The 57,671-nt window shown below is 31.0% G+C and carries 57 protein-coding genes and 2 tRNA genes (2 of these 59 cut by a window edge); 32 read left to right on the top strand and 27 right to left on the bottom strand.

The features are described from left to right. Positions 1-1,317: the 5' portion of a catalase/peroxidase HPI gene (katG, locus tag WHD08_RS07900; protein WP_208888614.1), read on the bottom strand. Its footprint begins 858 nt before the window's first position; the window shows 1,317 of its 2,175 coding nt (coding positions 1-1,317); it begins with the start codon at positions 1,315-1,317; the stop codon falls past the left edge of the window. Between the two features lie 307 nt (positions 1,318-1,624). Here katG and WHD08_RS07895 point away from each other — a divergent pair, with 307 nt between their 5' ends. The 3 genes from WHD08_RS07895 to WHD08_RS07885 all read left to right on the top strand — a co-directional run bounded on the left by WHD08_RS07895 (position 1,625) and on the right by WHD08_RS07885 (position 2,909). Continuing rightward, positions 1,625-2,266: a peroxiredoxin gene (locus WHD08_RS07895; protein WP_165732922.1), complete on the top strand. Its 642-nt coding sequence runs from the start codon at positions 1,625-1,627 to the stop codon at positions 2,264-2,266. A 69-nt stretch (positions 2,267-2,335) separates the two neighbouring features. Then, the gene (locus WHD08_RS07890) at positions 2,336-2,644 is read left to right on the top strand and encodes a thioredoxin family protein (protein WP_208888615.1); all 309 of its coding nucleotides are present in this window, start codon (positions 2,336-2,338) and stop codon (positions 2,642-2,644) included. A 7-nt stretch (positions 2,645-2,651) separates the two neighbouring features. Then, positions 2,652-2,909 carry a DUF6952 family protein gene (locus WHD08_RS07885; RefSeq protein ID WP_208888616.1) on the top strand — a complete coding sequence of 86 codons (258 nt, stop codon included), beginning with the start codon at positions 2,652-2,654 and terminating at the stop codon, positions 2,907-2,909. A 34-nt stretch (positions 2,910-2,943) separates the two neighbouring features. Here the strand turns inward: WHD08_RS07885 and WHD08_RS07880 are convergent, their stop codons facing one another. The 8 genes from WHD08_RS07880 to WHD08_RS07845 all read right to left on the bottom strand — a co-directional run bounded on the left by WHD08_RS07880 (position 2,944) and on the right by WHD08_RS07845 (position 9,756). Further along, on the bottom strand, positions 2,944-3,720 hold the full coding sequence (locus WHD08_RS07880) for an SGNH/GDSL hydrolase family protein (protein ID WP_244183219.1): 777 nt from the start codon (positions 3,718-3,720) through the stop codon (positions 2,944-2,946). Then, complete coding sequence (locus tag WHD08_RS07875; protein WP_208888618.1) at positions 3,710-3,877, bottom strand: hypothetical protein; 168 nt, start codon at positions 3,875-3,877, stop codon at positions 3,710-3,712. The genes WHD08_RS07880 and WHD08_RS07875 overlap by 11 nt, the downstream gene beginning before the upstream one ends. 21 nt (positions 3,878-3,898) lie before the next feature. Next, entirely contained in the window at positions 3,899-4,585 is a 687-nt protein-coding gene (locus WHD08_RS07870; RefSeq protein ID WP_208888619.1) for a GNAT family N-acetyltransferase, read from the bottom strand. Positions 4,586-4,654: 69 nt separating this feature from the next. Continuing rightward, complete coding sequence (locus tag WHD08_RS07865; RefSeq protein WP_208888620.1) at positions 4,655-5,506, bottom strand: GIN domain-containing protein; 852 nt, start codon at positions 5,504-5,506, stop codon at positions 4,655-4,657. 78 nt (positions 5,507-5,584) lie between these two features. Next, positions 5,585-7,213, bottom strand: a complete 1,629-nt coding sequence (locus WHD08_RS07860; RefSeq protein ID WP_208888621.1) for a pyruvate dehydrogenase complex dihydrolipoamide acetyltransferase — start codon at positions 7,211-7,213, stop codon at positions 5,585-5,587. A gap of 3 nt (positions 7,214-7,216) precedes the next feature. Continuing rightward, entirely contained in the window at positions 7,217-8,206 is a 990-nt protein-coding gene (gene pdhA / locus WHD08_RS07855; protein WP_165732915.1) for a pyruvate dehydrogenase (acetyl-transferring) E1 component subunit alpha, read from the bottom strand. Between the two features lie 129 nt (positions 8,207-8,335). After that, a complete protein-coding gene (locus WHD08_RS07850) occupies positions 8,336-9,010 on the bottom strand; it encodes a hypothetical protein (RefSeq protein WP_244183220.1) in 675 nt (224 codons plus the stop codon). Positions 9,011-9,087: 77 nt separating this feature from the next. Next, on the bottom strand, positions 9,088-9,756 hold the full coding sequence (locus tag WHD08_RS07845; RefSeq protein ID WP_208888622.1) for a M15 family metallopeptidase: 669 nt from the start codon (positions 9,754-9,756) through the stop codon (positions 9,088-9,090). Between the two features lie 123 nt (positions 9,757-9,879). Between WHD08_RS07845 and ctlX the strand changes: the two genes are divergently transcribed. After that, positions 9,880-10,815, top strand: coding sequence for a citrulline utilization hydrolase CtlX (gene ctlX / locus WHD08_RS07840; protein ID WP_165732913.1), 936 nt, complete (start codon positions 9,880-9,882; stop codon positions 10,813-10,815). Positions 10,816-10,941: 126 nt separating this feature from the next. Then, complete coding sequence (locus WHD08_RS07835) at positions 10,942-11,640, top strand: PrsW family intramembrane metalloprotease (RefSeq protein WP_165732912.1); 699 nt, start codon at positions 10,942-10,944, stop codon at positions 11,638-11,640. Between the two features lie 59 nt (positions 11,641-11,699). Here WHD08_RS07835 and pafA read toward each other — a convergent pair whose 3' ends face one another. Beyond that, on the bottom strand, positions 11,700-13,340 hold the full coding sequence (gene pafA, locus WHD08_RS07830; protein WP_208888623.1) for an alkaline phosphatase PafA: 1,641 nt from the start codon (positions 13,338-13,340) through the stop codon (positions 11,700-11,702). Between the two features lie 108 nt (positions 13,341-13,448). On the opposite strand from pafA, the gene WHD08_RS07825 reads away from it, so the two are divergent. From WHD08_RS07825 to WHD08_RS07805, 5 genes are all read left to right on the top strand, one after another. Next, a complete protein-coding gene (locus WHD08_RS07825) occupies positions 13,449-14,189 on the top strand; it encodes an MlaE family ABC transporter permease (protein WP_165732910.1) in 741 nt (246 codons plus the stop codon). A gap of 3 nt (positions 14,190-14,192) precedes the next feature. Further along, complete coding sequence (locus WHD08_RS07820) at positions 14,193-14,966, top strand: ABC transporter ATP-binding protein (RefSeq protein ID WP_208888624.1); 774 nt, start codon at positions 14,193-14,195, stop codon at positions 14,964-14,966. Positions 14,967-15,022: 56 nt separating this feature from the next. Then, a tRNA-Lys gene (locus tag WHD08_RS07815) sits at positions 15,023-15,095 on the top strand. 116 nt (positions 15,096-15,211) lie between these two features. Next, positions 15,212-15,284, top strand: a tRNA-Lys gene (locus WHD08_RS07810). 121 nt (positions 15,285-15,405) lie between these two features. Continuing rightward, positions 15,406-16,887, top strand: a complete 1,482-nt coding sequence (locus WHD08_RS07805; RefSeq protein WP_208888625.1) for a DUF389 domain-containing protein — start codon at positions 15,406-15,408, stop codon at positions 16,885-16,887. A gap of 180 nt (positions 16,888-17,067) precedes the next feature. On the opposite strand, the gene WHD08_RS07800 is transcribed toward WHD08_RS07805, so the two are convergent. The 4 genes from WHD08_RS07800 to WHD08_RS07785 all read right to left on the bottom strand — a co-directional run bounded on the left by WHD08_RS07800 (position 17,068) and on the right by WHD08_RS07785 (position 21,289). Next, entirely contained in the window at positions 17,068-17,664 is a 597-nt protein-coding gene (locus tag WHD08_RS07800; RefSeq protein ID WP_208888626.1) for a SprT-like domain-containing protein, read from the bottom strand. A gap of 27 nt (positions 17,665-17,691) precedes the next feature. Beyond that, positions 17,692-18,372, bottom strand: coding sequence for an SDR family NAD(P)-dependent oxidoreductase (locus tag WHD08_RS07795; RefSeq protein ID WP_208888627.1), 681 nt, complete (start codon positions 18,370-18,372; stop codon positions 17,692-17,694). Positions 18,373-18,595: 223 nt separating this feature from the next. Continuing rightward, positions 18,596-20,113, bottom strand: coding sequence for a choice-of-anchor Q domain-containing protein (locus WHD08_RS07790; protein ID WP_208888628.1), 1,518 nt, complete (start codon positions 20,111-20,113; stop codon positions 18,596-18,598). Between the two features lie 132 nt (positions 20,114-20,245). Further along, positions 20,246-21,289 (bottom strand): glutaminyl-peptide cyclotransferase, encoded by a 1,044-nt coding sequence (locus WHD08_RS07785; protein WP_208888629.1) that lies wholly within the window; start codon positions 21,287-21,289, stop codon positions 20,246-20,248. Positions 21,290-21,551: 262 nt separating this feature from the next. On the opposite strand from WHD08_RS07785, the gene WHD08_RS07780 reads away from it, so the two are divergent. Then, positions 21,552-21,806 (top strand): type B 50S ribosomal protein L31, encoded by a 255-nt coding sequence (locus WHD08_RS07780; protein WP_087520665.1) that lies wholly within the window; start codon positions 21,552-21,554, stop codon positions 21,804-21,806. Positions 21,807-22,092: 286 nt separating this feature from the next. Continuing rightward, positions 22,093-23,061 carry a YpdA family putative bacillithiol disulfide reductase gene (locus tag WHD08_RS07775; RefSeq protein WP_208888630.1) on the top strand — a complete coding sequence of 323 codons (969 nt, stop codon included), beginning with the start codon at positions 22,093-22,095 and terminating at the stop codon, positions 23,059-23,061. Positions 23,062-23,072: 11 nt separating this feature from the next. Here the strand turns inward: WHD08_RS07775 and WHD08_RS07770 are convergent, their stop codons facing one another. The 3 genes from WHD08_RS07770 to gcvP form a co-directional block, all read right to left on the bottom strand. Next, complete coding sequence (locus WHD08_RS07770; RefSeq protein WP_244183221.1) at positions 23,073-23,759, bottom strand: hypothetical protein; 687 nt, start codon at positions 23,757-23,759, stop codon at positions 23,073-23,075. 466 nt (positions 23,760-24,225) lie between these two features. Beyond that, positions 24,226-25,866 carry an alpha-glucan family phosphorylase gene (gene glgP / locus WHD08_RS07765; protein ID WP_208888632.1) on the bottom strand — a complete coding sequence of 547 codons (1,641 nt, stop codon included), beginning with the start codon at positions 25,864-25,866 and terminating at the stop codon, positions 24,226-24,228. 372 nt (positions 25,867-26,238) lie between these two features. Then, complete coding sequence (gcvP, locus tag WHD08_RS07760) at positions 26,239-29,118, bottom strand: aminomethyl-transferring glycine dehydrogenase (protein WP_165732900.1); 2,880 nt, start codon at positions 29,116-29,118, stop codon at positions 26,239-26,241. Between the two features lie 185 nt (positions 29,119-29,303). Between gcvP and WHD08_RS07755 the strand changes: the two genes are divergently transcribed. From WHD08_RS07755 to WHD08_RS07745, 3 genes are all read left to right on the top strand, one after another. After that, the gene (locus tag WHD08_RS07755) at positions 29,304-30,125 is read left to right on the top strand and encodes a hypothetical protein (RefSeq protein ID WP_208888633.1); all 822 of its coding nucleotides are present in this window, start codon (positions 29,304-29,306) and stop codon (positions 30,123-30,125) included. Between the two features lie 141 nt (positions 30,126-30,266). Next, positions 30,267-32,159, top strand: a complete 1,893-nt coding sequence (serA, locus tag WHD08_RS07750) for a phosphoglycerate dehydrogenase (RefSeq protein WP_208888634.1) — start codon at positions 30,267-30,269, stop codon at positions 32,157-32,159. A gap of 10 nt (positions 32,160-32,169) precedes the next feature. Further along, positions 32,170-33,018 carry a M23 family metallopeptidase gene (locus tag WHD08_RS07745; protein ID WP_208888635.1) on the top strand — a complete coding sequence of 283 codons (849 nt, stop codon included), beginning with the start codon at positions 32,170-32,172 and terminating at the stop codon, positions 33,016-33,018. A gap of 38 nt (positions 33,019-33,056) precedes the next feature. Here the strand turns inward: WHD08_RS07745 and WHD08_RS07740 are convergent, their stop codons facing one another. From WHD08_RS07740 to WHD08_RS07725, 4 genes are all read right to left on the bottom strand, one after another. Next, a complete protein-coding gene (locus tag WHD08_RS07740) occupies positions 33,057-33,791 on the bottom strand; it encodes a flavodoxin family protein (protein WP_208888636.1) in 735 nt (244 codons plus the stop codon). Positions 33,792-33,874: 83 nt separating this feature from the next. After that, positions 33,875-34,441, bottom strand: coding sequence for a PAS domain-containing protein (locus WHD08_RS07735; RefSeq protein ID WP_208888637.1), 567 nt, complete (start codon positions 34,439-34,441; stop codon positions 33,875-33,877). Between the two features lie 111 nt (positions 34,442-34,552). After that, a complete protein-coding gene (locus WHD08_RS07730; RefSeq protein WP_208888638.1) occupies positions 34,553-34,804 on the bottom strand; it encodes a hypothetical protein in 252 nt (83 codons plus the stop codon). 261 nt (positions 34,805-35,065) lie between these two features. Beyond that, positions 35,066-36,253, bottom strand: coding sequence for a C40 family peptidase (locus tag WHD08_RS07725; RefSeq protein ID WP_208888639.1), 1,188 nt, complete (start codon positions 36,251-36,253; stop codon positions 35,066-35,068). Between the two features lie 119 nt (positions 36,254-36,372). On the opposite strand from WHD08_RS07725, the gene kynU reads away from it, so the two are divergent. From kynU to WHD08_RS07695, 6 genes are all read left to right on the top strand, one after another. Next, positions 36,373-37,632 (top strand): kynureninase, encoded by a 1,260-nt coding sequence (kynU, locus tag WHD08_RS07720; protein WP_165732891.1) that lies wholly within the window; start codon positions 36,373-36,375, stop codon positions 37,630-37,632. A gap of 54 nt (positions 37,633-37,686) precedes the next feature. Then, a complete protein-coding gene (locus WHD08_RS07715; RefSeq protein ID WP_165732890.1) occupies positions 37,687-39,096 on the top strand; it encodes an FAD-dependent oxidoreductase in 1,410 nt (469 codons plus the stop codon). Positions 39,097-39,198: 102 nt separating this feature from the next. Continuing rightward, a complete protein-coding gene (locus WHD08_RS07710; RefSeq protein WP_302849282.1) occupies positions 39,199-39,327 on the top strand; it encodes a hypothetical protein in 129 nt (42 codons plus the stop codon). An 83-nt stretch (positions 39,328-39,410) separates the two neighbouring features. Further along, positions 39,411-39,731, top strand: coding sequence for a GIY-YIG nuclease family protein (locus WHD08_RS07705; RefSeq protein WP_208888640.1), 321 nt, complete (start codon positions 39,411-39,413; stop codon positions 39,729-39,731). A gap of 225 nt (positions 39,732-39,956) precedes the next feature. After that, positions 39,957-40,481 (top strand): DUF1697 domain-containing protein, encoded by a 525-nt coding sequence (locus tag WHD08_RS07700; protein WP_208888641.1) that lies wholly within the window; start codon positions 39,957-39,959, stop codon positions 40,479-40,481. A gap of 7 nt (positions 40,482-40,488) precedes the next feature. After that, on the top strand, positions 40,489-40,716 hold the full coding sequence (locus WHD08_RS07695; RefSeq protein ID WP_244183222.1) for an FAD-dependent monooxygenase: 228 nt from the start codon (positions 40,489-40,491) through the stop codon (positions 40,714-40,716). Positions 40,717-40,802: 86 nt separating this feature from the next. Here the strand turns inward: WHD08_RS07695 and WHD08_RS07690 are convergent, their stop codons facing one another. After that, positions 40,803-40,955 carry a hypothetical protein gene (locus WHD08_RS07690; RefSeq protein WP_244183223.1) on the bottom strand — a complete coding sequence of 51 codons (153 nt, stop codon included), beginning with the start codon at positions 40,953-40,955 and terminating at the stop codon, positions 40,803-40,805. Here WHD08_RS07690 and WHD08_RS07685 point away from each other — a divergent pair. The 5 genes from WHD08_RS07685 (at position 40,891) to WHD08_RS07665 (ending at position 44,526) form a co-directional block, all read left to right on the top strand. Continuing rightward, positions 40,891-41,625: an FAD-dependent monooxygenase gene (locus tag WHD08_RS07685; RefSeq protein WP_340833841.1), complete on the top strand. Its 735-nt coding sequence runs from the start codon at positions 40,891-40,893 to the stop codon at positions 41,623-41,625. The two genes, WHD08_RS07690 and WHD08_RS07685, sit on opposite strands and share 65 nt — an antisense overlap. Before the next feature lie 3 nt (positions 41,626-41,628). After that, the gene (locus WHD08_RS07680; RefSeq protein ID WP_165732887.1) at positions 41,629-41,847 is read left to right on the top strand and encodes a DUF6500 family protein; all 219 of its coding nucleotides are present in this window, start codon (positions 41,629-41,631) and stop codon (positions 41,845-41,847) included. Positions 41,848-41,921: 74 nt separating this feature from the next. Further along, the gene (locus tag WHD08_RS07675) at positions 41,922-42,698 is read left to right on the top strand and encodes an SDR family oxidoreductase (protein WP_208888642.1); all 777 of its coding nucleotides are present in this window, start codon (positions 41,922-41,924) and stop codon (positions 42,696-42,698) included. Positions 42,699-42,847: 149 nt separating this feature from the next. Continuing rightward, the gene (locus tag WHD08_RS07670) at positions 42,848-43,381 is read left to right on the top strand and encodes a 3-hydroxyanthranilate 3,4-dioxygenase (protein ID WP_165732885.1); all 534 of its coding nucleotides are present in this window, start codon (positions 42,848-42,850) and stop codon (positions 43,379-43,381) included. A 62-nt stretch (positions 43,382-43,443) separates the two neighbouring features. Next, on the top strand, positions 43,444-44,526 hold the full coding sequence (locus WHD08_RS07665; protein ID WP_165732884.1) for an amidohydrolase family protein: 1,083 nt from the start codon (positions 43,444-43,446) through the stop codon (positions 44,524-44,526). Positions 44,527-44,595: 69 nt separating this feature from the next. Here the strand turns inward: WHD08_RS07665 and WHD08_RS07660 are convergent, their stop codons facing one another. From WHD08_RS07660 to WHD08_RS07650, 3 genes are all read right to left on the bottom strand, one after another. Further along, positions 44,596-45,219, bottom strand: a complete 624-nt coding sequence (locus WHD08_RS07660; RefSeq protein WP_208888643.1) for a tetratricopeptide repeat protein — start codon at positions 45,217-45,219, stop codon at positions 44,596-44,598. 24 nt (positions 45,220-45,243) lie between these two features. Continuing rightward, entirely contained in the window at positions 45,244-45,663 is a 420-nt protein-coding gene (locus WHD08_RS07655) for a DUF2141 domain-containing protein (RefSeq protein WP_208888644.1), read from the bottom strand. A gap of 396 nt (positions 45,664-46,059) precedes the next feature. Next, positions 46,060-46,950 (bottom strand): PKD domain-containing protein, encoded by an 891-nt coding sequence (locus WHD08_RS07650; RefSeq protein WP_208888645.1) that lies wholly within the window; start codon positions 46,948-46,950, stop codon positions 46,060-46,062. 142 nt (positions 46,951-47,092) lie between these two features. On the opposite strand from WHD08_RS07650, the gene WHD08_RS07645 reads away from it, so the two are divergent. The 3 genes from WHD08_RS07645 to WHD08_RS07635 are packed head-to-tail and all read left to right on the top strand — an operon-like array spanning position 47,093 to position 51,091. Further along, positions 47,093-47,602, top strand: a complete 510-nt coding sequence (locus WHD08_RS07645; protein ID WP_165732880.1) for an RNA polymerase sigma factor — start codon at positions 47,093-47,095, stop codon at positions 47,600-47,602. Between the two features lies 1 nt (position 47,603). Next, positions 47,604-48,536: a FecR family protein gene (locus WHD08_RS07640; protein WP_165732879.1), complete on the top strand. Its 933-nt coding sequence runs from the start codon at positions 47,604-47,606 to the stop codon at positions 48,534-48,536. A 5-nt stretch (positions 48,537-48,541) separates the two neighbouring features. Beyond that, positions 48,542-51,091 (top strand): TonB-dependent receptor, encoded by a 2,550-nt coding sequence (locus tag WHD08_RS07635; protein WP_208888646.1) that lies wholly within the window; start codon positions 48,542-48,544, stop codon positions 51,089-51,091. A 12-nt stretch (positions 51,092-51,103) separates the two neighbouring features. Here the strand turns inward: WHD08_RS07635 and WHD08_RS07630 are convergent, their stop codons facing one another. Next, positions 51,104-53,260, bottom strand: coding sequence for a TonB-dependent receptor (locus WHD08_RS07630; protein WP_208888647.1), 2,157 nt, complete (start codon positions 53,258-53,260; stop codon positions 51,104-51,106). Positions 53,261-53,712: 452 nt separating this feature from the next. Between WHD08_RS07630 and WHD08_RS07625 the strand changes: the two genes are divergently transcribed. The 3 genes from WHD08_RS07625 to WHD08_RS07615 all read left to right on the top strand — a co-directional run bounded on the left by WHD08_RS07625 (position 53,713) and on the right by WHD08_RS07615 (position 57,136). Continuing rightward, positions 53,713-54,420, top strand: a complete 708-nt coding sequence (locus WHD08_RS07625; RefSeq protein WP_244183224.1) for a hypothetical protein — start codon at positions 53,713-53,715, stop codon at positions 54,418-54,420. A 6-nt stretch (positions 54,421-54,426) separates the two neighbouring features. Further along, positions 54,427-55,239, top strand: a complete 813-nt coding sequence (locus WHD08_RS07620) for a hypothetical protein (protein WP_244183225.1) — start codon at positions 54,427-54,429, stop codon at positions 55,237-55,239. Positions 55,240-55,363: 124 nt separating this feature from the next. Further along, entirely contained in the window at positions 55,364-57,136 is a 1,773-nt protein-coding gene (locus tag WHD08_RS07615; RefSeq protein WP_244183226.1) for a cytochrome-c peroxidase, read from the top strand. 488 nt (positions 57,137-57,624) lie between these two features. Here the strand turns inward: WHD08_RS07615 and WHD08_RS07610 are convergent, their stop codons facing one another. Beyond that, positions 57,625-57,671, bottom strand: the final stretch of a protein-coding gene (locus WHD08_RS07610; RefSeq protein ID WP_165732874.1) for a hypothetical protein. 262 nt of this gene lie beyond the right edge of the window; the window shows 47 of its 309 coding nt (coding positions 263-309); the start codon falls outside the window, past its right edge; it ends in the stop codon at positions 57,625-57,627.

Here is a 57,671-nt window from a genome sequence, read left to right as displayed (position 1 = left end):
TGGATCTTGCCAAATTAAATCTTCAGAAGGTACATCCGGACCGTAATACCTAACTTTTGGTCCCATATCTCTGTGTGTTAATTTAAACCAAGCACGTGCAAAAGTTTCAGAAAAATATTGGTGGTCTTTGCTGAATTTCTCACAGATTTCACGATAGATAGGATCTACTTTCATGGCCATATCTGCATCCGTCATCATAGGATTCAAACGAATAGAAGGATCTTCTACATCTACAGGCTTGTCTTCTTCTTTAATATTGATTGGTGCCCATTGTGTAGCTCCTGCAGGACTTTTTGTTAATTCCCATTCATATCCAAATAAAAGGTCGAAAAATCCATTATCCCATTTTGTAGGTTCAGTTGTCCATGCACCCTCTATACCACTTGTTACGGTGTCTCTACCAACACCTGTTCCAGTAGGATTAGACCAACCAAAACCTTGGTTTTCAATAGGAGCAGCCTCTGGTTCTGGGCCTAAAATACTAGCGTCACCATTTCCGTGTGCTTTTCCAACTGTATGACCACCTGCAGTTAATGCAGCAGTTTCTTCATCGTCCATTGCCATACGAGCAAAAGTTTCTCTAATATGTAAAGCGGTTTTTGCAGGGTCAGATTTTCCGTTAACTCCTTCTGGATTTACGTAAATTAATCCCATTTGTACCGCTGCTAATGGGTTTTCCATTGTGCTAGCGTCCTCTACATCATTATAACGCTCATCACTTGGAGCTAACCATTCTTTTTCATTACCCCAATAGGTATCTTTTTCTGGTTGCCAAATATCTGTTCTACCAAAAGCAAAACCATAGGTTTTTAGTCCCATAGATTCATAAGCGATAGTACCCGCTAAAATGATTAAATCTGCCCAACTTAATTTGTCTCCATATTTTTTCTTAATTGGCCAAAGTAAACGTCTTGCCTTGTCTAAACTAGCATTGTCTGGCCAAGAATTTAAAGGAGCAAAACGTTGGTTTCCGGTTCCACCACCACCACGTCCATCACTAACTCTATAAGATCCTGCAGAGTGCCATGACAAACGAATCATCAATCCTCCATAGTGTCCCCAATCTGCTGGCCACCAATCTTGACTATCTGTCATTAGTTTGGTAACATCTTCTTTTAAAGCCTGAACATTTAAGCTTTTAAGAGCTTCATGATAATTAAATTCTTCACCAAGTGGATTTACTTTTGTGTCATGCTGGTGTAAAATATCTAAATTTAAAGAATTTGGCCACCAATCATTATTAGTTTCATTTGTTGTATTTCCTCCGTGAAATGGACATTGTGAAATGTCTCCAGAACTATGTTTTAAGTTTTCCATTATATATATGTTTTAAATTTTATGTTTTAATTTTTGACAAAACTACAATATGTTTTTAAATAATTTTTATCTATTGTTTTTATTTTAGGATAGTTAAAAACTATTTAAGGTGGTTAGTTCTTAAAAATACGAATTTTATAAACATAATTTTATTAATAGTGAAAATTTATTTAGCTGTTGTTTGTGTATAGTTAAAAGCTATAGTAATATTGAAACTAACCATTAAAATACTATCTTTTTTTTTGCTTTATTTTTATCTTTGTATCAGTAATAAATAGAACATTAATAATTATAAAACTTATATAGAATGGCAACAGCAGTTGGAAAAAAATTCCCAGATTTAAACGTAGACGCAATGAATGAAATGGGCGATACATTTAAAGTGAATGTATTAGAAGAAGCGGTTAATAATAACAAGAAAGTAGTGTTATTCTGGTACCCAAAAGACTTTACATTTGTATGTCCTACAGAATTACACGCTTTTCAAGCAGCTTTAGGTGAATTTGAAAAAAGAAACACTATTGTTATTGGTGCTTCTTGTGATACTCCAGAAGTTCATTTTGCATGGTTAAGTCAAGCAAAAGATAATGGAGGAATCGAAGGTGTTACATACCCACTTTTAGCAGATAGTAATAGAAATTTATCATCAATTTTAGGTATTTTAGATATCACTAACGAAACTTTTGATGAAGCTACACAAACTATTCAAGTAGAAGGAGATAATGTAACTTATAGAGCTACTTATATTATAGATGAAGAGGGTGTTGTACAACACGAAAGTATTAACAACATGCCTTTAGGTAGAAATGTTGGTGAATATTTACGTTTAATAGATGCTTTAACGCATGTACAAGAAAAAGGTGAAGTTTGTCCTGCAAACTGGGAAGAAGGAAAGGATGCTATGTCTCCAGATGCAAAAGGAACAGCAGCTTATTTAGCTTCTCACTAAATACTAATTATAAATTAAGAATTGCGGGTTTTATAATCCGTAGTTCTTAATTTTAAAGTCATAATTAAAATGGTACAAGAATTAACAGAAGATAATTTACAAGAAATTGTAAACGGAAACAATAAAGTAGTTGTACAATATTCTGCTACATGGTGTGGAAATTGTAGAATTATGAAACCTAAGTTTAAAAAGTTAGCTTCAGAAAATGAAAACGTAACTTTTGTGATTGCAGATGCAGAAAAATTTCCTGAAAGTAGAAAATTAGCAGATGTAAGTAACTTACCAACTTTTGCAACTTTTGAAGGAGGTAGTTTAAAAAATCAAACGCAAACAAACAAGTTTGATGTGTTGAAAGATTTAGTAAACGAAGTAATTTAATTAGATTATGAAATTACCTGTAATTAAACATCTTACTAATTTTATCGAAGAAAACGATCAAGATTATGTGCTAGAAACTATTGAAACTCTAGAAGCTTTAACAGAAGTTCCGTCTTTAAAAGATGAAGAATTAGATGTTATTGGTGAGTTAATTTCTAATATGTATGGTGCTCTCGAAGTTGATAAAATGGTAAAAGAAGGCACACCCAAAAAGGAAGCGTTAAATACTTTTATGAAACGCGTTTTAGGTTCTATAGACCAATAATAAATAGCATTGTTTAATGTATAATCCTAAGTATTTAACTTGGGATTTTTTTTGTGATAAAATTCCCCATTTCCTCTCCCCAAACTTTATACGTCAATTCTGACGGATGGACGCCATCGCTAAAATAAATTTTAGAATTATTATTTGATAAAGAGTGCTTTATACTCCATTTTTTTAGTGTGATGACTTCGTTATAGTAAAAAACGTTTTTTCTATCTTGTGTTACATCTTGAAGTCTTTCTCCTAAAATTTCTACCAAATTACCAATTACAAATTTTATTGGTTTTGTAAAAGCAGGAAATTCTTTAATAGGAGGCATGTTTGTAAAGAATAGAGGAGTACCTGGAAATCTATTTTGTAATAAATTGATGAGGTTTTCTATTGAATTAGCCCATTTTTTTGGAGAATTTAAAGTAAAAGCATCATTACCTCCCATTCCTATAACAATAATATCTGTAGATGTTTCTTCAATTTTAGGAATAATTTTTTTGCAAACTTGGTCAACTGTATAACCACTTCTAGCATATACGCGCCAATTTATATTCCTTTTTAAATTTATAGAAAGTGTATTTGATAACGAACCTGTAAAACCATTTTTATGATAGTCTACACCAACTCCTGCAATAGTGCTTTCTCCAATAGAAAGTATATTTAGAGTTTTATTAAAATGACCATTTATAAAACCTTTAGGTTCTTTTGCTTCTGGAAGTTTTGGGACCTTTTTTCTAATGTTTTTTCCTTGGAAATATAAAAAAGGTAGCAAGGGAACAGAAATTATGGCTCCTAAAAAGTATTTTACTTTATTCTTCATCCTTTTTGGCATCATTCACTTTTTTAATGATAGCTTTTAAACGTTCTTTATTTAACTGTTTTTCTAATTTCACCTTATTAATTTTCTGATTCATTAATTTAGTGTGTTTTGCTTTATTAACGGAATTTTTAGCTTTTCCTTTCCCTTTTTTTGGCATGTTGTTAAATTATTAGGTGTATTATTTTCTGCGGAATAACCACCAATTCATATCTCTACTTAATTTAAAACCTAACTTCTCATATAGTGGAATTGCAGTATTTCCTTTATTGGTATGCAATATAGGAAGTTTTTTTTCTTTTAAAATTTCTTTTGTTGTATGACAGATTAGTTGTTTCGCATATCCTCTTCTAGTGTAATCTGGATGCGTAACTACAGAACTGATTTCAATAAAATCATCAGTTTGCATTCGCTGTCCTGTAATAGCAACTAGTTTATTTTCTTTAAAAATACCAAAGAATTTCCCCATTTCAAAACCTTTCTTTTGATAAAAACCAGGCATTACTAACCAAATTAAATCATATACTTCATCTATGTGTTCTTGTGTTAGTAAAACAATATCTTCTGTAATTTCTACAGCTACCAAGTTCTTTAATACCATCTGGCATCCGTTTATTTTTTTCTCAAGAACTACATACTTGTCATCTATTGTAGGAGTGTCTTTTTCTGAAACTAAAAAGAATTTTTCTGTAATTTTAGAATGGGTTGTTAATGCATCTGCTGTTTTTCCGGAGTCAAAAAAAGAGCCAAAAGAACAGGTATTTGGCTGATAAAATTGTACGCCATCATACTTTATTAAAGAGGTATTGTGGGTTTCATTTAATGAATACCAGACAGGGTTTTTTAGTTTTTGTTCTAAGTCTTTCATCAGAAATAAATATATAAAAATAGCTCACAAATTGCGAGCTTTTTTCTTGATTTTTATTTTATTAAAGTATTATAATTCTTTTTTAAAGAGTTTAGAGCTCTCAGAAAATTGAGTTAAAATAATTTTAGCTTCTCCATATACTTCTGTTTTACTTTTATCTGATGCTTCTATAGTAATACTTTCTGATGCATTTACAGTAATTGCAGCCGAATCTTTTATAATACTTGTACAAGTAGTAACATTTAATTTTTCTCCATTTAACGCTGAATTTTCTAATGTAATAGCATTAAATAAATTAGCAGTTCCTTCAATATTTAAACCAGAATTACCAATCATTCTTGTGTGTAAGTTTTCTGCTTTAAGAACCATGTCTACTTTGCAAGATTCACTTAAATCTAGATCTACATCTTTACTTTCTATATCTAACTTACTTTTAGACCTAAATTGTATTCGAGATTTATTATTATTAAAGAGCTTAAAAATATCAGATTTTATCTTTAAATCAGCTATTCCATAATCGTTTATTTTAAGCAACATAGAAGATGTTTTTATGGTACCTAAAGATTCTATTTCTGCATCATCATTTAAAGTTATTTCCTTTAATTCATTTTTATAATTTACTGAAATATTTAACTTTTTTGCTTTTAATTTTTTGTCAGTAGCTATTGTTAAAACAGAATCTGTAACGTTAAAAATGATATGCTCGTGTAGGTTTTTATCGGTTTCTATCTCTATTGATGAAGAGATATTTGAGACTGCCAGTTCCACTTTAAAATCATTATTTATAACCACACTATGAAAAGGCGCTAGATCTGTTTTTATCTTTGATATTAATCTATTTCCCTTTATTTTTTCCTGACTAAAGGAGCTGTTAAATAAAGCAAATACGAATACTAATAATAATGTAGTTTTTTTTGTCATAATTGTTATTGTTATAAAAACTAAAAACCATTTCAAAAAATATTGAAATGGTTTTTATTATAAAATTTAAGGTAAACCTTAAGCTAACATTGTAACCGGGTTTTCAATAAATGTTTTTAATGTTTGTAAAAATTGAGCTCCAACAGCACCATCTACAGTTCTGTGATCTGATGTTAAAGTCAAATTCATTGTATTACCTACAACTATTTGTCCGTCTTTTACAACTGGTTTTTGTACAATTGCACCAACAGATAAAATTGCTGAGTTAGGTTGGTTGATAATAGAGTTAAAACTACCAATACCAAACATACCTAAGTTAGAAACTGTAAAAGTACTTCCTTGCATTTCTGCTGGAGTTAATTTTTTATTTCTAGCTTTTCCTGCTAAATCTCTAACACCAGCACCAATTTGAGTTAAACTCAATCCGTCTGTATGTTTAATTACAGGTACTAATAAACCATCATCTACAGCTACAGCAACACCTACATGAATATGACTGTGGTAAATTGTATTTGCCTCAGACCAAGAAGTGTTTACTTGTGGATGTTTTTTTAATGCCATTGCACATGCCTTAACTACCATATCGTTAAAAGATACTTTAGTGTCTGGAATTGCATTTATTATTTTTCTAGATGCCATTGCATTGTCCATATCAACTTCAATATTTAAACTGAAATCAGGAGCAGAGAATTTAGAGTTACCTAAAGACTTAGCAATTGCTTTACGCATTTGAGAATTTTTAACTTCTTCTGAGTTTTCTACACCAGCAGCAGCAACACTTGCAGTGGCAGGAGCAGCTTCAACTTTAGCAGCAGGAGTATAGTTTTCTACATCTTTTTTAATGATTCTTCCGTTTTCACCAGAACCACTAACATCTGCTAAATTAATTCCTTTATCAGAAGCAATTTTCTTAGCTAAAGGAGATGCAAAAATACGTCCGTTAGAAGTGTTTGAAGTAGAAACAGTTTTAGTTTCTTCTACTTTAGCAGCTGGTTTTGTAGCAGCAGCTTCAGTTTTTTCAGGAGCTTTAGCAGTAGCTGGTTTTTCTTCAGCAGGAGCAGAAGTAGCACCACCATTAGCAACAATTGCAGAAACATCTGTTCCGGCAGGGCCAATAATAGTTAATAAACTATCTACAGGAGCTGTTTCTCCTTCTTGTACACCAATGTATAAGATTGTTCCTTCATAGAAACACTCAAATTCCATTGTTGCTTTATCTGTTTCAATTTCGGCAAGCATATCACCTTCAGAAACTTCATCACCAACTGTTTTTAACCATGTTGCCACAGTACCATCAGTCATTGTATCACTTAAACGAGGCATTGTAATTACTTGCACTCCTTCTGGAATTGCAGCAGATTCAGTAGCACTTGTTTCTGTAGTAGTTTCTTCTTTTACTTCTTCAGTAGTGGCTTCTTCCTTTGCAGGTTCTGCTTCATCACCGTTTATAATTGCAGAAATATCTTCACCCTCTTCACCAATAACAGCTAATAAAACATCAACAGGAGAAGTTTCTCCTTCTTGAATACCAATATATAAAAGAGTTCCTTCGTAGAAAGACTCAAATTCCATTGTTGCTTTGTCGGTTTCGATTTCGGCTAAAATATCACCTTCCTCAATTTTATCTCCAACATTTTTTAACCATTTTGCCACAACACCTTCTTCCATGGTGTCACTTAGTCTGGGCATATTTATTATTGTAGCCATATCTTAACTTATAAAAGGATAATCTTCTTGTTCATAAACCATATCGTACATCTGTTGAGGTTCTGGATAAGGAGAATCTTCTGCGAATTGCTCACATTCTTTAACCTTCACTTTTACCTCTTTATCAACAACAGCTAATTCCTCTGCAGTAGCATACCCTTTTTCTAAAATAACATCTTTTACTTGTGTAATAGGATCTATTTTTTTGTATTCTTCTACTTCGTCTTTAGTTCTATAGTGTTGTGCATCAGACATAGAGTGACCTCTATATCTATATGTTTTCATTTCTAAGAAAGTTGGTCCATCACCACGTCTAGCTCTATCTAAAGCTTCGTCTATAGCTTCTGCAACTTTAATAGGGTTCATTGCATCTACTGGTCCACAAGGCATTTCGTATCCTAAACCAAGTTTCCAAATATCTGTATGGTTTGCAGTTCTTTCTACAGAAGTACCCATTGCATACCCATTGTTTTCACAAATAAAAATTACAGGTAATTTCCATAACATAGCTAAATTAAAAGCTTCATGTAATGAACCTTGTCTTGCAGCACCATCTCCAAAACAGGTTAATGTAACACCACCAGTATTATTATATTTATCACCAAAAGCAAGACCTGCACCTAAAGGAATCTGACCTCCAACGATACCATGACCACCATAAAAACGGAATTCTTTTGAAAAAATATGCATAGAACCACCCATTCCTTTAGACGTTCCGGTTACCTTTCCATATAATTCTGCCATTACACGTTTAGGATCTTCTCCCATACCAATCGGTTGTACGTGATTTCTATAAGCCGTAATCATTTTGTCTTTAGATAAGTCCATTGCATGTAATGCACCCGCTAAAATTGCCTCTTGCCCATTATATAAGTGCAAGAAACCTCTAACTTTTTGTTGAATGTAAACAGAAGCAAGTTTGTCTTCGAACTTACGCCAAAAAAGCATGTCTTTGTACCAATCTAAATAGGTTTGTTTGGTGATTTCTTTCATTTTTAGTGATATTGTTTGTTTTAAGACTATTAAAATTTACTCTTTTAATAACCAGTCACAAAAATAACTGTTTTTGATAGAATAAAAAAACTAGATTAGTTTAAAATAAAACAAAATATTTTAAGAGTATTATTTGTCTTTAGCTATTACTATCGTGGCTTTAGCGCCAGTTGCCAAGTTCCATTCATTAGAAGAGAGCAGTGTACCTTCATCATTATATACCTTAAAAGCGGCTGTATTTGGTCCAGATGTACCTTGATTTAGCGCTTTAAAAGCAATTTTATTAATACCTATTTCTAAAGGGATATTAAACTTTTGATAGCTTCGTTTTAATGTAATGTTATGCACAACGGGTATGTCATTTACAAATATGGTAACCATATCTCCGTCAGGATATTGGAAATCTCTACAAATAATATTAACACTTTTAGAATCTGTTCTAAAACTACCTAGATCTTGGTCTATTACGGGATAAATATATTGTCCGTTTACTTTTTTAAATGCTTTTAAAAAACGCTCTTCTCTTTGCTTTTCTTGTGTTATAATGCCTTTATTATTAAGGTCATTTTCTTCCTTTTGTTTTTTTAATTTATCATTTTCTTTATCAAAAGCATTTTTAAAGCCATCATTCCCATCTAATTCTAATGCTTTTGGTTTTGTTACCTCTTTAGAATTATTTAAAACTACGCCCTTAATTTTGCCTTTTTCTTTGCTTCCTGAATTAGAATCTAACTGTGCAGATAGTTGTAAAACAGAGAATAATGAAATAGTGAAAAAAAGAAGTAAGTTGATGTTTGTTTTCATTTATATATTACTTTCAATCATTTAAGCAAATATAATGCCGATTTTGAGTGAGAATGTTTCTTTTTTGTTAAAACTTCTTATTCTATTGGGAAATTAAAGTATGTTTTTGGAAAGGGTTCGTATCTTAAAGTAAAATGCCACCATTCGTTTTTATAAGGTCTAAAGTTGTTTTTAATCATTATATTACGGAGTAATAACCTATTTTTTTGTTGTTCTATACTGATATTCTTAGGCAGGTAATGAGATGTTATTCCGAAAAAATCATAAGAACTACCCATATCTAATTCTTTACCTGTTTTAATAGCTACAATTGTTAAGTCTACAGTACTTCCTCTTGAGTGTCCAGATCTAGAGGCAATGTATCCTCTTTTAAATAATTCTGATTTTGGTACATCTGGGTAATACGCTTTTTTCATTAACGTATCTTCTAAAACCTTTGCCCATCGTACAAAGTGGTTTACTGCTTGTTGTGGTCTGTATGCGTCAAATATTTTAAGACTGTACCCTTCTTTTTGGAGGCTCTTTTGTACTTTCGTTAAAGCATCAGCAGAAGCTTTAGTAACTATAATACAGTTTTTATGATAGCCATCAATTGTTTTCCCTATAAAATTATTATTTCCTAAGTAGCGCAATTCTTTTTGAATCGTTTTATCAACATCAGATAAATAAACAAAACCTTCTGGAAGAGTTTGTCCGAAAGAGAAAAGAGAAATAAAGAATATAAAAAAGGGAAGTATTTTTTTCATGAGGTAAAAATAAACAAAAAGACAATAGTAAACTTTTAGAATGGTTTTATATCAGAAAATAAAATCATTGAAACCTATAGTGATTAAAAAAAAGGCTAATTTTGTGCCTAATAAATGAATTAAATGAAGCAAACTACAAATACAATTTTAATGATTCGTCCTGTTAGTTTTAGGATGAATGAGCAAACTGCTGTAAATAATTACTATCAACATAATATTGATAATGCATTGCCAGCTACCATTAATACAAAAGCGCAGGACGAATTTGATGCTTTTGTAGAGAAATTACGTGGTTTTGGTATTGATGTAATTGTTGTTTCTGATACAAAGGAAGCGGATACACCAGATGCTGTTTTTCCAAATAATTGGATATCTTTTCATGAAGATGGTACCGTTGCTATTTACCCAATGTTTGCAGAAAATAGGCGCTTAGAAAGACGTGAGGATGTTTTAGAACAGATAGAAAAAGAAGGCTTTTTAATAGAGAATATTGTAGATTATACTTCTGCTGAAGATGAAGGAGTTTTTTTAGAAGGAACGGGTAGTATATGTTTAGATAGAGGGAATAACAAGGCATATTGTGCGCTTTCGCCGAGAGCAGATGAAGAGTTATTTATAGAGTTCTGTGAAGATTTTGAATATACACCAGTTGTTTTTACAGCAAATCAAACAGTAGATGGTAAAAGAGCTGCAATTTATCATACGAATGTGATGATGTGTGTTGGAGAAACTTTGGCGATTATCTGTTTGGCTTCTATTGATGATAAATCTGAGCGTAAAAATGTTTTGAAACATTTAAAAGAAGATGGTAAAAAAGTAATTGATATTACAGAAAAACAGGTTACTAACTTTGCCGGAAATATGTTAGAAGTTAGAGGTAAAGATGATGAGCGTTTTTTAGTAATGAGTCAAGCTGCTTTTAATAGTTTAACTCAATCTCAAAAATCACAAATCAACAATCATTGTAAAATTATTTCTAGTCCTTTAGATACTATTGAGTTTTGTGGAGGAGGTAGTGCGCGCTGTATGATGGCAGAAGTTTTCTTGCCTAAAAAATAAAGTTAGCAAATAATTAAGTACAAAAATACTAGGCAAACGCAAGGTTGGTAAAGGAATTATAAAATCTTCTTTTCAAAACTTTGCGTTTGTTTCATTTTATAAAAAACAAACTCTTTAAATTTCTCCATGCATTTACTTCTTCTTGCTATTGCTCCTGCAACCATTATTATACTATATATTTATTTTAAAGATAAGTTTGAAAAAGAGCCTATTCCTTTTTTATTTAAAAACTTTCTTTTAGGTGCAACGGCAAGTGTGTTAATTACTGTAATTCTTGGTGGTTTTGCAGATAGATTTCTGCCTGTTACTAATGTCGCTAATATATTTCAACAATTTGTAAAGGCATTTATAGTAGTTGCCTTGGTAGAAGAGTTTTCTAAATATGTAATTGTAAAATATTATGCACAGAGAAATAAAGAATACAACGAGCCTTTTGATGGTATTGTCTATGCGGTAATGGTTTCTATGGGCTTTGCTACTTTAGAAAATGTATTGTATGTTTTTCAACACGGAGTGTCTACTGGAATATTAAGAGCATTTACTGCGGTTCCGGCACATGCTACATTTGCCATTTTAATGGGCTATTTTATGGGAAAAGCAAAGTTTTCTAAAAATAGAATAGTTTTAAACTTAACAGGTTTGTTTTTCGCAACGCTGTTTCATGGAGCATATGATTTTTTTCTGTTCATCAACTTTATTCCAGGAATTTCTATAGGTGCATTTATTTCTTTAGGAATTGGAATTCTACTTTCTAGGAAAGCGATAAAAAGACATCAAGATGGTTCTGTATTCAAATTTTTAATCAAAAAGAAACCCCAAAACTAAGTCTTGGGGCTTTTTAATATCTTATTCCTGTTAGAAATAATTATAATATAGAACTTATTTTATTTTTCCAAAACTTCATCAACTACAACTCCGTTTGTTCCGTTTGGCGACTCTATATTTAAAAGATTCGCAATAGTTGGCGCAATATCTGTAATGTTGTATCTTTTTGATGATGAACCTTGTTTTATTCCGTTTCCATAAAAAATAATTGGTACATGTGTGTCATAAGAATATCCAGAACCATGGCTTGTTCCTGTTCTTCCACCAGTTAAAGTAGCCGGATTAGGAATCATTAAAACATCACCAGATAATTTTTGATTATACCCGTTTTGCAGTGAATTTAATATTCCAGAAGAGAAATGTGTGGTTTGCAAAGTTCTTGCGGTTACTGCTTTATAAATACCATCAAAGTTAATTACTTCATCAGCTAATTTTTGAGCAACGTTATTTACTTCTAAACCTAAAGATTCTACTTTATCTTTATCTAAGAATATTTGATAATTAGAAACGTTTTCAATTAAATCTACAGAATTGAAATATTTTTTAGTGGTTTCTAAAATAAACTCTTTAAATTTTGTCATCTTTAAATAGTGAGCAGGTATTTTTAAAGATTGTAAATAAGCTGGTACATGCACTGCTGCATGATCTGCAGTTAAAAATAAGGTGTAATTATCTTTTCCAACTTGTTGGTCTAAAAATTGAAATAAATTAGCCAAATCTTTGTCTAATCGTAAATAGGTGTCTTCTGTTTCTATGGCAGCAACTCCGTATTTATGACCAATATAATCTGTAGAAGAATAACTAACCGCTAAAAAATCTGTATGTTCACCTTTACCTAAGTTTTCACCTATAATAGCAGCTTTTGCAAAATCTGTTGTATAAGTATTTCCTGCCGGTACTGTTTTTATCAAATCGAAATTACCATTTTTAGAACGCAATGCTTTTAAGTCTTTCGGAAAAGTTGGTGCTTCCTGTCCTTTTAATTTACCTTCATAAATATTATCGTCAACTCTACTGTTTGTGTATGTTTCTATATCGTAAAGTGTTTCCCAAGGTGTGTTTAGGTATGTATCTGCGTTGTTATTTCCATTAAAATCTTTTACCCATTTAGGCAATTCATTCATATAATATGTACTTGTAATCCAAGTATTAAAATTACCACCATCATACCAATAAGCTGCATTTGCAGAATGGCCAGCAGGTAAAATTGCAGATCTATCTTTTATAGAAACACCAATAGTTTTACCAAACATATTTTGAGCCAAATGTAATTGATCTGTTATGGTTGATGTAAAAAGTCTTTTTGGAGATTTTTGTCCATATTTACCCTCGTTTCCAACAGTTTTGTAATTGTTGTCATCTACGCAGTAAATAGATTCTTTTTGATATTTGTCGTACCAATTGTTAGAGATAATTCCGTGTTCACTTGGGGTTGTTCCTGTATAAATAGAGGTGTGTCCAACAGCTGTATAGGTTGGTATGTAATTATAATGAGCGTTTTCTAAAGAAAAACCTTCTTGTAAAATTCTATTAAATCCATCTTTTCCATATCTATCGGAATACCTTGTTAAATAATCATATCTCATTTGGTCAATAACAATACCAACCACCAATTTTGGTTTTTTATTTTGTGATGTTAGTTTGTTGTTTCCTAAACAAATAAATAGGCAGATGAAGCTGAAAAGTAATTTGAATTTCATAAGTACATATATAAATTATGAGTCAAAAGTAATTATTTTTTGTTTTGATTTGGTCAATTTAACGCACTATTAATGATAATTTAATACTTTAGCATAAAATTAAAATGAATGGGTTACCTAGAACATGTTGGTAAATATTTTATGATGTTAGGGCGTGTTTTTAAAAAACCGCAAAAAGGAAAAGTTTTTTACGAAGCTTTGATAAAAGAGATTGATGAATTAGGTTTAAAATCTTTAGGGATTATTATGTTTATTTCCTTTTTTATTGGAGGTGTAATTGCGTTGCAAACGGCTTTAAATTTAGACAATCCTTTTATTCCAAAATCTTTAATAGGTTTTGCAGCTAAGCGTTCTATTATTTTAGAATTTGCTCCTACTTTTTGTTCCATTATTTTAGCAGGTAAGGTAGGTTCTTATATAACTTCTAGTATCGGTACTATGCGAGTTACAGAACAAATTGATGCTTTAGAGGTAATGGGTATAAATGCTTTAAGTCATTTAGTATTGCCTAAAGTGATTGCAACAGTTTTCTTTTATCCTTTTTTAATCTCATTAGGTATGTTCTTAGGGATTTTAGGAGGATGGGTTACAGGTGTTTTATCTGGTCTTTTTTCTGGAGCAAATTATATAGAAGGTATTCAAACAGATTTTGATCCTTTTTTATTATCGTACGCAATTATTAAAACCTTAATTTTTGCATTTCTAATCTCTACAGTACCTTCTTATCATGGTTATTATGTAAAAGGAGGGTCTATAGCGGTTGGTAAAGCAAGTACGCAAGCCGTAGTTTGGACAACTATTTTAATTGTAATAGCAAACTATTTTTTAACTCAAATGCTTTTAACCTAAAATATGATTGAAGTAGATAATTTACATAAAGGTTTTGGAGATGTAAAAGTATTAAAAGGTATAACAGCTACTTTTCTACCTGGTGAAACCAGCTTAATAATTGGTCAAAGTGGTTCTGGAAAAACAGTATTTATAAAATCTTTAATAGGTTTGCACACGCCAGAAAAAGGTTCTATTTCTTTTGATGGTAGGATAAATACAAAATTTACTGAAAATGAAAAACAGCAATGGAGGCAAGAAATTGGTATGGTTTTTCAAGGAAGTGCCTTGTTCGATTCTCAAACGGTAGAAGATAATGTAATGTTTCCGTTAAAAATGTTTACAGATAAATCTCACGCAGAAATGCTAGAGCGCGTAAACTTTGTTTTAAATAGAGTTAATTTAGAAAACTCTAATAAAAAATTACCAGCAGAGCTTTCTGGAGGAATGCAGAAACGAGTTGCCATTGCCAGAGCAATTGTTATGAACCCTAAATACCTTTTTTGTGATGAACCAAACTCTGGTTTAGATCCAAGAACTGCAATTGTAATAGATAATTTAATTCAAGAAATTACGGATGAATATAAAATTACAACCGTAATTAATACACATGACATGAATTCTGTGATGGAGATTGGCGAAAAAATAATTTTTTTAAAGGAAGGTCAAAAAGCTTGGGAAGGTACCAGTGAAGATATATTTAAAACTGACAATGAGGCAGTTGTAGACTTTGTGTATTCTTCTAATTTATTTAAAAAAGTAAGAGAAGCATATTTAAATGAAAAAAAATATAAATAGATTTGTTTTTTCTAATATAAAGTATATATTTGCAGCCGCTTAAAAGCAAATATATTGACCTGGTAGCTCAGTTGGTAGAGCATCTCCCTTTTAAGGAGAGGGTCCTGGGTTCGAGCCCCAGCCCGGTCACAAAAACTTAGAAAACTTCATAGAAATGTGAAGTTTTTTAATTAAGTAATTGAAAAGAGAAAGTCGTTTCTCTAATTAGTAAAAATATCTTTTTAGTCATTAAGATAAAAATAAATGACCTGGTAGCTCAGTTGGTAGAGCATCTCCCTTTTAAGGAGAGGGTCCTGGGTTCGAGCCCCAGCCCGGTCACATTAGATTAAAAGCTTCACAGAAATGTGAAGCTTTTTTTATGCAAAAAATTATTATAATCAGTTTTATTGTCAATTTTAAATTTTTGTATCTTTCCCAGAATAATTGAAACTTAAATTTGATGGAAGAAAATAAGGGAGCTGAGGAAAAGGTAGATCAATCTAAGCAAGGAATGAAAGATGAGGCTAGAGGTTTACTCTTTAGTATCAGAAAATATTTAACCGAACTTTTAGACTTTAGACACGATACGGATCATGAAGCTACCATGGAGGCTATTAAAGCAGATATACCTTTTAAAGGTGCAACTGCTTGGATTCTTATTTTTGCTGTCTTTGTGGCTTCTATAGGGTTAAATGCTAATTCTACTGCAGTTGTTATTGGTGCCATGTTAATATCGCCCTTAATGGGACCTATTTTGGGAATAGGAAGTGCTTTTGCAATTAATGATATTGAAGTGTTTAAAAAATCATTAGTCAGTTTGGCAACAATGATTACTTTAAGTTTACTTGCGTCATTTGTTTTTTTCTATTTCTTTCCGTTAAGTGAAGATACATCCGAATTGTTAGGGAGAACAAGACCAGATATTAGAGATGTATTAATTGCCTTTTTTGGTGGTTTGGCTTTAATGGTTGCAAGAACAAAAAAGGGAACGGTAGCTTCTGTTATTTTTGGAGTTGCTATTGCTACTGCATTAATGCCGCCCTTGTGTACTGCAGGGTTTGGTTTAGCAAAAGGTTTTTCTGGGGATACTGTTGGTTTTACCTATGCTTTAGGAGCCATGTATTTGTTTACAATTAATACTATTTTTATTGCTTTGGCAACATTTATTGTATTAAAACTGTTAAGTTTTCCAATGCATAAATATGCGAATGCTGCACGAAGAAAACGATATGCTACTATTGCAACGGTAGTAGGTATTGCTGTTATGATTCCTGCTGTTTATACTTTTTTACATGCTTTAGAAGAGAGTAGGGTAAATGCACAGTTAAAAACGTTTGTTAAAAATGAGGTTATGACTATTGATAACTATCAATTAATTGATGAAGATTACGATTTTGATACTAAGGTTTTAAAGCTGAATTTCTTTAACGAAGTAACTGCTGTAGAGAAAAACATGTTAGAAAGCAGTTTGATTAATGACCCTAGATATGATCGCTTAAAAGAAGTGAAAATTAATATTAAAGGAAGTGATACTAAGAGTTTCGAATTAATTACTACAGCGTATACCGAGAAAAGAGAAGAGTTGAATGAAAGTAAAAAGCGAATACAAGAACTTGAAGATAAGATTACTGAGTTAGAAGGTATTATTTCTGGTTTAAATATAAGAATTGAAGATGATGCTCTTCAAAATGATAAAAAAGCAATTGCTTTTAGTAGAATTTCTAAAGAGGCAAAAATTCTATATAGTGAAATAGAAGAAATAGGGTTTTCAAAAGTTTTATTTTCTAAAGATTTTATAAATATAGATACCATTCCTACAGCAACGGTTAAATGGAATTTAAAAGTGTCTGATACTATTATTCGTGTAAAAGAAAAGAAATTACGTACTTGGTTGCAAAAAGAAATGAACTTAGATACATTGTTTATTAAAAGAGATAAGTAAGTTTTAAGGAGTTTTCTAAAAGTTTTGAATATTGTCATACTGAACTTGTTTCAGTATCTTAACGTATCTATATTCATAAGAATCTGAAATAAATTCAGATTGACAAAAAAATCACTTGTTAGATAATCTCATTTGTTAAACGAATTACTCTATAATTGATGTTATTAAGGTAAATAAATTCTAACCATTTTTGTAGAATTCAATTTCTACATTTTGGTTGAATAGATATACTTTTTTATTGCTCATATTCATGCATTCATATCGGGTTCTACGTTTGTTTCCTCTTTTGTAGATGGTGTTTTTAAATACAAATAAACTGCCAAAAGGGATGTCAAAAATAAAATGTTTGCCCGTTTCTGCTACATTACCTCTTAAAGCTAATGATAAATCTGCATCAGTATCTGTACTTGCTTTAGGGTTTTTAAAATACCTTGCTAAAAAAGGCAACATTTCCATGGGATAAATTTCTGGCCGTAAAAAAGGCAACATTAAATGCTGAAAAACCATTTTCCACTCTTTGCCATGAGGCTGCACGCGTCCAAATTTTTGATGCGTAACATGATGTGCAATTTCATGAACTAGCGTAAGTAAAAACTGATATTTATTAAGGTTATTATTTACGGTAATTTGAAATCTTCCGTCGGGTAATTGTCTAAAATCACCATGTTTTGTTTCTCTCTGGTTAACAATTTTTAGCGTAAAAGAATGCTCGTTTATAAGAAACTCTATAAACGGAATTGCTTTTGAAGGAACGAAATCTTTGTAACTTGAATTCAATTTTTAATTTTTTTGAATGCTTATTGCTTACGGAGTTGAAGAGGATACTTGTAATACTTTTCCGTTATAAAATTTATTTCCTGTTAAAGAGAAATCAAAAATATAATTCGCCATTTCTGTGGCAGAGGTAGGTGCTTCGTATCCTGGGAAAGCTTCTTCTAACATTTCTGTTTGCACAGCTCCTAAAGCCAAAACATTAAAAGCAATTTGTTGTTCTTTATATTCTTCTGCTAATAATTCTGACAAGGTAATTACGGCGCCTTTGGCGGATGAATATGCTGCTAATCCAGGGAATTTCATGCTTCCTTGAATTCCGCCCATAGAACTAATTGTAACTACATGACTTCCTTTTTGCATAAACGGAATCATTAATTTTGTAATTTCGGCAACGGCAAAAACATTTACTTTGTAGACTTCTAAAAAATCATCCGAAGATAAATCGGTGAATGGTTTGTTTATTAATTTACCAGCATTATTGATTAAAATATCAACTTGTTGCCAATTATTTTTAACATAATCGGTTACTTTTTCTAAATCTGAATTTACAGATAAATCAACAGAAATTAAAGTAATGTTTTTATGATTAAACTCAGATAGTGGTTTTGTGTTTCTAGATAAGGCTAATACTTGATGTCCGCTTTCTGCAAACTGTTTAGCGAGTTCAAAACCAATTCCTCTACTAGTACCTGTAATTACAATGTTTTTCATTTCAATAAAAAATTTGAACGAGCAATTTACTCAATTTTTCATAAATTTAAACCTCAAAGGTTTTAAAACCTTTGAGGTTTATCTGTGTTTTTAAAAATTAGAAGGGTTAGTAACGCTTAGAATATAAGATTTGAGTGACTCTTGAAAAGGCGGAGCCTTACAATTCAATATCTTATAGAGGATACTATACTTCAATTAAGGTTGATTTCATTTGATAGAAAAACTACTCTTCCGTTTCAAAAGTGATATGTTGGTAAGCACCAATATCCGGATTTGTAGTTCTATCAACGCCTAAAATATCCGTAGAAAAAGCAGTTGTTTTTGCTTTATTTATGGCATCAGAATCCTCTCCAATTATAAAATCACTGTTTTGAGTATTTCTAAAATGAGCATTTCCATTTATTATGTTGTCTTGGTAAAAAGTACTTGTAAAATCTAGTTCGGTGTTGTCTTTAAAAGAGTCGTTACTATCTGTGAATTTAATCATGGAATTACTAACGTTGTAGTTAAATATTCCGCCTCCATCAACTTTATCTAAGATAAACTCTATGTTGTTATTTCCATCAAAAATGCAATTGGTAAAATTAGCAGCATGTAAATTTCTAGTCTCAATAATTTCTTGTCCTGTTGCATCAGAATACACAAAAAAGTTGTTCACCAAAACAGCAGGCAGTTGACGTAAACCATTGTTCCAAAAGTTAGCAAAAGTAGAATGTGTAAAATTATACGTACCTCCAATAGTTGCTGCCAAAGAAACCTGTCCAGCAGAACCAATTACTACATTATTACCTTCAATATTTGTTTCTCTTCCTAATATTCCATAGCTAGAATGGTTATAGATTTCTGTGTTTTGTAATTTTAAAGTTGGAGTAGTAGGAGAGCCAATGCTATCAACCAAGATTCCAATAACTCCGTTTTTAATAATGGTGTGGTTCATTTCATTGTCTTTGCTTCCTGCTCGCATCCAAATAGTTCCCCATTGTCCGGCAGTTTCGCTAAAAGAATATTCTAATCGATCGCCTTCAAAAATCACTTTTTCAGAAAGTGTTCCGTTTACTTTTAAAGTAGCTTTGTTATCTACAATTAAACCAGAATTATCATGGAAATAAACTTTTGCTCCGGCTTCTATGGTTAATGTTTTATTTGCTGGTACAGCTGCAAAGCCATAAATAACAGTGGGTTTTACATTGGTAATGGTTAATTCTGAATCCGTTAAAAAACGCCCTTTTAAGGTAGTTGGTTCTCCGTTTAAAGTTAAGCTGTCAATTTTCATGGAAATAGCATCTTTTCCAGGGAAGATAAAATTAGCATCTTGTACCAAAGTAACTAAATCTACATCTTGCTGAAAACTACCAGAATCGAATAAAATTCTGTCTGTGTATAACGGATTAACTTCGTTACTCGCATTTATAGTAGTTTCTACAAAGATAAAAATACTGTCTTTGGCAAGAATGTCTATGTTTTTAAAATCTTTTCCAGGAATTCCATCTACATTTAATCTGTAGTTAGAATTGGTACCATTTTCTAATTTTATTTCAGGAATGGTAATTGCATTTTTTCCTCTATTATATACTTTTAAATTATACGTAGCAGAACCAATATTTGTAAATATGGTATCTAGAAAAACGGTGTCTTTAGAAAATTCTAATGCACCAGAACTTGGTGTTGTGTTAAAATCTTTTCTACAAGAACTTACCGAAGCAACAATAATAATTAAGAAGAAGTATATAGTGTATCTCATGTTATTTTATAAAAAATTACCACATAGAAACATAGTATATAGCATTATGTTGTTTATGTTTTTATGTGGTAAAACTTGTTTTTATTTTTAAATCTTAAAGTATATTATGGTTAGAACTTTTTATGATGAAAATTATTGTTTTTTAATCAATTCAATTTCGAATAGTTTTCCCCAGTGTTTACCAGTTACAAAAAGACGGTTATTCTCTTTATCATAAGCAATACCATTTAAAACTTCGTCATGAGGAACCAATTTCTGTGTTTTTTCCATTTCTGCATGCAAGCCTTTTAAGTTTGCAATACCTTCTACAACTCCTGTTTTTGGGTCTATAACAACAATAGCATTTTGCTGATATTTATTTGCATAGATTTTTCCATTGATCAATTCTAATTCATTTAAGTCCGCTACCGCGTATTTATTGGTGTAAACTTGAATTGATTTTTCTTCTTTTAAAGTCTCTGGGTCTAAGAACCAAATTCTGTTTGTACCATCAGATTTTATCAACTGAGTTCCGTTATGTGTAAAACCCCAACCTTCTGCACTATTATTGTAGGCAAATTCTTTTTCTTGCTTAAAAGTCTCTAAATCGTACACAAAACCTTTTTTACCTTGCCAAGTTAACCAGTAAATCTTATTGTTAAGAATGGTCATTCCTTCACCAAAATACTTTTTATCTAAATCTATTTTTTGTAAAACTTTACCTGTTTCAATTTCAATTTTTCTAAGTGTAGATTTTCCTCTTTGACCTGTAGTTTCATATAAAAAACCATCATGATATTCTAAACCTTGTGTGTAGGCAGTTTTATCATGCGGATATTCATTTATAATTTTATAGTCATATACAACAGGTTTTTTGTTTGCTAAAACTTCAAAAAAACTATTTTCCTTTTTTGTCTTTTCAGCATAAAAAACTAGCGCAGAAACTTGGTGTTTTCCAACACCTAATTCAGTTGTATTAATAGAAATTGCATTTCCATCTGAAGAAACCTCATTTCCATTCACGAAAAACTGGACACTATTTATGGCTTTCTCTTCTTTCTCTTTTAAAGTGACTTCAATATTAGAATTTAGAGCGACTTGTTTTTTATGTTCTAAACTAAATTTATAGACATCAGAACAAGATGTAATTAGCAGAAAACATGTAAAAAATGCAACAAGTAAGGTATTCTTTTTCATTTTTGTAATTATTTATATTTATTTTTAGTCTTTTTAACTTTTGTAAAAGTGTTGAAAAACCACTATTCATCAACGAAATCTGATGTAAAAATAACTAATGTGATTGTTAGACCAAATAAAAACAAAATATTTATTTGTTAATTAAAAAATATAGTTAAATTTGCATCCTCAAAATAGTAAACAACAACTATTTAGAGAATCGAGTAAGCTTTACCAACTTCACTCATGCAAACATAACATTAAAGTATTAAAATATAATAAAATGAGAAAAGGAATTCATCCAGAAAATTACAGAATGGTAGCTTTTAAAGACATGTCTAACGAAGATGTATTTTTAACACGTTCTACAGTAGACACTAAAGAAACGTTAGAAGTTGATGGTGTTGAGTATCCTTTAGTAAAATTAGAGATCTCTAGAACATCTCACCCATTTTACACTGGTAAATCTAAACTTATTGATGCTGCAGGACGTATCGATAAATTTAAAACGAAATACGCAAAATTCAAAAAAGAGTAATTCTTTTAGAATTTTCAACATATTTAAAACTCCAACATTCATTTGTTGGAGTTTTTTATTTTACATTATACTGGTTTTTGTGTTGTTTAAAGTGGAAAACAGGTTGCTGTAATTTGTGATTTTCTATGTAGTCTATTTTTTAGTAATTTTGATGTTGCTTTGCAGGTCAGGCTTTAGGTTATGATCTATTTTTAAGTTGATATTATTAAGAATTTTAGATTTAAAAAAGATAGGAACTAATTAGATTAGAAACAATTTATTATAATAAATAAGAAGAGTATATTTTATGAAAAATTTTGATATTGTTATTATTGGTGGTGGTCCTATTGGAATTGCTTGCGGATTAGAAGCTAAAAAAAACGGGTTGAGCTATGTAATTTTAGAAAAAGGACCTATTGTAAATTCTTTATATAATTATCCGGTGAATATGCAATTTTTCTCTTCTTCAGAAAAGTTAGAGATAGATGAAATTCCGTTTATTAGTAAAGAAAATAAACCAAGAAGGAGTGAAGCTTTAGAGTATTATAGAAGAATTGCATCTTCAAATAAATTAAATATTAATTTGTTTGAAAAAGTAACTTCTATCTCTAAAGTAGAAAATGAATTTACTATTGTTTCAGAGAAAAACACGTACAAATCTACAAATATTGTAATTGCAACAGGTTTTTATGATCTTCCGAACACCTTAGAAATTCCTGGAGAAGATTTACCAAAAGTTTCTCATTATTATAATGATCCACATTTTTATTCCGGACAAAAAGTAGTTGTTATTGGTGCGAGTAATTCGTCTGTAGATGCTGCTTTAGAATGTTATAGAAAAGGAGCAGAAGTTACTATGGTTATTAGAGGTTCTGAAGTTGGGCATCGTGTAAAATATTGGGTAAAACCCGATATTATTAACAGAATAGAAGAAGGAAGTATACAGGTATATTATAATACCAATGTTAAAGAAATAACAAAGGAAACCGTTATTATTCAAACAGAAAAAAGAATAGAAACGTTACAAAACGATTTTGTTTTAGCATTAACAGGTTACAAACCAAACTTTGTTCTTCTAAATAAAATAGGAATTACTTTTTCTAATGATGAAAATAAAATTCCTAATTATAATGATGAAACTATGGAAACCAATGTGAGTGGTGTTTATTTAGCAGGAGTTGTTTGTGGTGGAATGGACACGCATAAGTGGTTTATAGAAAACTCTAGAATTCATGCCAAAAAGATTATTGCTAATATTAAAAAATTAAAAGAATAGTTTATTACAAACTATTCTTTTAATTCATAAACGTCAGTTTGAAGTTCATCAACTTGATCTTTGGGTATTTTTTTAATCACTTTTTTAGTAAAATTAGGTGTCTGAATATAGTAACTAATTTCACCTTCGCTTCCGGGTACATATTTAATCTCTAACGTATTTGTACCTTTAATTAAGTGTAAGTCTGTAAGTCCGCCTGTACCTCCAAAATACATTAAGCTTTTACCATTTAGAGTTGCTTGAAAAACATCCATTCTTTGAGAGTAAATAAAAGCAGCATCTTTATTACCTAAAGTAACTTTTTCTTTTTCTGATTTATCTTTTTTAAACTTTAAGTCGAACTTTGAAGTTATAGTTCCAGATTCTTTTTCGCTAGAAACATAATAAAAAGGAATATATTCTATTGAGCTTCTTAAACCAAAACTAAACTTTCTAGGGGGATTGAAGTTTTGTGTTCTTCTATTAAATTTTATTTCAATAGTATTCTCGCCTTCTTTTAATACAAAAGCTATTAGGTCTTGAACAAAAGGAGGCATGTCTTTTAGTTGATCTTTAAATGGGTGTTCTTCATTAAAAATTTTCAGACCAGAAAGATCTCCTTTACCTACAGGTTTTCCATTAATTTTTAGCTGTACATCGTAATTGCTATTATGCCCAGAAACAAAAGCTTTAATATGTTTAGTGTCTTGAGATGTCATACTTATAAAAAATAGTGAAATTATAATTAATAAACTCGCTCTTTTCTTCATGTCTTTTTTTATTGTTTTAAATTGTTATGTAAGAAATGTTACTTTCTTAAATAGCAATATAGAGGGGGAAGTTTTTATTAATATTCTTTAAAATCGATAGATTTATTGGCAAATGTAAATGTTATTCTATGATTTTTAAACGTTGTATCTATTTCATTTTGGAAATAAATGAACCCTCTTTTTAGTTTGATACTTAGAAGGTAGTTACTCAACTGTTTATTTACTTTTTTATTTTATAAAGTTTTTTTTATTTTAAAAAAAAGATAGCTGTAAAAGGACATTATGGAAACCAATCTAAAAGAAATGTGTTTAGTAGACGTTGTATTCTGAGGTGTGGAATACACATAGAATTTAAAAGAAACTAACCTTAACATTTAGTTGTTAAGGTTAGTTTTTAACTGTTTTAATACCTTTTTTAAAACAATTTCTTGTAATAATCAGCTGCCATTCTTTGAGTTGTAAACTCAGGGATAACATCGTCCATTGCATTAAATACTATTTTTTGCCATTTTTTAGGAGTATCATAATACGTTGGTAGTGCTTTGTTTTCTAGTATGTTATATAGGTTATCGGTATCTAATTTATCTTGCTCATAGGTTGGTAACTTATAATCTAGTGCAGGTAATACGAAGCAGTTTTCTTCGTCCTTTTTAAATTCAGGAATCCAGCCATCATCCGTAGAAACATTTACAGAACCATTCATAGCAGCTGTCATACCACTTGTTCCAGAAGCTTCACGTGTAATTCTTGGTGTATTTAGCCAAACATCAGAACCGCATTTTAATTTTCTAGACAAGTCTATTTCATAACCAATAAGTACGGCTAAATTTGGTTCTTGTTTAGATTGATGTACTAAATGGTTGAAAGTATCGATTGCGCCATAATCAAACGGATATGGTTTTCCTGCCCAAATAATTTGTACAGGATATTTTTCATTATAAATTAGTTTTTTAAAACGATCGTAATCGTGTAGAAGTAAATCGGCTCTTTTATAACCCGCAAAACGTCTTGCCCAAACAATGGTTAATACATTAGGGTCTAGTTTTTTTCCGGTTTGTTTATATACTTCTTCAAAAAGTTCGCTTTTTAATGCTAGTTTTTTCTTATTATAAGTAGTTGCATTGCCTTTCTCCCAAGATTTTTTAATGGTTTCATCTTGCCAAAATTTTTGATTCTGAGCGTTTGTAATCGGAATTATTTCGCAAATACCTGGGTAATCTTTCCACATATCATTCGCAACAATAGCATGAAGTTTAGAAACTCCGTTTGCTTTTCTAGCCATTCTTAATGCAGCAATGGTATAGTTAATCATGCCACCATTTACCATTTCGGTTTGCAGTTCTTGTTCCGAGTAAGTTCTGCCAAAGAAACCACATCTATTTAAATGACGCGCATCTCGCTCTTCATTTCCTGCTTTTTCTGGAGTATGTGTTGTAAATACCATTTGCTCTTTAGTTACGCCTTTATCTTTTAAATAATAAAATGCAGGTAGGGCATGTCCTTCATTTAAGTGATAGGTATCTGCGCCTCCTAAAGCTTCTACTACTTTAGCGCCGGCAATTCCTAAAACAATACTTTGAGACACTCTTGTTACTTGGTTTTGATCATATAAGTGGTTGGTAATAGTTTTAGTCAAGTGGTCGTTTCCTTCTACGTCTGTGCTTAAAAAATACATAGGTACGGTTCCGAAAACTTCTGGTTTTAGAACATAGGCTCTTACTTTTACATTCGGATTGTCATGAAGTTTAATAGTTACTTCAATACCTGTATATTCTAAAAAATCGAAATGTTTTTCATTGAATTCAGTTTTTAATGTTTGGTCATCATTTCTTGCTTGGTCGTAGTAACCGTACTTCCAAAGCATACCAATACCAATCATATTTTGTTTTAATTCAAAGCCAGAGCGCATGTGAGAACCTGCTAAAAAACCCAGTCCTCCAGAATAAATATTAAAAGCTTGATCGATACCGAATTCCATACTAAAATAAGCGACTTTCTTTTTATATTTTGCTGCTGGTTTGTATGGGTGATGCCATTTACTGTATATATGTTCCATAATTTTTTTTGATTTTAATATTAAAAGTAAGAAAAATAGACAATTTATGATGTTGTTTATAAGTTAAATTTAGGTAACTAAAGTTAATTTATAATGCTTTTAAATTTAAGGTAAATAGTTTGTTTTTAGTTTTTTATGATATCCGTCATTTTTAGTTTGAATAGGTTTTTTAAATGCCTTTTTTAGAGTTTTATGAGATTCCTCAATCGCTTGAAAAAGCTCATTTCGGAATGACATTCGTTTTATTATTCCGAAGTATTAGGGTTTGATAATAGAATTAAATAAAATAAAAGACTTCTAGGTTATTATCAAAAACAAAAAAACCGCTTCAAAAAGAAACGGTTTTAAAATACTAAAAGAACACTGTGGGTTCTACATATAATCTTCAATTGGGTTACAAGAACAAATTAAGTTTCTGTCTCCAAAAGCATCATCAACTCTACGTACGGTTGGCCAAAATTTATTTTCAGCAATGTACTCTAAAGGAAAAGCCGCTTGTTTTCTAGAATAAGGTAACGTCCATTCATCTGCAGTTAACATTTCTTGCGTGTGAGGTGCATTTTTTAAAGGATTGTTGTCATCCTCTTTTGTTGCATTTTTAATTTCTTCACGAATAGAAATCATTGCATCACAAAAACGATCTAATTCTGCCATAGATTCAGACTCTGTAGGTTCAATCATCATAGTTCCCGCAACCGGAAAAGATACCGTTGGTGCGTGAAAACCATAATCCATTAAACGCTTTGCAATGTCTACCACTTCAATTCCGTTTTGTTTAAAATCACGACAGTCAATAATCATTTCGTGCGCAGCTCTGTTCATTTCCCCAGTGTATAAACTGTTGTAATGTCCGTGTAAACGCTCTTTAATATAGTTGGCATTTAAGATGGCATTTTTGGTAGCATCCGTTAATCCTTTTGCACCTAACATGGTAATGTAACCGTAAGAAATTAAACACACTAAAGATGATCCCCAAGGAGCAGCAGAAATGGCAGTAATTGCATTTTCTCCTCCGGTAGCAACTACAGGATTTGTAGGTAAAAACGGAACTAATTGCGGAGCGACACAAATTGGACCAACTCCAGGACCACCACCACCATGTGGAATGGCAAATGTTTTGTGTAAGTTTAAGTGACAAACATCAGCACCAATCGTTGCAGGGTTTGTCAATCCAACTTGTGCGTTCATATTTGCACCGTCCATGTATACTTGTCCGCCGTTATTATGAATAATTTGTGTAATTTCTTTAATTGCTTTTTCATACACTCCGTGTGTCGAAGGATAGGTTACCATTAAAGCCGCTAAATTATCTTTGTGTAAAATTGCTTTTGCACGTAAATCTTCAACATCAATATTTCCTTTTTCATCGGTTTTAGTAACCACAACCTTCATACCGGCCATAACTGCTGACGCAGGATTTGTTCCATGTGCAGAAGCAGGAATCAAACAAATATTTCTGTGAGAATCGTTATTAGATTCGTGATATGCTCTAATAGTCATTAAACCAGCAAACTCACCTTGTGCACCAGAATTTGGTTGTAAAGAAGTACCAGCAAAACCAGTAATAATATTTAATTGATGCTCTAATCTCTTTAAAACTTGTTGATATCCTTCAGCTTGATTTAATGGTACAAAAGGATGAATATTCCCCCACTGCGGATTACTTAAAGGCAACATTTCAGAAGCTGCATTTAATTTCATTGTACAAGATCCTAAAGAAATCATAGAATGATTTAACGCTAAATCTTTACGCTCTAATTTTTTAATATAACGCATCATGTCTGTTTCAGATTGATACGTGTTAAATACATCATTGTCTAAAAACGATGTACTTCTTTTGGTGTTTTCTGTAATAACTTCAAAATCTGCACTAAAAGATTCTTTAGTTAAGATTTGGTGAAAATCATCTACAGTTTCCGATGCAATCGGTTTCTTTTTAAGTTGACCAAAAATGGTGAACAAGTTCATTAAATCTTTCTGTGTAGTTGCTTCATTTATAGAGATAGAAATGTGTTTTTTATCAACATAATTAAAGTTCACTTTAAAAGACTCTGCAACAGATTTTAATTTAATACAATCTATTTCTACCAATAAAGTATCAAAATAAGAAGAGTTTAACTGCTTAAAACCTGCTTTTTCTATAAAATTGGCAACTAATTTAGTTTTGTTGTGTACAGAGTCTGCGATAAATTGTAAACCACTTTTACCATGGTAAACAGCATACATACCTGCCATAACAGCTAATAAAACTTGTGCTGTACAAATGTTAGAAGTCGCTTTTTCCCTTTTAATATGTTGTTCACGCGTTTGCAATGCCATACGTAAAGCACGTTCTCCGTTGATGTCTTTGGTAATACCAATAATACGCCCTGGAATACTTCTTTTGTATTTGTCTTTTGTAGCAAAATAACCAGCATGAGGACCTCCATAACCTAACGGAATTCCGAAACGTTGTGTAGTTCCTACAACAACATCAACTCCAAATTCTGCAGGTGCTTTTAATTTTACCAATGATAAAATATCGGCAGCAACAGCAACTTTTATATTGTTTTCATTCGCTTTTGCAACAAAGGCAGTATAATCATAAACTTGACCATGTTTACCTGGATATTGTAAAATAGCTCCATAAAATTCTTCAGAAAAATCAAATTCCTCATGGTTTCCAATTACCAATTCAATTCCAATAGGAGTAGCGCGTGTTTGTAAAACAGATATTGTTTGAGGTAAAACTTCTTCAGAAACAAAAAACTTATTTACACCAGCTTTCTTTTGTGCTCTTTCTCTAACATCAAATAAAAGTGCCATTGCTTCTGCAGCCGCAGTACTTTCATCTAATAAAGAAGCATTCGCCAATTCCATTCCTGTTAAATCACAAACCATTGTTTGAAAATTTAACAAAGCTTCTAATCTACCTTGTGCAATTTCTGCTTGGTAAGGTGTATACGCTGTATACCACCCCGGGTTTTCTAAAATATTACGCTGAATTACACTTGGCACAATTGCCTCATGATATCCTAAACCAATATAACTTTTAAAAACTTTATTTTTTTCTGATAATTCTTTGATGTGCGCTAAATACTCATATTCGCTCTTAGCTGGTGCTAAATCTAACTCATTTTTTAAACGAATATCATCTGGAACAGTTTGGTAAATTAACTGATCTAAATTATCCGCTTTTATAGTTGATAACATTTTTTCTTGCTCCTCTTTGTTAGGACCAATATGTCTGTTTTGAAACAAATTTGTATTCATTTAATAGGGTTTTGTTAATGCTATTTTAATATGATTTCGATTGTTCTTAGTTGTGTGTATTTATTCGAAATTTTGCAGACCAAAAGTAGGGAAATAATAAAATAATTTAGCCCATTTTTTTGCCAAAAAAGGGGGAATTATCAACCAAAAAAGAATGTTATGAACATAAAACCTATTTTTGCCGAATGAGATTCTTAAAATTGGTTTTAGATTTTTATATAAATGCAAGTATTCATGTTGCATTTTCTGTGTATGCGCTGCTAAAAATCACAGAAATTTATTTAGATCTGCCTTATAATAGCGACTTAAATTATTTTATGTTTTTGGGAACTATTACAGGGTATAATTCTGTAAAATATGCAGGTGTGGCAAAATTACATCATAAGAGTTTAACCAAAAGCTTAAAGAATATACAGGTATTTTCATTCTTCTGTTTTTTAGTATTGTGTTACTTTGCATATCAAATTCCTTTAAAAACATTGTTTTATACCATTCCTTTCTGTTTGTTAACGGTATTATATGCAGTTCCTTTTTTAAGTGGATTTCATAAAAATTTAAGGGAGGTAAGTTATTTAAAAATTATAGTTGTAGCTTTTGTTTGGGCAGGTTTTACAGTATTAATTCCTGCGGTAGATGCAGGTAAAGAAATTACTTTAAATATACTTTTACTAATGTTGCAAAGGTTTTTAATAGTGGTGGTTTTAATATTGCCTTTTGATATAAGAGATGTACAATATGATGCTATTTCTTTACAAACCATCCCAAAGAAAATAGGCGTAGCAAAAACAAAGAAATTAGGATTAACGCTATTGGTTTTTTCTTTAGTTTTAGAGTATTTGATTACAGCCAATACGCTAGTAAAAACTCCTTTTATGCTTTTCTTTTTTCTATTGATAATTTTCTTAATGAGAGCAGAAAAAGAACAATCTAAGTACTTTAGTTCCTTTTGGGTAGAGGCGTTGCCAATTGTTTGGTGGTTATTTCTTTTAGGATTCCATAATTTTTAAGGATGAAAAACTATTATTCTATAAGTATTTTTAAATTATCAGAATAAATAAAATAGATATCATAAAACTGTAAATTAGCTTCTTCATTCCCTACTATATTTGTAGATTTACTCACTTAAATTCAACCAAGATTCTTAAGTAATGATTAGCACAAAAAGAAATTATATTTTCGATTTTGACAGTACCTTAACCAAGGTAGAAGCATTAGATGTTTTAGCAGAAATAACCTTAAAGAACAATCCTAAAAAAGAGACAATTATTCAAGAAATAATTGACATTACCAATTTAGGAATTGACGGCGAAATATCCTTCACAGAATCATTAGAGAGAAGAATTAAATTATTAAAAGCTAACCAAGCCGATTTGTCTGGTTTAGTAGCAGCTTTAAAAAAGCAAGTATCAAAATCCATAGAAAGCAACAAAGAATTTTTTGAAAAATTTGCAGATGACATCTATGTGATTTCTTGTGGATTTAAAGAGTTTATAGATCCTATTGTAGAAGAATACAATATACCTTCAGAAAGAGTGTATGCAAATACTTTTGAGTTTGCAGCAGATGGTGAAATTATTGGTTTTGATGCTAATAACCCATTGTCTCAGCACAACGGAAAAATAAAGTGTTTAAAAGACATGAATCTCGAAGGAGAGATACAAGTTATTGGTGATGGGTACAGCGATTATGTAACTAGAGAAGCTGGTGTAGCAGATAAGTTTTTTGCGTACACAGAAAACGTTTCTAGAATTAAAACAACAGAAAACGCAGACCACATTGCCCCAAATTTAGATGAATTTTTATACGTAAACAAGTTGCCAAGAAATATCTCATACCCAAAGAATAGAATTAAAATATTATTATTAGAAAACGTACATCCAGATGCTTTTAACAAGTTGTCTACAGATGGTTTTTCTGTAGAAACCGTTTCTAAAAGTTTGTCTGAAGACGAATTGATAGAAAAAATAAAAGACGTACATGTTTTAGGTATTCGTTCTAAAACAAACGTAACGCAAAGAGTTGTAGACGCTGCAGAAAAATTAATGGTAGTTAGTGCATTTTGTATTGGTACCAAACAAATAGATTTAGAAGCGTGTAAAGAAAGCGGAATTGTAGTTTTTAATGCACCTTACAGTAATACACGTTCTGTTGTAGAATTAGCAATTGGAGAAATCATTATGTTAATGCGTAGTGTTTTTCAAAGAAGTACAGAAATTCACAATGGTCAATGGAATAAAACTGCCGAAGGTTCTAGAGAAGTTCGTGGTAAAAAACTAGGTATTGTAGGTTATGGTAATATTGGTAAGCAATTATCAGTTTTAGCAGAAGCTTTAGGTATGGATGTTTATTATTATGATGTAGAAGATACCTTAGGTTTAGGAAATGCAACTAAAGTTGATCAATTATCAGACTTATTAGCATTATCTGATGTGGTTACTTTACATATTGATGACAATTCTGCAAACAAAAACTTTATTGGAGAAAAAGAAATTTCTCAAATGAAGGATGGCGCAATTTTAGTAAACTTAGCAAGAGGTTTTGTAGTAGATATTCCTGCATTGGTTGCTGCTTTAAAAAGTGGAAAATTAGCTGGTGCTGCAGTAGATGTATATCCTTCTGAACCTAGAAAAAACGGAGAATTTTACTCTGAATTACAAGGTTTACCAAACGTAATTTTAACTCCGCATGTTGGTGGAAGTACAGAAGAAGCACAAAGAGATATTGCTGATTTTGTACCAAGTAAAATTATGGCGTACATTAATTCTGGAAATACAGTAGATGCTGTAAACTTCCCAAATATTCGTTTACCAAGACAAACAAATGCACACCGTTTTTTACACATTCATAAAAATGTACCAGGTGTAATGGCTAAAATAAACAAAGTTTTAGCAGAATATGACTTGAATATTAATGGTCAGTTTTTATCTACAGATCCAAAAGTTGGCTATGTAATAACAGATTTAGATAAAGAATACAACAAAGAAGTTTTAGACGCCTTAAGAGAAATTGAAGGGACTATTAAATTTAGAGTGTTGTATTAGTAGATAACAAATGAATAAATATCTATTTATTTTCATTTTATTAATTTCTTATAATTCATTCTCTCAACTTAATTTTAAAACTTATTTTAAAAAAGCAGAGAATGGATTTGAGTTTTTAGCAGACAATAATGAGTATTGTCCGGTTTCGGTAGAGGTCGATTTAGAGTTAGTGAACTTGTCTACATCCAACGGAAATTTTAAAACATACGTAATTCCTGCAAGAACTACAGGCTTTGTAATTACTACTCTAAAAGCAATTAAGGCTGGCGCTTATAAGTACAATTCTAAAACAAGGTACAATTACGGAGACTTTGCCACGAAAGAAAAAGATACTATTGCTGTAAAAAAGAAAGACACCGTTGCTGTTGAAGAATACATTTACAACCTTCCTTTTAAAGAAGGGAAAAAGTTTAAAGTATCTCAAGGTTATAATGGTACCATAACACATCAAAAGAAAAACGCACTAGATTTTCTAATGCCAATTGGCACGGATATTTATGCAGCAAGAGAAGGCGTTGTAATTAAGGTGGTAGATCATAACACCAAAACATGTGTTACCAAAGGTTGTTTAGAGTATAATAATTTTATTTTAATCTATCATTCAGACGGTACATTCTCCGATTACGCACATATAAATACCAATTCTGCTAACGTAAAACCAGGCGATAAAGTTGCCAAAGGTCAGTTAATTGCTAAAAGCGGAAACATTGGTTGGTCAACCGGTCCTCATTTACATTTTGAGGTTTTTAAGCAAGAAATTATTAAGAGAGAAACTCTTAAAACCAAGTTTAAAATTAACGACGGAACAGAATCACCTATTTATTTAGAAGAAAAAGTAAAGTATCATAGAAAGTATTAAAATGCTTTTTTTTTGAAGCTATTTAATGTATTCAGTTTTTATCTGTATTCTGGGTTTTCAAATTCCCAACGTTCTCCATCATCCCATTCTTCTCGGGAGTTCCCGTAATTATTGTAGCCGCCGTTTTTCTTTAACATCAGTGCTAAATGAAGTAAATTATAGGTCATAAAAGTTGTATTTCTATTTGTAAAATCACTATCGAAACCAACAGGTTTGTCTAATTTTTCTCCTTTCCACTCTTTATCTCCATAACTTGGTCCAGGGCCAACTTTTCCAATCCATCCAGAATCTGCTTGTGGTGGTATAGAATATCCTACGTGTTGAAGCGAATATAATATTCCCATTGCACAATGTTTTACACCATCTTCATTACCTGTAATTATGCAGCCGCCAACTTTACCATAGAAAACATACTGACCCTTATTATTAGTTAAACCACTTAAAGCATAAAGCCTTTCAATTAGTTTTTGAGCTTCAGAAGATTTTTCTCCAAGCCAAATTGGTGTTCCAACGATAAGAATATCAGCGTCTAGAATTCTCTTTGTTAATTCTGGCCACTCATCAATATCCCATCCATGTTCAGTCATATCAGGATAAACGCCACTCGCTACTTGATGGTCTATTAGTCTAATCTCATCTATTTTAACGTTTTCTTTAGCCATAATGGCTTTTGAAACTTCCATTAATGTTTTGGTATGGCTTTCTTGTGGTGATTTTTTAAGAGTACAATTTATGTAAATCACTTTTAAATTACTGAAATCTGTTTTTTGCATAATTTTAATAGGTTACAACGAACTTTGATTAACCTAAAAATAAGCAATTTTTAATACACCTTATTGATTACAGTAATTTTAACCTATCCTATTTTTTTTTCGAACGCTAGGTAGTGAGTTGTATTCTCATTAAATAATGGAATTATCTTAACTTCACAATTATAAGCTGTTCCGTCTTTTTTGTAGTTTACAATAATTTCTTTAAAAGGCGTTACTTGCTCTATTTTTTCCTGAATTCTATTTTTGGTTTTTACTGAAGTCTCTTCTCCTTGTAAGAATTTAGGTGTTTTGTTTATTGCGAATTTTTTAGAATAACCTGTCATTGATGTAAATCCTTCGTTTACCCAAATTATGTTTTGATTTTTGTCAGTTACGATTAATGCTTCATAGTCATTTTCAGAAAAAGCAAGATCTAGGTCATTTTTCCAATTGAACTTTTTAGCAAAAGAAAGTACTTGTTCGATTTCCATTCTCTTTTTAGCTTCAATTAACCTTATATAATAATCATCCATAAAAATATCCCAACTCACTAAAGGCGTGGTTTTTACTTTTGAAATTTCAACTTTTGGTTTTATTTCATTATATTCTTCTTTATTAAGACCAGATAGGTAGATGTCTAGGCATTTCATGTCAGTAAGATTATTTTTCATAGTGTTATCCCTTAGTTCAATATTGTTGTAACGTGTATTTAGAAGCTTTGTTATGTGGTTTGAGTAAGTGGATGCCACAAGTTAGCTAAAAGTCTAACGTCATATTTAAAATTACTCCTTTTTATATTTCTTATGTTCTATTTTCTTCTTCTCTAAAATCGCATAAAATTTTCGTGGCGAGATTTTTAGGTCTTTTGTTATTTCGCTCACTTTTTTCTTTCCTTTTTTATACAGCGTTAAGTTTTTGTTTACTTCTTTGTCAAAATAGTGTTTTTCTAATTTCTCAACAATTTGTAATTCAGTCAGATTTGAATCATTCGCATATTTTTCAATTTCCGATTTAATGTCTTTTAAATTACTCATATTTTCACTTTTAACGGTTTTTCTCAATGAATTCCAAGGTTGTTGTTATGGTTTGTTGCGTTGTTTAAGAAGTTAAATTAATAAATAAAACACGAACGCAGAAATTCTAGAGGAATTTCCTAAGTGAGCAAAACTAGCAATTAGTTATACAAGGTGTTGTATTTCGTTGTTTTATTTAGACTATTAATTTCATTTTTTATTAATTTTATTTAAAAAGTTCTTTTTTGAACTTATTTGTCAATGAATGCTTACTTATTACACCTAAAGCTTTATCTTCTCTTTCAAATCAACAATCATCTTATCTTCAAACCCCAAGTAACGTTGGCTACCTAAATATCTATTCTTATTAAATTCATCATAATTAGCTTCATCAGCGTTCATAGAACTTAAATGCACATTTCCTGCAGAATGTATAAATTCCATTTTATCATTTCCTAACCAAATTCCTACGTGGGTAACACGTTGTTTGGCATCAGTAGTTGCTTTTTTTCCAAAGAACATTAAATCTCCTTTTTCTAAACCTTCAAATTTTAAATCTTTATCTACCGTTTTACCTGCATTTATTTGTTGAGAAGCATCTCTAGGAATGATAAAGCCATTCATTAAATACACCATTTTAGTAAAACCACTACAATCAATTCCTTTGCTAGAAGTTCCGCCCCATAAATAAGGGAAACCAGTCATAGTTTTGGCAGCAGTTTCTACATTCTCTTTTGTAGCAACCACGCTTTCTAACCAAGAATTGTACATAACAGCTTCCTTCTTTTTAAGATACGCTATTCTGTTATCAGGATATTTTACTTCATAAAAATCATTATCTTCAGAAACATATTGCAATAATGCACCTAAAGTAATATCAGAAACAATTTTAGAGTTTTCAGATTTATCAGCATAAGTATATCCATAAGTTTCGGTGAAAATTACTTTTTTAGCATTGTTCCATGCATCAAATTCACTTTTATTCATTAATTGAATTCCGCCTCTATCTACCCAAGAAATATATTTATCTGGAGTCTGAATTCTATAGAAATCACCTTTTTTATCCAATACTTTTACAGACATTCCAAGTAAACCTTGCGTGCCTAATTCAGCAGAATGTTTTGGGTTAGAGCGTATGTTAATAACCGAATTTCTTGCGACTGCATATTGTTGTAAACCAACTACATCATCAGGTAAAATTCTCACATTATTGGTGAATTTTACATTTCTGTTTTTTAAACTATCTAATAAAATAGAAAAAGCTTCTTTAGAAGTTGTTTCTCCTTCTAAAATAAGTTGGTTGTCTACTTGCTCAAAATTTATATCAAACAATTCTACACGCTTATCAGGAGCATATGTTGTTTTTAGCGTTGTGTAAATGTTTGTTAATTCGTCTGTAGAGTTGTTCTCCTTTTTACAAGATAAAGAAATAAGAAGTACAATTAAAAATAAGTGCTTTAAGGGTTTCATTCGTATTGGTTTTGTGTAAAAATACAAAAAATGAGTATTAATTTAAGAGCTTTATAGTTCAATATTATTGAAACTTATTTAGGATTGTTTTATATTTGGAATAAATCAACTTTTATTAGATGCAGTATCAAAATTCGTTAGCGTTTGCCAAACAGCAAGATAAAGAAGATTCACTTTCTTATTTGCGAAATCAATTTCACATTCCGAAAGACAAAAACGGAAACGATTGGTTGTATTTTACAGGGAATTCTTTAGGATTACAGCCAAAATCAACCAAAAAATACATCAATCAAGAATTAAAAGATTGGGCAAATTTAGGAGTAGAAGGTCATTTTGAAGCAAAAAATCCGTGGTTAAATTATCATGAATTATTAACCAATAAAATGGCGAAAATTGTTGGTGCAAAACCAATAGAAGTTGTGGTGATGAATACACTAACAACCAACTTACATTTGTTGATGGTGTCGTTTTACAGACCTACAAAAACCAAATGTAAAATTGTTATAGAAAGTGATGCTTTTCCTTCGGATAGATATGCAGTACAATCTCAATTAGAATTTCATGGATTTTCTAAAGAGGATGTTATTGAGTGGAAACCAAGAGAAGGCGAGGAATTACTAAATATAGAAGATTTAGAAACGATTGTTGAAGAACAAGGAGATGAAATTGCTTTGTTATTAATTGGAGGCGTAAATTATTATACCGGTCAGTTTTTAGATTTAGAGCGAATCGCTCAGATTGGTCACGCTAAAGATTGTGTTGTAGGTATTGATTTAGCACACGGAGCAGGAAACATTCAATCAAATTTACATAAATCTGGAGTCGATTTTGCAGCTTGGTGTACCTATAAATATTTAAATTCTGGTCCAGGAAGTTTAGCTGGCTTATTTGTACATGAAAAACACGCAAAAAATAAAGACTTACCACGTTTTTCTGGTTGGTGGAATCATAACAAAACTACGCGTTTTAATATGAGAATGCCTTTTGATGTCATGGAAGGAGCAGAAGGTTGGCAGTTATCCAATCCGCCAATATTATCTATGGCAGCAATTTTGGCTTCATTAGATATTTTTGAGGAAGTTGGTATGGATGCTTTGCGTGAGAAATCTGAAAAATTAACTGGTTATTTCGAGTTTTTAATCAATGAAATTGGTTCTGAAGATATTAAAATTATCACGCCAACGAATCCAAAAGAACGCGGTTGCCAATTGTCCATTCAAGTTAAAAATGCTGACAAAAGTTTGCATACAAAACTAACAGAAAAACATATTATTACAGATTGGCGAGAACCAGATGTTATCCGTTGTGCACCAACACCAATGTATAATACTTTTGAAGATGTGTACAATATGGTTTCAATATTAAAAGAGTTATTGTAGATAGAAGAAACCTCACAGGTTTTTAAAACCTGTGAGGTTTAATTTTAGAAAAAAATGAATAAAACAGATAAAATATTAATAATCGGCGCAGGTTTATGCGGTTCTCTTTTAGCTTTGCGTTTAGCACAAAGAGGTTATAAAATTGAATTGTACGAAAGCAGGCCAGATTTAAGAACTACAGATATTTCTGCAGGTAGATCTATCAATTTAGCTTTATCTGACCGCGGATTTAAAGCGTTGCGTTTATGCGGAGTAGAAGAACAAGCAAGAGAGATTTGCATACCAATGTACGGACGATTAATGCACGACAGAGCCGGAAATACTTTTGCTTCTAATTATTCTGGTAGAGAAGATGAGTATATCAATTCCATTTCTCGTGGCGATTTAAATGCATTGTTATTAAACGAAGCAGAAAAGCACGAAAATGTAAATATTCATTTTAATAAAAAATGTAAAAATGTTGATATAGAAAATAATACCGCACATTTTAAAGATTACAAAACCGGGCAAGAATTATCTGTAAAAGCAGATGTGATTTTTGGAACAGATGGTGCAGGTTCTTCATTAAGAAAAAGCTATTATTTAGAACGTAAATTTCTGTTTAGTTATTCTCAGAATTATCTAAATCACGGATATAAAGAATTAGAAATTCCTGCGGATAAAAACGGGAAACATCAAATTAGTAATCAGCATTTACACATTTGGCCTCGTGGCGATTTTATGTTAATTGCCTTACCAAATTTAGACGGAAGTTTTACAGTTACACTTTTCTTAAGTTATAATGAGGGCGAATTTAATTTTGAAAACTTAGCATCAGAAGAAAAAATAACACAGTTTTTTGAGCAAGAGTTTCCCGATGCTTTGGCAATCATTCCGAATATAAAAGACGAATTTATAAACAACCCAACAGGTGCTTTAGGAACCGTAAAATGTTCGCCTTGGTCTTATCAAAATAAAACCATTTTATTGGGCGATTCTGCGCATGCAATTGTACCATTTTACGGACAAGGTATGAATGCTTCGTTTGAAGATGTTACGGTATTCGATGAAATTTTGAATAAAGGTTTAGATTCTTGGGAAAGTGTTTTTAAGACTTATGAAAAAGCAAGAAAACAAGACACAGATGCTATTGCAGATTTAGCGATTGACAACTTTCATGAAATGAGAGATCATGTGGCAAATCCTATTTTTAAAGAGAAAAGAAAAATTGAAATGGATTTAGAAAAGACATTTCCAACGGAGTATTTCTCCAAATATTCCTTAGTTACCTTTAATGCAAATATTGGGTACAACGAAGCCATGAAAAAAGGTAGAGCGCAAGACAAAGCCTTATTAAATTTAATCGCAGGAGATGAAGTCCATACGCATTTAAACATGACAAAAGACGAGTTAAAAGTTATTTTAGAGAAAGTGAAAACAGAAACAAATAACATTTTAGAAGAAGATAAAATCGCAGGGATGTAGTTTTTTTTGAAGCTATTTCCTGCTTTTCACTATATCTTTTTTCTTCTGTTCTCGATACAAATTTGCAAAAAAGCAAATTCACTCGAACTGACATAAAAAAGGATGTCGTTTCAATCAGGGCTAAGAATTTCTGTAAACGTTATTCTTTCAAGTAAAATAAAAGCAAGTTTAGAAAACCAATTAAAAATGTCTCCTCGAGCATTACTAAAATTAGAAGTAATTTCAGATTAAAAGCAGATAACGTATTTTTTGAGAGGGTAAAAAAAATAATAATTAACTAAAAATGTCTCCTCGAGCGCAGTCGAGAGGTAATTATGAAAACGTATTTTGTTTACATATTAAAATGCTCAGATAATTTACTTTACACTGGAATTACAAATAATATTGAAAGAAGGTTTGAAGAGCATCAAAAAGGTTTAAATAAAAGTTGTTTTACTTTTAAAAGAAGGCCTTTAGAATTGATTTTTAATCAAGTTTTTAATGATGTTGAACAGGCTATTTATTTTGAAAAGAAAATAAAAAAATGGAGTTCAAAGAAAAAGCTAGCATTAGCAAATGAAGATTTTGATATGTTAGAGATTCTTTCTGAATGTAGAAATGCGACACATCATAAATATAAACCAGGTAATAAATAGTTCTCGACTGCGCTCGAACTGACAAAAAAAATAGAGAACGTCTCCTCGAGCATTCCTGAAATCAAAATAATTTTTGATTAAAAGTAGCGAACGTAGTTCTCGAGAGGATAAAAAAAATAATAATTAACTAAAAATGTCTCCTCGAGCGCAGTCGAGAGGTATTTATGAAAACGAATATTGTTTACATATTAAAATATTCAGAGAACGATCTGATAAAAACAAATAATGAAAAAATATATAGTCTTACTTCGTGGAATAAATGTATCAGGAAAAAATATACTGCCATCGGCAGAACTACGTGATTTATTAACCGATTTAGGTTTTAAAAACGTACAAACATACATTCAGAGTGGAAACATTATTTTAGAATCAGACGAAAGGAAATCTGTAATTTGTAAGAAAATTAATGAAGGAATTCAAACTAAATTTGGTTACGATGTTCCTGTAATTGCAAGAACAATTCCTCAATTTAAAAAAGCAATTGCCAATTACCCTTTTCCAACAGACAACAACAAAATAGTAGCCTTTGTTTACTTAAACAAAAAAGTATATGAAACAAAAATAGACGTTAAAGGTATTGATAACGATCAATATTTAATCGATAATGATATGGTATTTATTCATTGCGAAACTGGCTTTGCTAAAACGAAACTTTCTAATAAATTATTTGAAAGAAAGTTGAATGTGAGCGCAACAACTAGAAATTATAACACAACATTAAAGTTGTTGGAGTTGGCAGAAAGCAATTAAAGTTGGTATGAAATATACAATTATTGGCGCAGGAATTGGTGGGTTGACGACAGCATTGGCTTTTGAAAAAAAAGGAATCGAATATCAAATTTTTGAAAAAGCACCTGTTTTAAATGAAGTCGGTGCCGGAATTTGGTTAGCGCCAAACGCATTGCAAGTTTTAGAGAGTTTAGGTGTTTTAGAAGATGTAATTGCCAACGGAAATTTTATTGATAGAATAACCATTGGAAAATAAGATTTATCACCAATTTCAGATAGTAATCAAGATTTTATAAAGGATGTTTTTGGCTACACAACCGTTGCAATTCATAGAGCAGCGCTTCAAAAATTACTGTTTGATAAAATTCCGAAGGAGAAAATATTTTTAAATAAAGGATTTGAATCTTTTAAAGAAGTAGCAGCTAATAAAATTGAAATTACTTTTAATGATGCTTCTAAAACAACAACCAATTTTTTAATTGCTGCAGATGGCATCAACTCTAAAGTAAGACAACAATTATTTCCAGAAAGCAGGAAAAGGTATTCTGGTCAGACGTGTTGGAGAGGAATTACAAATATGGTTTTAGAAGACGATTTATTACATCAAGGGTTTGAGCTTTGGGGAAATACAATTAGATTCGGAATTTCTAAAGTTTCAAAAGATAAAACCTATTGGTTTGCAGTTGTTTTAGCAAAAGAGAATGAGCAAGTAGAGGTTCGTTTGGTAAAAGAGAAGTTGCTAAAAATGTTTTCTGAATTTGATCCTTTAATAACTGATTTAATTGCTGCAACAGATATTCATCAAATTATAAAAAGTGACATTCATGATTTAAAGCCGCTTAAAAAGTGGCATATAAATAATATTTGTTTAATTGGAGATGCAGGGCATGCCACTACTCCGAATATGGGACAAGGTGGTGCACAAGCAATTGAAGATGCGTATTATTTAAGCAATTTAATTGCTGAAAATAAAGATAAAAATATATTCGAATTGTTTCAACAAAAAAGGCAAAAGAAAGTCAGTTTAGTTGTAAATCAATCTTGGATGACCGGTAAAATGGCACATTGGAAATACGGTCAGGGTTTTCGGAATTTTATCTTAAAAAGTGTACCGAAAGCAATTATAAATAAGAAAATGATAGCGTTATATCAGCTACAAAAATAAGTTATGAATACAGAAATAAAAGAAAAAATAATAGCAGTTTGTGATGAAAAAATAGCTAAAAAAGGAACCAATGTTGGCTTGTCTTTTTATGCGTTTTTTAAGAATAAAAATGACAATCCGGTTTTGTTAATGGAAGTCGCTAAATGGTGGATTGAAACTTACAAATTGAACCATTTTGAAAAAGCAGTGAAGATTAAACAAATGGTTTTAGATAATAAATAGGAGACAAGAGACAAATTGCAGAGATTAAAAATGATATAATTCTCGATCTGCTCGACCAGACATAAACATAAGATATGAATTTAGGATTACAAAACAAAAATGCTTTAGTTTGCGGAAGCACACAAGGAATAGGAAAAGCAACTGCAATTTTATTAGCGGAAGAAGGCGTAAATGTTACTTTAATTGCTAGAAATGAAGAAAAATTAAAAGAGGTTTTAGCGGAGTTGCCAAATAAGAATCAAAAGCATAATTATTTGGTTGCAGATTTTTCGAATCCAGAAGAGCTACAAAAAGTTATAGAAAATACTGAATTAAAATTTCATATTCTAGTTAATAATACAGGAGGTCCAAAAAGTGGCGACTTAATTTCTGCAACTTCATCAGATTTAATAAATGCGTTTCAAATGCATGTTATTTGTAATCAAATTTTGGTACAAGCTTTTGTTCCGTTTATGAAAAAAGAAAAATTTGGTAGAATTATTAATGTAATTTCTACATCTGTAAAAGAGCCAATTCCTGGTTTAGGAGTTTCTAATACCATTAGAAATGCGGTTGGTAATTGGGCAAAAACGTTGTCTACAGAATTGGCAGCGTTCCAAATTACAGTAAATAATGTATTGCCTGGTTTTACAGATACTGCTCGTTTAGATCAAATTATTAAGATCAAAGCAAAAATTGAGCATACTACAGAAGCTAAAATGGAGCAAATTATGAAAAATTATGTGCCAGCAAAACGCTTTGCAAAACCCGAAGAAACTGCTGCGGCTGTTGTTTTTTTAACAAGTGAACAAGCAAGTTATATTAATGGAATTAACCTTCCTGTTGATGGAGGTAGAACCAAGAGTTTATAAAAGCCCTCCTCAATCCTCCCAAAGGGATGAAGTTTAGTGTAGGAAAAGAATTATATTAGTAGAGTAAAATATATTATTAATAGAAGATTTCAAATTTCACCCAGTTTGGAGTTCCTTCCCTTTGGGAAGGTTAGGATGGGCTTTTTCATATGAGCAATTTAGTACAGCCTTTAAATTTTAAAAAGTGGATTGATGAACATCGTCATTTATTAAAACCACCCGTTGGTAATAAGCAGGTCTGGGATAATGGTGAGTATATTGTAATGGTTGTTGGTGGGCCAAATAACAGAAAAGATTATCATTATAATGAAACTCCTGAGTTTTTCTATCAGGTTGAAGGAGACATGATTTTAAAAATCATTGATGATAAAGGCAAGCAAATTGACGTAGAAATTAATGAAGGTGATATTTATTTGTTGCCAGGTAAAGTGCCACACTCGCCGCAAAGAAAAGAAAATACAGTTGGTTTGGTTATAGAATATCCGCGTTCGGAAGGGATGTTAGATGCTCTAGAATGGTATTGTGAAAACTGTGGAAACCAGTTGTATAGAGAAGAATTTGCATTGGGGAATATTGAAACAGATATGCCTGTTATTTTTGATAGGTATTATTCTGATAAACAAAAATGTACTTGTGATAATTGTGGTACAGTGATGGAAGCTCCGAAAAAAGTTGGCAGTTAATCAGTGGCAGTAAACAGAAAAACAGTTTTTAAATATTTTAATTTTCAATTTTTCAATAAAATATGAAACGCAAACTTCGCATTAACGGACACTCACATTTATTACCTTATCCAGAAGAAATTCCTCAGTTTATGAAGGAAAAAGAAATTTTTTGGGTAGATGATGAACGCAAACACATGTTGCAAAAAGGTTGGAAACGTCCTGTAACAGATTCTAGTTTTTTCTTAGATGAGAAACTATTATGGATGGAGAAAAACAAGTTAGATCATGCTGTTGTTTTAAATCTTTCTCAATTATACGGAAATGGATTGCGCTTAGAAGAAATGAAAAAAGCATTGCGTTTTCAGAATGATTTTAATGCAAAAGTACAAAGAGAACATCCTTCTAAATTTACGTGCGGCTTTGTAATTCACCCAGGCTTTATTTACGGAGCTTTAGATGAAATGAAGCGTTGTGTAGAAGAATTAGGCTTAAAAGTATTATGCTTGCCAACACATTTTATGGATTCTATTGGGCAATGGCGTTGTGTGTTCGACGAAGAAAATGATCGCATTTTTGAATTGGCAGATAAATACAAATTGGCTATAGAAATTCACCCGTATGACGGTGATAAAATGATAAAATTAGAAAACATCAATTGGCGTTTTCACTTAATTTGGATGTTGGCACAATGTGGAGATGCCTATCATTTTTATACGTTAAATGGAATGCAAGAACGTTTTAAAAACATAAGAACGTGTTTTGCTCATGGTGGTCAATTAGCGCAAATGAATTTAGGAAGAAGGATTCAGGGTTTTGATGGAAGACCCGATTTGTTTGAAGGTAAAACGCATCCTAGAAAGGCTGTAGGACACAAAAACATCTTTTTTGACACGTTGGTGCATGATACAGATTCTTTGAAATTAATGTTTAAAAGACAAGGTACAAGTCAGGTTTTAATGGGCTTAGACGATCCGTATCCGTTAGGTGAAATGGAAAGTGATGCACAGTCTTCTTATCCTGGTAAAATTTTAGATTTAGCAGTTAATGAGAATATTATTACAGAAACAGAAAAAGGACAAATCTGGGAAGATAATGTGTTGCAATGGTTGTTTGGTAATGATGAGGTTGCGAAGCAAGAGTTGATAAAAAAGATACTCTCTTAATAAGTTGGCAGTTAACAGTTGCAGTATTCAGTCCATGATTAACTGAAAACTGAGACTGAAAACTGAATACTATTTTTCACATTGTTTTAAAACATTTTCAGCTCTTTCGAGCATAAATTTCGGATAAAACTCAATTTCAATTTTTTCTTTTTTGCCAAGTTCAATGGCACGTTTAATTTCTGCACAATATGGTTTTGTAGATTTTCCAAAAAAACGAGCAGACCCCATATTCCATTCTGCATTTCCTAAAATAACTCTTGGGTTGTTGGGTGCAATTTGTAATGCTTTTGCATATAATTGACTCGTTTCTCCAGATAGCATCATTCCGTATTTTTGTCCGTCGAAAGCAATATAACCTAGGTTTAATAGTGCTTGGGTAATTATAATTTCTGGATTATTTTCTGAATTTGATTTGGCTACATCTAAAAATTCTTGAGCCTTTGTTAATTTCGCTTTTAAAATAGTTTCATCTTTTAAACCAAAGCTACTTAAAATCTCTACTGTTGCGGCATAATACGCGGGCATCCATTTTTTTGGTTCAGCCTTAGAGACTCTTTCAAATAATTGAGAAGCTTCCGTCATGTTTCCTTTTTCCCATAATCCGAATGCTTTTTGCATTCCTTTTTGATATTTTGTTTGCGCAGAAATCCCTGTCGCAATGAAAATTGCGATGATTAAAATAGATTTTTTCATCTTAAAAAGTTTTAGGTAGTTGGGTTATATTTTAATTTCAATTGTTTTGTTCTCTGTTAATTGAAATTTAGCATCATCGTATTTTGGAGGTCCCATAAAGCCTCTTGCGTTGTTTGAACAACCATAGTCTTCTTTAGGTATTTTAAACATGTTCGTGTCCATTTTTTTGTTATCATTTTCATCATGAACAAAGGAAACGGCATATTCTCCTTTTGGTAAATCTTTAAATATTACGACAGATTTTTTGTCTTTAATATTTACAGTATCTGCTTTAAATTGTTTTTTTAAGAAATGGTCTTTCTTGTTGTAAAGACCAACTAATAACATTCCTTTATCAGAATTTAAACCAGCAATGTTAATGGTTAAATCTGCGGTTTCTTCTTGGGCATTGGTAGATAAGATTCCACTAAAAACGATGGCTAGTATTAAAAGTAATTTTTTCATAATTCTTTTTCTTTTTTATTGATACTTCAAATATCTGATGTTTCTACGTAAAATACACAAGAATAATACCGAATTGTTGTTTTTTATTTCTGAGTTGTAAAAAATACTTGTTTTTTATAAATAACAAAAAAAAAGGTTGTCTAAAAAAGTAATAAATATTGTCATGATGAACTTGTTTCAGTATCTTAATTTACTGAATATCAAATTTCAAAAGAATCTGAAATAAATTCAGATTGACAAAAATTCACTTTTTAGACAACCTCTTTTAGATGATGTGTTTAAAGTTAATGACTCATTGCAAAAGAAGCAGCTTTCCCTATTTCTTTTAATTCTTTTAATATTAATTCACTTATTTTTTTTAGATCGATTTTTTTAGTAGCAGTAGTAGTTTTCATTTTAGTTGTTTTTGTAAAAGGTTATATTATCTATTGCAGTTTGTGCGTTGGTGTTTCTAATTACTAATGTATAAGTACCTTTTGCTAAGCTTATATTTTCATTAAAGAGACTCCAACCTTCTGGGTTTGTGGTAGGAGATAAAGTAATTATTGGTTCTGATGTATAGTTTAAATCATCTTCAAAAATGAGAACTTCTAAATTATAATCTCCCCATTTAGAAAAATCTCCAGGTTTATAATATTGAAATTGAATACCTAAATTACCATTAGAGAAATCTTCTGTAAAAGTGATTTCTTTTTGAATGGCAGAAGTAAAATAACCTAGACAAGTACCCATGTTTGTTGCAACAAAGTTAGAGTTGTTACCTTCATAAGAATAAGTAAGCCAATCTGTAAAATCTTCTTTTTTACCCATGTAAACGGTACCACAGTGGTTTGTTTCTTCGGTAACATTTCGTAATTCTTTTCCAGCAGTGTAATTTCCAAAAATACTTGATGTAAAGCCTTCATTAGATTCTTCGAAATCTAAATTGTAAAGTACTTTAGCGTCACTTACGCTAAAAGAGATAGATTCTTCGGATGATAGATTGTTATTAGTTACAGTTAAAGTGAAGCTATAGTTTCCTTCTTCTAAATTTGTGATCGTAATGTCTTTTTTATCGCTTTCAAAATCAGCAGAACCACCAGCAGTTTTTTCCCATAGAATAGTTTGTGTCTGATTACCAGTATCTGAAATTGTAGCATTTATTTCTACGCTATTCTTTGGTAAGAAAACCATGTCTACAACATCAATGGCAATAATAGGAGTGTTAAGAGATCCGTTTTCTTCTTCTGTATTTGTGCAGGAATAGGTTAAGAATACACAGAGTGCTAATAATGTTAGTTTTTTCATGATAATAAATAATTTTAGAATTGTTATTTGTAACTACTTTTGTTGACTTTAGTATTAAACGTTTTACTTTCAAAAAACCCTCCTTTTTATTTTTTGTAGGGTTTTATCAAGTTGAAACGTTTTATAAATAAGAATATATACTATGAAAGAATTGAAGTCCGTTTGTGATTCTAAAATTTTTGAAATACTCTATAACAAATATGCAGATGATGTTTATGGGTTTATGTTTTATAAATGTGGCAATAAAAATTTGGCAGAAGATTTTGTACAAGAATCTTTTGTAACAATGTGGTCTAACTGTAAAAAGGTGCTTTTTGAAAAAGCGAAAGCCTATTTATTTATGGTGGCTAATAATTTATTTATAAGTGATTATAGACATCAAAAAGTGGTTTTAGAACATCAGAAGATAATACCGAATGCTGTTACTGCAGAAACGCCAGAGTATGTGTTAGAGGAGCAAGAGTTTTTAAAAAAATTACAAACGGTTATTGGTAATTTATCAGAAAAACAAAGAGAAGTTTTTTTGATGAATAGAATTGATAAAAAGAAATACAAAGAAATTGCTGCAGAATTAGAGATTTCTGTAAAAACAGTAGAAAAAAGAATGAGTGCAGCTTTAAAGGAAATAAGAACGTATATAAAAGGAATTTAATATGGAAGCTATAGAAAAGTCTGAAACATTATTAGCCAAATGGGTTTCTGGAGAAATGACAGAGGAAGAACTTAGTGCGTTTGAAAAGTCTGAAGATTATCAATTATTTGTTAGAATTTCAGAAGAAGCCGCATTGTTTAAAAAACCAGAATTTAATAAAGAAGAAGTCTTCTCAAAAATAGTCAGTGAAATTACAGAAAACAAAAAGGTAATTTCTTTAAAGGCTGATAAAAAAAGCAAGGTTTTTAGTTTAAGGAAGTTAACGGCAGTTGCAGCAACTTTGCTATTGCTGGTAAGTACTTTCTATTTTTTAAATTTTAATACAGATGTAAATACTGGTTTCGGAGAAAGAAGAACCATTATTTTACCAGATAATTCTACCGTTATTTTAAATGCAAAATCTAGTTTATCTTATAATAAGAAGAATTGGAAACAAGATAGAACGCTAGAGTTAGAAGGTGAAGCTTATTTTAAAGTAGCAAAAGGAAGCAAGTTTCAGGTAAAAACTACCGAAGGAATTATTAGTGTTTTAGGGACTCAATTTACCGTTTTTGAAGAAGAGGATTTCTTAAGTGTTACATGTTTTGAAGGAAAAGTAAAAGTAGAAAGAAAGAATGTTGAAATTATATTGACTAAGGGAAAAACGTTTTCACAATATAAAGATTCTGTTCCGTTAAAACTGGGTACTAAGAAAGTGAATCCAGATTGGTTAAAACAAGAAAGTTCTTTTGTGAGTGCGCCATTGTTGGTTGTTTTAAAATCGATAGAAAAACAGTATAATATTAAAATGATAAATTTAGAATTAAAAAAGGACCAACTTTATACAGGTAGCTTTGTGCATACGAATTTAGAACAAGCTTTAGAGGCTGTTTTATTACCGATGAATATAAGTTATACCATTTCTGATGATAAAAAAAATGTTACTTTAAAATAGAGGCTTTGCAAAAAAACATCTTACTTTTCTTCTTAATTTTAGCATTAAATACTTTTTCTCAAACAGATATGCAACAAGCTATTCCTCTAAAGAAAGTATTTACAAGTATTGAAACAAAGTTTAATGTAAAGTTTGCTTATGCAAACCACTTAATACAAGACAAAAGTATTTTGTTCGATTTTGAAAAAAAATCACTTTTAGAAATAATTTCAGAATTAAAAAGAGCAATTCATTTAGATATTAAAGAAATAAGTAAAAATAGATTTCTAATTGTTTTACCTCCAAAGGAGATTACTATTTGTGGAGAATTACAAAATGCGAACAACATTGCAGAGAAACTTAGAGGAGCTTCCATAAAAATAAAAGGGACAAATATTGGGGTGCTTTCAAATAACGAAGGTAAATTTAGTTTTAAAAATATAGAAACATCCGCTGTTTTAGAAGTCTCTTTTATTGGTTTTAAAACGAAATATATTAGTGTTCGTAATTTTCTTTTTGAAGACTGCTTATTCATACCAATGCTTGAAGAGGCTACTTTTTTAGAAGAAGTAATTATTACAAACTATTTAACAAATTCAATTTCTAAAACAATCGATGGAGCTATCGTATTTAGACCTAAAAACAAAAATGTATTTCCAGGGCTTACAGAACCAGATATTTTACAAAGTGTACAACAATTACCTGGTATTTTAAATGTTGATGAAACTGCTTCTGGTTTGCATGTTCGTGGCGGGACACCAGATCAAAATTTAATACTTTTCGATGGAATTAAATTGTTTAATACAGGTCATTTCTTTGGCGCAATTTCTGCATTAAATCCATATATAATCGATAAAGTTACGGTGTACAGAACAGCTTCTAATAGTAAATACGGAAATCATATTGCAGGAGTTGTAGATGTAGAAACATCATCAGAGATTGCAACTAAAATGTCTGGTTCTGCTGGTTTTAATTTTACGCATGTAGACGCAAATATTAAAGTGCCAATTCATAAAAAAGTGAGTGTAATTGTTTCTGTTAGAAGATCTATTTCAGATATTGTGAGAACACCTACAATAGATAAATTATCTAACAAAGCTTTTCAATATTCTTCGGTAACAGAAGATGCTAAAGATGCCAAAGACTTTAATGTTATTAGCGATAATAATTTTAAGTTTATAGATTACAATTTAAAAATAAATTACAAACCAACAGCAAATGATTTTTTATCTATAAGTCAAATAGGTATTTTAAATAATTTCGATTATAATTTTTTAAACTTAGATTTAAAAGAAGATAGATCGGACGATTTAAGATTAAACAACCTTGGTTATAGTACAACCTGGAAAAGAAAATGGACAGATAAACTTTCTCAAAATTTTAATGTAAATTACTCTCAATACAATTTAAACTATAATAATCAAAAAGTTTCTAATGATGAAGAATATGCTAAAATAGAAAAGAGAAATGATGTTGCTAATTTTGAAGTGAAACTAGATTTTTTACAAACAATAGGTAAGTTTCAACAAATGAAATATGGATATCAATACGGATATCAGGATATTTCTTACTTTTTGGAAAGAGAAAATAGCAACCAGTTTTATGGAACTAAATTAACATTAGATACCAATAGTAATAATATTCACACCCTGTTTAGTGAGTATTCGTATAGTTTTAAGAAAAAGTATGTATTAAAAGCAGGTGTTCGTGGTAACTATTTTAGTTCTATTGATAGATATACTATAGAGCCTAGAGTTTTTATGCAAATAAAAGTTTTACCTAGATTTTGGATGAATAGTTCTTTTGAAGTAAAACAACAAAACACGAGTAAATTATTAGAATTTGATACCATAGATTTTGGATTGGAAAATCAACTTTGGGCTTTGTCTAACAATAAAGAAATCCCTTTGCTAGAAAGTAATCAGTTTACTTTTGGTGCTTTGTATTCTGCAAATAATTTTACAGTTGATGTAGATTTATATAGACGAAAAATAAAAGGATTAACAACTTTAACAACGGGTTTTGATAGTTTTATTCAAGAAATTTATACTGGTGAAGCTATTACTCTTGGTTTAGATTTACTGATAAAAAAAACATGGCATAACTTTGATACTTGGGTAAGTTATAATACTGGTAGTTCTAACTTTACTTTTAGTGATCTTAATGGAGGAAAAGAGTTTAGTGGTAATTTTGATGTTTCTCAGTCTTTTTATTGGTCGAATAATTTTAAATATAAAAGCTTTACTTTCTCTACCGGCTTTAGTTACAGGGTTGGTATTCCTTTTTCTTCTGTAGAAGGACGAAATGATAATTTTGAAATTCTTAGAAAAGGAATTAATGATGCTAGGCTACCAGATTACCATCGATTAGATTTTTCTAGTGCTTATGATTTTAAACTGAATAAAAAAATAAAAGGGAAAGTAGGGGTATCTTTATTAAATATTTATAACCAAGGTAATATTTTAAAAAGAGAGTACGAAAGTAAAATAACATCAGATAATAATGCTGTTTTAGTAAAAAATGACACAAAATCTCAAGGTTTTACTCCGAATTTCTTTTTTAGAGTTTCTTTTTAATAAACCTTTCGTTTACAAATTATCTAACTGATTTGTTTTCTTATTATGGCTGATTGTCCAAAAGAAACCTACAAAAAAGAAGCTATCTGCATTGGGAATAATTGCTTGTCGCTCAAAATACCCATTCGGTTCTGCGGTGTTTTTATAGTTGTAACCAAATACATTCTGAGTTCCTAAAACATTGTTTACGGAGAAATATAAAATCTTTTGTTGATCTATTAAATATGCCCAATTTAAGCTTAACGAATTGTAATTTTTAGTCTGATTATTTAAAAAACCTGCTTCATTTGGGTTGGTATAATTTCTGCCAGAAGCAAAATTATAGCTAAAACCAATTTGACTTTTCCAATCAGCTATCCAATGTTTAGCCACAACAGATAAATTATGTTTTGAGGCAAAATTAGGAGTTGCAGCAGTTGGGTAATTTCTATAATCTCTTTCGGTGTCTAAATACGAGTAAGAAACCCAATAATCTGTGTTTTTTATTTTAGCATCTTGTCTCCAGAAAACATCAAATCCTTTGGCATACCCATTTCCGTTATTGTTAAAGTTACTGGTGTAAATTGGTTGGTTGTTATCATATTTGACCAAGTCTTTGTAGTCTTTATAATAAGCTTCGATTCTAAAAATTTGACCTTGTTTTGTATGTTGATAATTGGCAATTAAATGTGAGGTGTTTTCAGCTTTAAAATCTTGATTAAATTTTAAATATTCGTTTTTAGGATTTTGATAAAACTGACCGTAAGCCAAAGAGAACTGTGCGTTTTTATTTACTTTATAGGCAATAGAAGCTCTTGGAGAAATGGTGAATTCGGTTAACAATTCTGAGTTTTCTGCACGAATTCCGATTTTTGTTGCGAGGTTTTTAGAAAAGAAAATATCTGTTTCTACAAACGAAGCAAAGATGTTATTGTTAAATCCATATTCTATTTCATTGCTATTATTAGCGGTGTAAGATTCTTTAAAATCGGTCATAAAATATTCTGACCCAAAACTGATTTTAAATCGGTTAGAAACCTGTTTTTTAAGTTTTACTTTAAAGTGCATCGAGTTTTCATTATCTGTAACTAAATCGTCAATAATTTTAAGGTTAGAATGATCATTTGTAAAACTAAACCCAGTTTCTATTCTCCAATTATCGCCAAATTTGTTCTTGTAGGAAGTATTAAAGTAGAGGTTTCTATTTTTTAGTCCGAAACGAAATCCATTCACAAAATTAATATCATCTTGTATAACATCAAAATCAGTATAACTAAAGGCGCCATATAGTTTTAGTAAAGATTCATTCTTAAATTTATGTCTATACACCATTTCTCCACTTAAAGATTGTACCGGTTTTTTCCATGTATTTCTATCAGGAAAGGCTTCTTGATAAGGTGCTAAATTAATGTAAGAAGTATTTACACTAAATGAATTGTTTCCCCAAATTTGAGTGTTTCGAACACCTAAACCTAACGTCATAAAAGACAAATCTGTTTTTTCTTCCACAGGTTCATCAATGGTATTTAATTGTAAAACACTTGATAAAGCTTGTCCGTATTCTGCAGAATACCCACCCGTAGAAAAAGAAATTCCTTTAAATAAGAAAGGAGAAAAGCGTCCACGAGTTGGAATGTTATTTGCACTTGGAGTATAAGGCGTAAAAACACGAATTCCATCAACAAAAATCTGAGTTTCTTCCGCTTCACCACCGCGCACAAATAACCGACCGTCTTCATCTACGGTAGAGGTTCCGGGAAGTGTTTGCAAAGCGCCCATAACATCACCCAAAGCACTTGCCGTGGTAACAATGTCTAAGGGTTTAAGAACGGTGACTTTTGCTTTTTCTCCGGCTTCAAATGTTCCAGCATTAATAACAACAACGTCTAAAGAATTTACATCATTTCTTAATTTAATTTTTAAATTTTTGAGAGATGAAACATCCGTAGTTTTTACAAAAGGTTCAAAAGAGATAAAAGAAATGATTAAAGTTTGTGTTCCTTTTTCATCGGTTTTGAAAGTGAATTCTCCTAGTTCATTGGTTGAAGTTCCATCGTAAGTGCCATCTAAATAAACATTCGCTCCATTGATAGGATTGTTTTTAGAATCTGTTACTTTTCCGGAAATGGTGGTTTGTGCAGTGATTGAAAATTGACAGCTTAATAATATTAAAAGTAGAACATGTTTCATCTTGGTTGGTTTGGTGCTACAAAGATGTGGTGTTATTCATGTTAAAATTAAAAACAAATACCGAGTTGTAATTTTTAAATGATGAATTGTAAAGTTTTTATAAAATAAGGCCAACTGTTTTTAATTTTCGAAATAAATGCTTTTTAAATGTAATGATTATCTTTTTTTAATAAATTTTAGAAAGCCTTTTAATCTTGTCAGATCTATGTTATTTTAGTTTGTTGAAAATGAACAGTCCATCTTAGGATGGCTTTGTTCTGAAACAATGAACGTCCAGCTTTTCTTTATGTTTACTTAATGTGATAGCTTCAATTTCACCTATCCGTTAATATTTAATTAACGTTTTTAACAGTAAGGTTACTCAATATTAAGGGAACAGTAATGCTTAGTTAATATTTGAGAAGGCTTCAAAAGATATGATTGTAATCAATTAATTAACCTTTATAAATTAAATGATGAACAAGTACTTTAAATTATTTTTATTCCTTTTTGTTGTAACTTCTGTAAGTACAGTTTTTACTAGTTGTAATCCTGAAGACGGTGTGGATGGTATTGACGGTGTTGATGGCGTTAATGGATCGGACGGTGAAGATGGTGAGGATTTTACACCTTCTCCAGAAATGTTTTCTAATAAATCTTCTTTAGCTCCTTTAGTAACAATAAATTCAGACTTTAGTTCAGTGGAAGCTTTTTCTTTAATAAGTTCTACAGATGTACTTTCTAACGGTTTCCGTTTAGTTGGTGCGCAAGACGGTGCGGGATTTTTAAAAGATGGAGACGAGTACATCTATGTTGTGAATGCAGAAGATGATCATGCTGTTTCTAGAATTCGTTTTGATAAAGACCTGAATCCTATTAAAGGAGATTGGTTATTAAATAATGGCGTTTCAGATTTTGCTAGACAATGTTCTGGAACCATGTGGGAAGCGGCAATTCACGGTGGCGATAAAGACATTTTTTTATCGGCTTCAGAGAGTTTAGCTTATGATGTAAAGGGTATCGACCCTTGGATTGAAATACCTACACCTACAGCAGATTTTGGTTTAGATGCTTTAGGAGAATTTTCTTGGGAAAATGCAGTGCCTTTGCCACAAGGAGCATATGCTGGTAAAACAGTAATTGTTGGTGGTGATGATGATTCTAGTGAGTCTGAAGGTTAGGTTGTTATGTGTGTTTCTGAAAACGGTGATGCCGATTTGGAAAACGGAAAAATATATGTTTTAAGATTTAAACAAGTGTCTGATGGTGCTGGTGGAACAATGGATGTTACAGCTAATACTGTTTACAACGAAGGAAGTTTAGATTTCTCTAAATCGTATGATGTAGAATTTGTTGAAATTGTTGATGGTGCTAGTTTAACTAAAAACGAAATGGAAACAGCTTGTACAAATGTATTTGCGTCTCAGTTTATGCGTGTAGAAGATGTAGATTACAAAAAAGGTAGCGATACGGATGCAAGAGAGGTGTTTTTTGCTGTAACTGGTAGAGGACCTGGCAAAGGAACTTATAATGATTGGGGTACTGTTTATAAAATGGAATTAGATGCAACCAACCCATTAGAAGGTAAGTTAACTCAAATTATTAGTGGTAATACAGATACTAATAATAAAGATGGTAATGTATCAGAATTACAAAGTCCAGATAATATTTGTGTAACAGAAAACTTTATTTATACGCAAGAAGATCCAAACTCTTTTTCTAGAAATCATGCTGCTCAAATTTATCAAAGTGATTTAAATGGTAACAATACTAAAGTTGTTTTAGCTTTAAAAATTGAAAATAACTTAGATCCAAAAGGTTCAACTGGTTTTTCTGGTGAATTTGGTGCATTAACAGATATTTCTGATAAAGTTGGAGTTCCAGATACTTTTATTTTAAACCTACAACCACATTATTGGGAAAGTGATGCTTTTGTTTCAAGCAGTTTACCACATAACCAAGGTGGACAAATTGTATTGTTAAAAGGATTAGCTAGATAATACAAACCATATTTTTAATACTAAGAATCTTCATTTTTACAATGAAGATTCTTTCATTTTTAGAACTTTCAACATGTTTAAATATTTTAAATCGTTATTTTTTTTATTAACTGGTATTCTTTTGATGTCTTGTAATCAGGACAAAAAAGAAATGATTCCTATCGTTAATTGGTCTTCTGCCCAAGAGTACTACGCTCAAAATTTAGATATTGCTTTACTGTATATCGATAGCTTAGAAGTTGCAGGGATGCATGGCGAAAAATCAAAAAAGTATTTTGAATTATCTAGAGCTGCATTTAAGAAAGCAGAACCTTATGCATCTTATTTAAACCCTGAAGTTGGACACAGAGCTAATGGACCAGCCTTACCAATTTATAAGGAAGATACTGGTAAAATAATAAAACCAGTAGGGTATCAAAAAATAGAAGAAAGTATTTTTGATGATGAAACGTCAGAAGCAGACTTCAAACAAGAATTGTATGTGCAAAAAGGCATGCTGTCTAACCTGAAAAAAGGGATTCTAAAACGTCCATTAAATCCGCAACGTTTTTTTATAGCAACACATCAACAACTTTTAAGAATTGTAAGTTTAGCTATTTCAGGATTCGATACACCCGTGAGTCATTTAGGAATTAAAGAAACGATTATTTCTTTAGAAAGTTTGCAAACCGTCTATGAGCAAACAATACAGGGTGTTGTAAAAGAGAAAAATAAGGAGTTAGATGCTGTTTTTAACAGTAATATTGAAAGCGCTATTTCGTTCATTAAAACAAATGAAGATTTTGATACCTTTGATCGTTTTACTTTTACAAGAGATTACATGAATCCGATCACTAGAAATTGGGTTGAAATAAGAAAAGTGAGTGCACTTTGGAAGCCCATAAATACAACGCCTTTTAATTTTGATGCGCCTACCTTTTTTGAAGATAATAGTTTTAGTTTAAATTATTTTACACCGGCAATCAACCAAAATCCAACCGATAAACAAATAGCTTTAGGGAGAAAATTATTTTCAGATCCTAAACTTTCCGAAAATGGAAAAATGGCTTGTGTTAGTTGTCATTTACAAGACAAAGGTTATGCAGATAATGTTGCGTTTAATTTTGATAATCAGGGGAATCCTTTGCAAAGAAATACACCAACACTTATCAATACTGCTTTTCAGCAAAGTTTCTTTTTAGATGGAAAGTCAAATACATTAATAGATCAAATTTCAGCTGTATTTACAAACGATAAAGAGTTTAATTCTAATGTGCATAAATTTTCTGATGCTATTTTAAAAGATTCCACGTATACGCCTCTTTTTAAAGGTGCTTTTGGTAAAGTATCATCTAATAATACAGATGTTATAAAAGCAATTTCATCTTATGTTTCCACTTTAAATGGTTTCAATTCTAAATTTGATAAAAATATTAGAGGAGAGGAAAATAATTTTTCTGATGAAGAAAAACTTGGGTATAACTTATTTATGGGAAAAGCTTTATGTGCCACTTGCCATTTTATGCCGTTAACAAATGGTACAGTACCTCCATTTTTTACGGAGACAGAAAAAGAAGTTATTGGAGTTCCGGAAACAGCAGAAAATAAAAAATTAGATGATGATTTAGGATTTTATTGGAGCTTTAAAGAAGAACTGCATAAGGGAATGTTTAAAACACCTTCTATAAGAAATATTGAATTAACTGCTCCGTATATGCATAATGGTGTTTACAATACTTTAGAGCAAGTAGTAGAGTTTTATAACCTTGGCGGTGGAGGTGGATTAGGTTTTGATTTAGAACACCAAACCTTACCTTTTGATGAATTAAATTTAACTGAAGAAGAACAAGACGCCATAGTAGCTTTTATGAAAACGTTGACGGAAACGCTTGAAGAAAACTATGAAGAGTCTAAATAGTAATTAAGTGTGTTTTATTTGTTTATATCTTCTTTAGAATACTTTTTTTGATTGATCAAAAGAACTTTCTAAAGAAGATTTTTTTTGCACTAGCACTTGGTGTTAAATGCGAATGTTTTATTTCGAAATTTTATCAGTATTTATTTTTTTGAAGATAGTAGAATATAAAACCGCTTGCAAAGTAGAGAAGAAAATCAATAATATCTGTGGTATATCTTGCTAGATACTTAGGGAAAATAAACTCGAATAAAAGACTATACATAAAACAAACGTATAGAATTATAGGGAAACTCAACGTGTAACTTTTATCGTTTTTAGACCATTTTAAAATTTGTAAACAGATGAATAAAACAATCGGAATGATTAAAAAATCATTCACATAAAAACTAATGAATTTAGGTAAAGGAACGGAGAAATATTGAAGAAAATAGATGGTGGTTCCTGTCAATAAAGAAATTAAAAAATAATAAAAGAGTATTTTTTTCATATTAACCCGCAGCAACCATTGCAATAAACCAAGCCAAACCAGCACCAA

The organism is Polaribacter sejongensis, assembly GCF_038024065.1.
GTDB classification, from domain to species: Bacteria; Bacteroidota; Bacteroidia; order Flavobacteriales; family Flavobacteriaceae; genus Polaribacter; species Polaribacter sejongensis.
Note: the sequence above shows the minus strand (reverse complement) of the source record. Positions and strands in the feature narration are given on the sequence as shown.

What these genes read in the sequence shown, in the direction of transcription:
- WHD08_RS07640 (WP_165732879.1), top strand. Translation starts at nt 47,604, where the DNA reads ATGGAAGCTATAGAAAAGTCTGAAACATTATTAGCCAAATGGGTTTCT.
- WHD08_RS07660 (WP_208888643.1), bottom strand. Translation starts at nt 45,219, where the DNA reads ATGAAAAAATCTATTTTAATCATCGCAATTTTCATTGCGACAGGGATT.
- WHD08_RS07630 (WP_208888647.1), bottom strand. Translation starts at nt 53,260, where the DNA reads ATGAAACATGTTCTACTTTTAATATTATTAAGCTGTCAATTTTCAATC.
- WHD08_RS07835 (WP_165732912.1), top strand. Translation starts at nt 10,942, where the DNA reads ATGCATTTACTTCTTCTTGCTATTGCTCCTGCAACCATTATTATACTA.
- WHD08_RS07865 (WP_208888620.1), bottom strand. Translation starts at nt 5,506, where the DNA reads ATGACAAAAAAAACTACATTATTATTAGTATTCGTATTTGCTTTATTT.
- WHD08_RS07735 (WP_208888637.1), bottom strand. Translation starts at nt 34,441, where the DNA reads ATGAAAAATAATCTTACTGACATGAAATGCCTAGACATCTACCTATCT.
- WHD08_RS07880 (WP_244183219.1), bottom strand. Translation starts at nt 3,720, where the DNA reads ATGAAGAATAAAGTAAAATACTTTTTAGGAGCCATAATTTCTGTTCCC.
- kynU (WP_165732891.1), top strand. Translation starts at nt 36,373, where the DNA reads ATGCAGTATCAAAATTCGTTAGCGTTTGCCAAACAGCAAGATAAAGAA.
- WHD08_RS07650 (WP_208888645.1), bottom strand. Translation starts at nt 46,950, where the DNA reads ATGAAAAAACTAACATTATTAGCACTCTGTGTATTCTTAACCTATTCC.
- WHD08_RS07670 (WP_165732885.1), top strand. Translation starts at nt 42,848, where the DNA reads ATGAGCAATTTAGTACAGCCTTTAAATTTTAAAAAGTGGATTGATGAA.
- WHD08_RS07775 (WP_208888630.1), top strand. Translation starts at nt 22,093, where the DNA reads ATGAAAAATTTTGATATTGTTATTATTGGTGGTGGTCCTATTGGAATT.
- WHD08_RS07620 (WP_244183225.1), top strand. Translation starts at nt 54,427, where the DNA reads ATGTGTGTTTCTGAAAACGGTGATGCCGATTTGGAAAACGGAAAAATA.
- ctlX (WP_165732913.1), top strand. Translation starts at nt 9,880, where the DNA reads ATGAAGCAAACTACAAATACAATTTTAATGATTCGTCCTGTTAGTTTT.
- WHD08_RS07740 (WP_208888636.1), bottom strand. Translation starts at nt 33,791, where the DNA reads ATGCAAAAAACAGATTTCAGTAATTTAAAAGTGATTTACATAAATTGT.
- WHD08_RS07755 (WP_208888633.1), top strand. Translation starts at nt 29,304, where the DNA reads ATGAGATTCTTAAAATTGGTTTTAGATTTTTATATAAATGCAAGTATT.
- pdhA (WP_165732915.1), bottom strand. Translation starts at nt 8,206, where the DNA reads ATGAAAGAAATCACCAAACAAACCTATTTAGATTGGTACAAAGACATG.
- WHD08_RS07845 (WP_208888622.1), bottom strand. Translation starts at nt 9,756, where the DNA reads ATGAAAAAAATACTTCCCTTTTTTATATTCTTTATTTCTCTTTTCTCT.
- WHD08_RS07700 (WP_208888641.1), top strand. Translation starts at nt 39,957, where the DNA reads ATGAAAAAATATATAGTCTTACTTCGTGGAATAAATGTATCAGGAAAA.
- WHD08_RS07770 (WP_244183221.1), bottom strand. Translation starts at nt 23,759, where the DNA reads ATGACATCTCAAGACACTAAACATATTAAAGCTTTTGTTTCTGGGCAT.
- WHD08_RS07895 (WP_165732922.1), top strand. Translation starts at nt 1,625, where the DNA reads ATGGCAACAGCAGTTGGAAAAAAATTCCCAGATTTAAACGTAGACGCA.
- WHD08_RS07710 (WP_302849282.1), top strand. Translation starts at nt 39,199, where the DNA reads ATGTCGTTTCAATCAGGGCTAAGAATTTCTGTAAACGTTATTCTTTCA.
- WHD08_RS07875 (WP_208888618.1), bottom strand. Translation starts at nt 3,877, where the DNA reads ATGCCAAAAAAAGGGAAAGGAAAAGCTAAAAATTCCGTTAATAAAGCA.
- WHD08_RS07885 (WP_208888616.1), top strand. Translation starts at nt 2,652, where the DNA reads ATGAAATTACCTGTAATTAAACATCTTACTAATTTTATCGAAGAAAAC.
- glgP (WP_208888632.1), bottom strand. Translation starts at nt 25,866, where the DNA reads ATGGAACATATATACAGTAAATGGCATCACCCATACAAACCAGCAGCA.
- WHD08_RS07780 (WP_087520665.1), top strand. Translation starts at nt 21,552, where the DNA reads ATGAGAAAAGGAATTCATCCAGAAAATTACAGAATGGTAGCTTTTAAA.
- WHD08_RS07715 (WP_165732890.1), top strand. Translation starts at nt 37,687, where the DNA reads ATGAATAAAACAGATAAAATATTAATAATCGGCGCAGGTTTATGCGGT.
- WHD08_RS07725 (WP_208888639.1), bottom strand. Translation starts at nt 36,253, where the DNA reads ATGAAACCCTTAAAGCACTTATTTTTAATTGTACTTCTTATTTCTTTA.
- WHD08_RS07805 (WP_208888625.1), top strand. Translation starts at nt 15,406, where the DNA reads ATGGAAGAAAATAAGGGAGCTGAGGAAAAGGTAGATCAATCTAAGCAA.
- WHD08_RS07655 (WP_208888644.1), bottom strand. Translation starts at nt 45,663, where the DNA reads ATGAAAAAATTACTTTTAATACTAGCCATCGTTTTTAGTGGAATCTTA.
- WHD08_RS07785 (WP_208888629.1), bottom strand. Translation starts at nt 21,289, where the DNA reads ATGAAAAAGAATACCTTACTTGTTGCATTTTTTACATGTTTTCTGCTA.
- WHD08_RS07625 (WP_244183224.1), top strand. Translation starts at nt 53,713, where the DNA reads ATGATGAACAAGTACTTTAAATTATTTTTATTCCTTTTTGTTGTAACT.
- WHD08_RS07745 (WP_208888635.1), top strand. Translation starts at nt 32,170, where the DNA reads ATGAATAAATATCTATTTATTTTCATTTTATTAATTTCTTATAATTCA.
- WHD08_RS07675 (WP_208888642.1), top strand. Translation starts at nt 41,922, where the DNA reads ATGAATTTAGGATTACAAAACAAAAATGCTTTAGTTTGCGGAAGCACA.
- WHD08_RS07795 (WP_208888627.1), bottom strand. Translation starts at nt 18,372, where the DNA reads ATGAAAAACATTGTAATTACAGGTACTAGTAGAGGAATTGGTTTTGAA.
- WHD08_RS07825 (WP_165732910.1), top strand. Translation starts at nt 13,449, where the DNA reads ATGGGTTACCTAGAACATGTTGGTAAATATTTTATGATGTTAGGGCGT.
- WHD08_RS07730 (WP_208888638.1), bottom strand. Translation starts at nt 34,804, where the DNA reads ATGAGTAATTTAAAAGACATTAAATCGGAAATTGAAAAATATGCGAAT.
- gcvP (WP_165732900.1), bottom strand. Translation starts at nt 29,118, where the DNA reads ATGAATACAAATTTGTTTCAAAACAGACATATTGGTCCTAACAAAGAG.
- WHD08_RS07890 (WP_208888615.1), top strand. Translation starts at nt 2,336, where the DNA reads ATGGTACAAGAATTAACAGAAGATAATTTACAAGAAATTGTAAACGGA.
- WHD08_RS07705 (WP_208888640.1), top strand. Translation starts at nt 39,411, where the DNA reads ATGAAAACGTATTTTGTTTACATATTAAAATGCTCAGATAATTTACTT.
- pafA (WP_208888623.1), bottom strand. Translation starts at nt 13,340, where the DNA reads ATGAAATTCAAATTACTTTTCAGCTTCATCTGCCTATTTATTTGTTTA.
- WHD08_RS07645 (WP_165732880.1), top strand. Translation starts at nt 47,093, where the DNA reads ATGAAAGAATTGAAGTCCGTTTGTGATTCTAAAATTTTTGAAATACTC.
- serA (WP_208888634.1), top strand. Translation starts at nt 30,267, where the DNA reads ATGATTAGCACAAAAAGAAATTATATTTTCGATTTTGACAGTACCTTA.
- WHD08_RS07680 (WP_165732887.1), top strand. Translation starts at nt 41,629, where the DNA reads ATGAATACAGAAATAAAAGAAAAAATAATAGCAGTTTGTGATGAAAAA.
- WHD08_RS07870 (WP_208888619.1), bottom strand. Translation starts at nt 4,585, where the DNA reads ATGAAAGACTTAGAACAAAAACTAAAAAACCCTGTCTGGTATTCATTA.
- WHD08_RS07615 (WP_244183226.1), top strand. Translation starts at nt 55,364, where the DNA reads ATGTCTTGTAATCAGGACAAAAAAGAAATGATTCCTATCGTTAATTGG.
- WHD08_RS07695 (WP_244183222.1), top strand. Translation starts at nt 40,489, where the DNA reads ATGAAATATACAATTATTGGCGCAGGAATTGGTGGGTTGACGACAGCA.
- WHD08_RS07850 (WP_244183220.1), bottom strand. Translation starts at nt 9,010, where the DNA reads ATGAAAACAAACATCAACTTACTTCTTTTTTTCACTATTTCATTATTC.
- WHD08_RS07690 (WP_244183223.1), bottom strand. Translation starts at nt 40,955, where the DNA reads ATGCCATCTGCAGCAATTAAAAAATTGGTTGTTGTTTTAGAAGCATCA.
- WHD08_RS07790 (WP_208888628.1), bottom strand. Translation starts at nt 20,113, where the DNA reads ATGAGATACACTATATACTTCTTCTTAATTATTATTGTTGCTTCGGTA.
- WHD08_RS07860 (WP_208888621.1), bottom strand. Translation starts at nt 7,213, where the DNA reads ATGGCTACAATAATAAATATGCCCAGACTAAGTGACACCATGGAAGAA.
- WHD08_RS07665 (WP_165732884.1), top strand. Translation starts at nt 43,444, where the DNA reads ATGAAACGCAAACTTCGCATTAACGGACACTCACATTTATTACCTTAT.
- WHD08_RS07820 (WP_208888624.1), top strand. Translation starts at nt 14,193, where the DNA reads ATGATTGAAGTAGATAATTTACATAAAGGTTTTGGAGATGTAAAAGTA.